This is a genomic window from Streptomyces sp. S3(2020) (assembly GCF_013044505.1).
Taxonomy (GTDB): domain Bacteria; phylum Actinomycetota; class Actinomycetes; order Streptomycetales; family Streptomycetaceae; genus Streptomyces.
This window is the reverse complement of sequence record NZ_JABERD010000003.1, coordinates 115,343-160,736: the sequence shown is the minus strand read 5'-3', so window position 1 is coordinate 160,736 and position 45,394 is coordinate 115,343. Positions and strand designations below refer to the sequence as shown.

The 45,394-nt window shown below is 68.0% G+C and carries 35 protein-coding genes and 2 pseudogenes (1 of these 37 only partly in view); 17 read left to right on the top strand and 20 right to left on the bottom strand.

Annotated features, from left to right (window positions below):
* The coding region (locus tag HLK59_RS02440) for a family 78 glycoside hydrolase catalytic domain (protein ID WP_171139479.1) at positions 1-2,133 on the top strand (2,133 nt) is incomplete at its 5' end.
* A gap of 211 nt (positions 2,134-2,344) precedes the next feature.
* On the opposite strand, the gene HLK59_RS02435 is transcribed toward HLK59_RS02440, so the two are convergent.
* Genes HLK59_RS02435 through HLK59_RS02415 form a run of 5 tightly spaced genes read right to left on the bottom strand, consistent with a single transcriptional unit; the run spans position 2,345 to position 8,547 of the window.
* On the bottom strand, positions 2,345-2,689 hold the full coding sequence (locus tag HLK59_RS02435) for a DoxX family protein (RefSeq protein ID WP_171139478.1): 345 nt from the start codon (positions 2,687-2,689) through the stop codon (positions 2,345-2,347).
* Positions 2,686-4,728: an acetoacetate--CoA ligase gene (locus HLK59_RS02430; protein WP_171139477.1), complete on the bottom strand. Its 2,043-nt coding sequence runs from the start codon at positions 4,726-4,728 to the stop codon at positions 2,686-2,688. Before HLK59_RS02430 ends, HLK59_RS02435 begins: the two co-directional genes overlap by 4 nt.
* On the bottom strand, positions 4,725-6,389 hold the full coding sequence (locus HLK59_RS02425; protein WP_171139476.1) for a bifunctional 3-(3-hydroxy-phenyl)propionate/3-hydroxycinnamic acid hydroxylase: 1,665 nt from the start codon (positions 6,387-6,389) through the stop codon (positions 4,725-4,727). The genes HLK59_RS02430 and HLK59_RS02425 overlap by 4 nt, the downstream gene beginning before the upstream one ends.
* Positions 6,390-6,417: 28 nt before the next feature.
* Complete coding sequence (locus HLK59_RS02420) at positions 6,418-7,356, bottom strand: fumarylacetoacetate hydrolase family protein (protein ID WP_171139475.1); 939 nt, start codon at positions 7,354-7,356, stop codon at positions 6,418-6,420.
* A gap of 45 nt (positions 7,357-7,401) precedes the next feature.
* Complete coding sequence (locus HLK59_RS02415; RefSeq protein ID WP_171139474.1) at positions 7,402-8,547, bottom strand: VOC family protein; 1,146 nt, start codon at positions 8,545-8,547, stop codon at positions 7,402-7,404.
* A gap of 231 nt (positions 8,548-8,778) precedes the next feature.
* Here HLK59_RS02415 and HLK59_RS02410 point away from each other — a divergent pair, with 231 nt between their 5' ends.
* The 6 genes from HLK59_RS02410 (at position 8,779) to HLK59_RS02385 (ending at position 17,302) form a co-directional block, all read left to right on the top strand.
* The gene (locus HLK59_RS02410; RefSeq protein ID WP_171139473.1) at positions 8,779-9,414 is read left to right on the top strand and encodes a TetR/AcrR family transcriptional regulator; all 636 of its coding nucleotides are present in this window, start codon (positions 8,779-8,781) and stop codon (positions 9,412-9,414) included.
* Between the two features lie 614 nt (positions 9,415-10,028).
* Positions 10,029-11,279: a helix-turn-helix domain-containing protein gene (locus HLK59_RS52295; protein ID WP_171139472.1), complete on the top strand. Its 1,251-nt coding sequence runs from the start codon at positions 10,029-10,031 to the stop codon at positions 11,277-11,279.
* A 178-nt stretch (positions 11,280-11,457) separates the two neighbouring features.
* A complete protein-coding gene (locus HLK59_RS02400) occupies positions 11,458-13,773 on the top strand; it encodes a pyruvate dehydrogenase (RefSeq protein WP_171139471.1) in 2,316 nt (771 codons plus the stop codon).
* A gap of 54 nt (positions 13,774-13,827) precedes the next feature.
* Complete coding sequence (locus HLK59_RS02395; RefSeq protein ID WP_171139470.1) at positions 13,828-14,781, top strand: fumarylacetoacetate hydrolase family protein; 954 nt, start codon at positions 13,828-13,830, stop codon at positions 14,779-14,781.
* Between the two features lie 31 nt (positions 14,782-14,812).
* The gene (locus tag HLK59_RS02390; RefSeq protein WP_206326683.1) at positions 14,813-15,466 is read left to right on the top strand and encodes a VOC family protein; all 654 of its coding nucleotides are present in this window, start codon (positions 14,813-14,815) and stop codon (positions 15,464-15,466) included.
* A 3-nt stretch (positions 15,467-15,469) separates the two neighbouring features.
* Positions 15,470-17,302: an FAD-dependent monooxygenase gene (locus tag HLK59_RS02385; protein ID WP_171139469.1), complete on the top strand. Its 1,833-nt coding sequence runs from the start codon at positions 15,470-15,472 to the stop codon at positions 17,300-17,302.
* A gap of 828 nt (positions 17,303-18,130) precedes the next feature.
* On the opposite strand, the gene HLK59_RS02380 is transcribed toward HLK59_RS02385, so the two are convergent.
* The 4 genes from HLK59_RS02380 to HLK59_RS02365 form a co-directional block, all read right to left on the bottom strand.
* On the bottom strand, positions 18,131-19,456 hold the full coding sequence (locus HLK59_RS02380; protein WP_240982139.1) for a right-handed parallel beta-helix repeat-containing protein: 1,326 nt from the start codon (positions 19,454-19,456) through the stop codon (positions 18,131-18,133).
* A gap of 94 nt (positions 19,457-19,550) precedes the next feature.
* Positions 19,551-20,606 carry a glycosyl hydrolase 53 family protein gene (locus tag HLK59_RS02375; protein WP_346779628.1) on the bottom strand — a complete coding sequence of 352 codons (1,056 nt, stop codon included), beginning with the start codon at positions 20,604-20,606 and terminating at the stop codon, positions 19,551-19,553.
* A 223-nt stretch (positions 20,607-20,829) separates the two neighbouring features.
* Entirely contained in the window at positions 20,830-24,024 is a 3,195-nt protein-coding gene (locus HLK59_RS02370; protein WP_171139467.1) for an alpha-L-rhamnosidase, read from the bottom strand.
* Between the two features lie 284 nt (positions 24,025-24,308).
* A complete protein-coding gene (locus HLK59_RS02365) occupies positions 24,309-25,730 on the bottom strand; it encodes a cellulase family glycosylhydrolase (protein WP_171139466.1) in 1,422 nt (473 codons plus the stop codon).
* Between the two features lie 281 nt (positions 25,731-26,011).
* On the opposite strand from HLK59_RS02365, the gene HLK59_RS02360 reads away from it, so the two are divergent.
* Entirely contained in the window at positions 26,012-27,067 is a 1,056-nt protein-coding gene (locus HLK59_RS02360; RefSeq protein ID WP_171139465.1) for a LacI family DNA-binding transcriptional regulator, read from the top strand.
* Positions 27,068-27,257: 190 nt separating this feature from the next.
* Here HLK59_RS02360 and HLK59_RS02355 read toward each other — a convergent pair whose 3' ends face one another.
* On the bottom strand, positions 27,258-28,304 hold the full coding sequence (locus HLK59_RS02355) for a LacI family DNA-binding transcriptional regulator (RefSeq protein WP_171139464.1): 1,047 nt from the start codon (positions 28,302-28,304) through the stop codon (positions 27,258-27,260).
* Between the two features lie 109 nt (positions 28,305-28,413).
* Here HLK59_RS02355 and HLK59_RS02350 point away from each other — a divergent pair, with 109 nt between their 5' ends.
* Genes HLK59_RS02350 through HLK59_RS02335 form a run of 4 tightly spaced genes read left to right on the top strand, consistent with a single transcriptional unit; the run spans position 28,414 to position 32,422 of the window.
* On the top strand, positions 28,414-29,592 hold the full coding sequence (locus HLK59_RS02350; protein ID WP_171139463.1) for a phytanoyl-CoA dioxygenase family protein: 1,179 nt from the start codon (positions 28,414-28,416) through the stop codon (positions 29,590-29,592).
* Between the two features lie 16 nt (positions 29,593-29,608).
* On the top strand, positions 29,609-30,370 hold the full coding sequence (locus HLK59_RS02345) for an SDR family oxidoreductase (protein ID WP_171139462.1): 762 nt from the start codon (positions 29,609-29,611) through the stop codon (positions 30,368-30,370).
* Positions 30,371-30,401: 31 nt separating this feature from the next.
* Entirely contained in the window at positions 30,402-31,406 is a 1,005-nt protein-coding gene (locus tag HLK59_RS02340) for a Gfo/Idh/MocA family oxidoreductase (RefSeq protein WP_171139461.1), read from the top strand.
* The gene (locus tag HLK59_RS02335) at positions 31,403-32,422 is read left to right on the top strand and encodes a Gfo/Idh/MocA family oxidoreductase (protein WP_346779627.1); all 1,020 of its coding nucleotides are present in this window, start codon (positions 31,403-31,405) and stop codon (positions 32,420-32,422) included. Before HLK59_RS02340 ends, HLK59_RS02335 begins: the two co-directional genes overlap by 4 nt.
* Positions 32,423-32,480: 58 nt before the next feature.
* Here HLK59_RS02335 and HLK59_RS02330 read toward each other — a convergent pair whose 3' ends face one another.
* From HLK59_RS02330 to HLK59_RS02315, 4 genes are read right to left on the bottom strand one after another with little or no spacing between them, the layout of a single operon-like run.
* Positions 32,481-33,500, bottom strand: a complete 1,020-nt coding sequence (locus HLK59_RS02330; RefSeq protein WP_171139460.1) for a Gfo/Idh/MocA family oxidoreductase — start codon at positions 33,498-33,500, stop codon at positions 32,481-32,483.
* Positions 33,501-33,528: 28 nt separating this feature from the next.
* Positions 33,529-34,431: an ATP-binding cassette domain-containing protein gene (locus HLK59_RS02325; RefSeq protein WP_171139459.1), complete on the bottom strand. Its 903-nt coding sequence runs from the start codon at positions 34,429-34,431 to the stop codon at positions 33,529-33,531.
* A gap of 5 nt (positions 34,432-34,436) precedes the next feature.
* Positions 34,437-35,510 (bottom strand): ABC transporter permease, encoded by a 1,074-nt coding sequence (locus HLK59_RS02320; RefSeq protein ID WP_171139458.1) that lies wholly within the window; start codon positions 35,508-35,510, stop codon positions 34,437-34,439.
* A 5-nt stretch (positions 35,511-35,515) separates the two neighbouring features.
* Complete coding sequence (locus tag HLK59_RS02315; RefSeq protein ID WP_171139457.1) at positions 35,516-36,532, bottom strand: sugar ABC transporter substrate-binding protein; 1,017 nt, start codon at positions 36,530-36,532, stop codon at positions 35,516-35,518.
* Positions 36,533-36,853: 321 nt separating this feature from the next.
* Here HLK59_RS02315 and HLK59_RS50395 point away from each other — a divergent pair.
* The 5 genes and pseudogenes from HLK59_RS50395 to HLK59_RS02295 form a co-directional block, all read left to right on the top strand.
* Positions 36,854-36,949 (top strand): annotated as a pseudogene (locus HLK59_RS50395) (5-dehydro-2-deoxygluconokinase); the annotation flags it as partial.
* Positions 36,950-37,090: pseudogene (locus tag HLK59_RS50390) on the top strand (deoxyribose-phosphate aldolase); the annotation flags it as partial.
* A 236-nt stretch (positions 37,091-37,326) separates the two neighbouring features.
* Positions 37,327-37,560, top strand: a complete 234-nt coding sequence (locus HLK59_RS50385) for a 5-deoxy-glucuronate isomerase (RefSeq protein WP_240982138.1) — start codon at positions 37,327-37,329, stop codon at positions 37,558-37,560.
* Positions 37,557-39,056, top strand: a complete 1,500-nt coding sequence (gene mmsA, locus HLK59_RS02300) for a CoA-acylating methylmalonate-semialdehyde dehydrogenase (protein WP_171139455.1) — start codon at positions 37,557-37,559, stop codon at positions 39,054-39,056. Before HLK59_RS50385 ends, mmsA begins: the two co-directional genes overlap by 4 nt.
* Before the next feature lie 2 nt (positions 39,057-39,058).
* Positions 39,059-39,832, top strand: coding sequence for a GntR family transcriptional regulator (locus HLK59_RS02295; RefSeq protein ID WP_171139454.1), 774 nt, complete (start codon positions 39,059-39,061; stop codon positions 39,830-39,832).
* Positions 39,833-39,924: 92 nt separating this feature from the next.
* On the opposite strand, the gene HLK59_RS02290 is transcribed toward HLK59_RS02295, so the two are convergent.
* The 6 genes from HLK59_RS02290 to iolD form a co-directional block, all read right to left on the bottom strand.
* Positions 39,925-40,773: a sugar phosphate isomerase/epimerase gene (locus HLK59_RS02290; protein WP_171139453.1), complete on the bottom strand. Its 849-nt coding sequence runs from the start codon at positions 40,771-40,773 to the stop codon at positions 39,925-39,927.
* 155 nt (positions 40,774-40,928) lie between these two features.
* Positions 40,929-41,816, bottom strand: coding sequence for a sugar phosphate isomerase/epimerase (locus HLK59_RS02285; RefSeq protein WP_171139452.1), 888 nt, complete (start codon positions 41,814-41,816; stop codon positions 40,929-40,931).
* Positions 41,813-42,760, bottom strand: a complete 948-nt coding sequence (locus HLK59_RS02280) for an NAD(P)-dependent oxidoreductase (protein ID WP_171139451.1) — start codon at positions 42,758-42,760, stop codon at positions 41,813-41,815. Before HLK59_RS02280 ends, HLK59_RS02285 begins: the two co-directional genes overlap by 4 nt.
* Positions 42,761-42,764: 4 nt before the next feature.
* Positions 42,765-43,982: a Gfo/Idh/MocA family oxidoreductase gene (locus tag HLK59_RS02275; RefSeq protein WP_171139450.1), complete on the bottom strand. Its 1,218-nt coding sequence runs from the start codon at positions 43,980-43,982 to the stop codon at positions 42,765-42,767.
* Positions 43,983-44,000: 18 nt separating this feature from the next.
* Positions 44,001-44,771: an aldolase/citrate lyase family protein gene (locus HLK59_RS02270; protein ID WP_171139449.1), complete on the bottom strand. Its 771-nt coding sequence runs from the start codon at positions 44,769-44,771 to the stop codon at positions 44,001-44,003.
* On the bottom strand, positions 44,768-45,394 hold the final stretch of the coding sequence (gene iolD / locus HLK59_RS02265; protein ID WP_171139448.1) for a 3D-(3,5/4)-trihydroxycyclohexane-1,2-dione acylhydrolase (decyclizing). Its footprint extends 1,338 nt past the window's final position; 627 of the gene's 1,965 nt are visible here — the last part of the coding sequence; the start codon falls outside the window, past its right edge; its stop codon occupies positions 44,768-44,770. The genes HLK59_RS02270 and iolD overlap by 4 nt, the downstream gene beginning before the upstream one ends.

The window sequence follows — 45,394 nt, the reverse complement described above, 5'->3', positions numbered from 1 at the left end:
CACCCCGACTGGCTCGCCCCCGAGCAGCCGGACCTGCCCCTGCCGGAACTGCGGTACACCTTCGAACTCACGGCGGCGCCTGTGCGTGCCCGGCTCGCGCTCGCCGTCGAAGGCGTCGCCACGGTCGACATCGGCGGAACCCCCGCACTCGGATCGGCGCTCGACCCCGGATACGGAACGCCCGGCGGACCCGTCCCCGCGATCGTGCGGGATGTGACGTCCCTGCTACGGCCCGGCGCCAACGAGATCGCCATCCGGCTCGGCGGCGGAGTGTCGTGGGTCCCGCGCCTGGCCGACCGCTACACCAAGTTCACCAGCTACCGGCAGCCCTGGGTCGCGGCCCGACTCCTCGTGGAGACCGCCGACCACCGCACCGTGGACGTCGTCACCGACAGCACCTGGGAAGCCCGGCTCGGCCCTACCGTCGTCGCGCACTGGTACGCGGGCGAGGGCTGGGCCGAAGACACCGTGACTCCGTGGACCCGCGCTGCTCCGATCCCCCGCCCCTTCACCATCCGGTGGCGCGCCGCGCCGCCGATCCGGGTCGTGGACCGCCTGACTCCGGCCACCGTCACGCACCGAGCCGACGGCAGCCGACTGTTCGACTTCCGCGTCAACGCCGCCGGCCGACCGGTGCTGACGCTCTCCGCAGCGCAACCCGGACAAGCCGTCACCCTCCGCCCCGCAGAACTCCTCGACGCGGACGGCGCGATCAGCCAGACCTCCACGGGCACCCCCATCCGGGACCGGGTGACCCCGGCCGGGACCGCGGCGGCCTGGCACCCTTCCTTCGTCTACCACGGCGCCCGCTACTGGGAGGTTAGCGGACTCAGCCCCCAGGAGCCCGACACCGCGCTTGCCTTCGAGGTCATGCGTACCGACAACACCAGGGTCGGTGCCCTGCGCAGCTCGGACCCGTTCGTCAACCGCCTGCACTCGATGATCGACCGCGCCATCCAGAGCAACATGTACTCCGTCTTCACGGACTGCCCGCACCGCGAGAAGCTGGGCTGGCTCGAACAGGACTACCTCTGCTTCGAGCCCTTGGTGCGCGGCTACGACGTGGCCGCCCACCTGCGCGAGACCGTCGACCTGATGCTGGAGGCACAGGCCGCCGACGGCATGGTGCCCAGCACGGTGCCCGAACTCGTGGTCTTCGACTACGACAAGCACAAGGACGACCAGACCGCGTTCCGCGACGACCCGAACTGGGGCCGCGCGCTGATCGAGGTCCCCTGGCGCCTGTACCGGCACACCGGAGACCCGGCGGCACTGCGCAGGGCCTGGCCTGCCGTCGGACGCTACCTGGACTATCTGCGGGGCCGGTCCGTTGACGGGCTCCTGGACCACGGCCTGGGTGACTGGATCGAACTCGACGACACCACCCCGCGCGGGCTCGTCGCCAGCGCGGGATGGTGGGAGTCACTGCTCACCGCGGCCTCGACCGCCCGCGTGCTGGGCGACTCGGACGCGAGCCGACGATACGAGGAGGAGGCGCGCAGCGTCCGGTCGCGCATCGTCGACGCCTACGTCCGCGGCGGTCGCTGGGGCTCCGGGAGCCAGGCGAGCTGGGCCTTCGGGTGGCTACTCGCCGCCGACGGGGACGCCCGCCGGGCGGCGGCAGACGCGCTCGTCGCGCGTATCGCCACGGACGGCGGAGCCCTCACTGTCGGCGAGAACTCCCTCCCGCACTTCCTGCGGGCCCTGAGCGAGTCCGGCCGCAGCGATCTGATCGACCGTCTGATCCGACGCGTCGACGCCCCGGGTTACGGGCACCAGGTCGCCTCCGGGGCAACTGCGCTCACGGAATCCTGGACCGGACCCCGAGCACCCCAGGGGCAGGCCTCGCAGAACCACTTCATGCTCGGCGTGATCGGCGAGTGGCTGCTGGGCGATGTCGTCGGCCTGAGGCAGCGGAACGACTCGGTGGGCTGGGCCCGGGTCAAGGTCGCGCCGACGTTCCTGGGATCCGTCGACTGGATCGAGGAGACATTCCTGTCGCCGCGCGGACGGATAACTGTGGCCTGGCGGCGGACGGACTCCGGCATCGCACTGGACGTGACAGCACCGCCGACCGTCGAGGTCGAGGTGGACGTCCCCGACTACGTGGTCCACGAGGTACGGCATTGCTGAGCTTGGTGTCTGACCTCGGCAATTCATCTGACCTGCCGCGCTTGGCTTCTTCGCGAGACAGCGGGGCGGCCGTTCAGGCCGACGGCCTTGTCGGCGCCCATTCGGCCAACAGGAAGCCGAGAGTACTCTTCGGTGGTTCTGTACTTGAAAGGGCGGGACGGCGCCGGAGGGGGAGCCCGACGCCGCCCCGCGGCGCAGGGGCGGTCAGTCCTCAGCCGAACAAGGCCACGAGATACCCCACGACCAGCACAGCGCACACCACAGCGGGTGCGAGTCTGGCAACCGGGTCGCCCTTGCGCAGGTGTACGACCGCGGCACCGACGAGCAGCAGGAGAAGCCCAGCCCCGGCGAGGCCGCCGAGCGGCGGAACGGCCGGGCCGAGCGCCACACCGGCGACTCCCGCCAGCTCCAGCAGGCCGACGCGGCGGTAGGCGCCGACGGAGAAGCCGGCCTCGGCAGCCAGCTCGCGCATCTTCGGCACGGCCAACGCCTTGGCCAGTCCGAGCGCCCCGAAGACCAGGGCGATGAGGCAGGCGAGAGGCACGGTGAGGATCATGAGGTGTTCCCGGGGGTTGTCGACGTGCTGTCTGTGTGGAGGTTCTGCGCGGCCCGCCGCTCGGCGCCCAGACGGGCGAAGTAGTCGATCAGGTCGGGGTTGTCGACCGATCCGGGGCTGACGACCTGGGCGAGGGGCGCGCCCTGGAGCAGCCGTTTGACCGGGACTTCGAGCTTTTTGCCGGTGCGGGTGTGAGGGATGCCGGGTACGGCGAGGATCTCGTCGGGGACGTGGCGGGGTGAGACGCCGGTGCGGACGGCGTCACGGATGCGCTCGCGCAGCGCGTCGTCAAGCACAGCTCCCTCGGCGAGGACCACAAACAGGGGCATCCAGTACCCGCCGTCCGGCTCCTCCGCGCCGATGACCAGCGCTTCGGCGATCTCCGGGAGTTTCTCCACGGCGTCGTGGATGTCTCCGCTGCCCAGCCGGACACCGTGGCGGTTCAGCGTGCTGTCGGAACGGCCGTGTACGATCACCGAGCCGTGCGAGGTGAGCGTGATCCAGTCGCCGTGCCGCCACACGCCGGGATACGTGGTGAAATACGCGGCCCGGTAGCGGGTGCCGTCGGGATCGTTCCAGAAGTACAGCGGCATCGACGGCATGGGACGGGTGACGACCAGTTCGCCGACCCGGTCGAAGACCGGCGTGCCCTCGCTGTCGTACGCCGCGAGCGCCACGCCGAGATTGGGCGCGGACAGCTCGCCCGCCCAGACCGGGGTCGTGGCGGAACTGCCCGCGAAGCCGGAGGCGACATCGGTTCCGCCGCTGGTGGAGGTGAGCTGGACGTGCGCGCCGACGTGGTCGCGCACCCAGGGGTAGGCGGAGGCGGGCAGGGCGGAGCCGGTGCAGCCCATGGCGCGGATGGCCGACAGGTCGTGCGCGGAGGGGTCGATGCCGAACTTGTCCATGGCGAGGAGGTATTGGGGGCTGGTGCCGAAGACGGTGACGCGGTGGCGCGAGGCCAGTTCCCACAGGATGTCGGGGCGGGCGAAGGGGGCCGGACTGCCGTCGTATGTGCAGGTCGTGGCTCCGGTGAGCAGGGTGGAGACGACCAGGTTCCACATCATCCAGTGAGTGGTGGTGTACCACAGCAGGCGGTCACCGCGGGCGAGGTCGGAGTGCAGACCCAGGGTCTTGAGGTGTTCGAGCAGGACGCCGCCGTGGCCATGCACGATGCCCTTGGGCAGACCTGTGGTACCGGAGGAGAACAGGACCCACAGCGGGTGGTCGAACGGCACCGGGGTGCAGCGCAGTTCCTCGTCACGGGTCGCGGCGTCCTCCCACGAAACGACCGTCGACGGGTAAGTCTGCGACGGCCAAGGCAGGCCCACGTGTCCGACCAGCAGGGTGGCCTTCAGGGTGGGAAGAGCGCGGGCCAGTTCGAGGGTGGCGTCGCGGCGGTCGTGCGTGGTGTCGTTGAACAGGTAGCCGTCCGCCGCCACCAACACCGTCGGCTCCAGTTGGCCGAAGCGGTCGGCTGCGGCCTTCGGGGCGTAGTCCTGCCCGCAGACCGACCACACCGCGCCGAGGCTCGCGGCGGCCAGGAACGCGACGATCGCGTGCGGGGTGTTGGGCAGGTACCCGACGACCCGGTCGCCCTTGGCGACGCCCAGGTCGCTCAGGGTGGCGGCGACGGAGGCGACCTGGGCGCGCAGCTGGCCGCCGGTCACCTCGTAGCCGTTGCCGGTCTCGTCCAGCGCGGTGATCGCGGGGTGGTCGGCGCGCAGGTTCCGCAGGGCGTGGTGGGCGTAGTTGAGCGTGGCGCCGGTGAACCAGCGGGCTCCGGGCATGGTCTCCTCGGCGAGCACCTGCTCGTACGGGGTCTCCGCGTCGACGGCGAAGTACTCCCACACCGCGCTCCAGAAGCCTTCGAGGTCGGTGACGGACCAGCGATACAGGGCCTCGTAGTCGGTCGGGTCTACGCCCACGGCGGCCTCGTCGCGGTAGCGGACGAGCCAGTGCCCGAAGTCCACTATGCGGCTGCCGGCGGCGGTGACGGGATCCGGCGTCCAGAAGGGCTGAGAGTTCGTCGTGGTCATCGCAGGGTGCTCCTCAACGAAGGTGCGGGGGTGGGCTGTCGGGCGGGAAGGAACCGACGGGACGTGTGCAGCAGTGGCGCCCAGGCGGACGTACCGGTGAACCCGCTCCCGCCCGTGGGAACGGTGCTCATCACCACACGGTCGGGACGCAGCAGAACAGCGTCCGCCCGGCCGGCGCGCAGCCAGGCGGCGAGGCTCCCGTCGTCGATGACCGCCATGTCCCCGTGGGCAGCATCGTCGAAGGAGGTCAGGTGGAGGACGCGGGCGCCCAGCGCCTGCGCCACGGCGCGCATGGCCGGAGCGGGCGGTACGGCCGCCAGGACCGCGAAGGAGTCACCGAGCACGTCGTCGAGACGGACGCTCCCGCTGCCCGTCGTCACCCGTGGCTGGGGAACGAGGGTGCCCGCCAGGCGGCGGCCGGTGAGGCGACGGCCGTCGTACGCCAGGGGGCCGCGCGGCAGAGCCGGGCCGAGACCGTGCCCGGCGGCGTACGAGGTGATCGCGGGGATGCGGCAGACCACACCGAGCGCGGTGCGCCGTAGGGCGGCGGCCCGGTCCTGTCCGCCGGTCATCGCCCAGCCCATCGCGACCGCCAGGCGGATCATGTGCCGGGCGTGGGGCTTGCGTTCGCTCTCGTAGGAGTCGAGCAGGCGGTCGTCCGCGCCCTGTTCCAGCACCCGGGCCAGCTTCCAGGAAAGGTTGTGGGCGTCCCGCAGCCCCGAGCACAGGCCCTGCCCGATGAACGGCGGGGTCAGGTGCGCGGCGTCGCCGAGGAGGAAGACCCGGCCCCGGCGCCAGCGGTCGGCGATGCGGGCCCTGAAGGTGTACCGCGCCTGCCGTATCACCTCGAAGCCGTCACCGTCGGCCGGGACGTCCACCCAGGGAGCCACCAGTTCTCGCAGGTCCTCGGAGGCCACCCCGAGCCGGAACTCCCAGCGGTAGCGGTCCTTGCCGATCCGCATGAAGGTTCCCGGGCGGTCCGGGTCGCAGACCTGGTCGACTCCTTCCCAGGTACGCACCGGCAGGCTGGTACGCGCGTCGAGGACCGTCCACTCCTCCTCGAAGTTCAGGTCCTCCCACGCGGCGCCGATCGCATCCCGGGTGAGGCTGCCCGCACCGTCGCAGCCCAGGACGGCGTCCGCCCACACGTGCTCCACCACGTCCGTGGCCTCGTCACGCAGCGTTACCCGCACCCGGCCCAGACCGTCTGCGAGTTCCTCCTGCTCGACGGAGACAACCTCGACTCCACCCCGCAGATCGCACTCGGGATGGCGGTCGAGGGCGGCACGCAGCAGCCGTTCCAGTTCGGGCTGGTCGAAGAGGGTGGTCTGCGGAAAGCCGTGGTAGCCGTTCGGATCGTCCCTGCGGAACTCGGCCATCACCCGGTGCCGGGCGTCCAGCAGCCTCAGACCGTTGGCCGGGCGGGCGATTGCGGTGAACTCCTCATGGATGCCGACGGCCTGGAGGATCCGGCGGACCTCGTCGTCCATGGCCACGGCGCGCGGCAGCGGGTAGACGTCCCGGTGCCGCTCCAGCAGGATGCTGCGCACCCCACGCTGGGCGAGCAGGATGGCGGCGGTGACACCGACCGGGCCCGCCCCGACGATGACCACCGGCGCCGTCCGGGCAGCACTGTCCGGGGCGACCTCATTCGACTTCATGCGCGGCTCACTTCTCCGGTCACTTGGCTTACTTGGCGTCCGCGACTGCGGTTCGCTGCTCGCCGAGATCGATCCGCCCGTCCGGGGTGGTGATGGTCGCGGTGATCAGGTCGCCCGCGTGCAGGTAGTGCGGGTTGCGGGCCTGGCTCCTGAAGAACGCCTTCCACTTCACCGCGGGCGGCAACAGCGCGGCGATCTTCTCCACCGGCTTGGGCGGGGCCTTCAGCGCCGTACCACCAGGGGTACCGGTCAGGAGCAGGTCGCCCGGGTCGAGGGCCTGGAACCGGGACAGCAGGGTCAGAGCCTCGGCGGGTCGGACGATCATGTCGGCGAGGGTGCGGTCCTGGCGCAGGTCGCCGTTGACGCTCAGCTTCAGCCGCAGGTTCAGCAGGTGGGCGAAGTCCTCCGGCTCCAGCAGGGCGAGGAAAGGCCCGGTGGGTGTGAAGGTCGGGTACGACTTGCTCTCATAGAACTGCGTCTTGGTCAGCTGGACCTCGCGGGCGCTGACATCGTTGGTGAGGACCAGTCCGGCGACGTACGAGGGCAGGTCCTGCTCGGTCACGACGGTGCCGACGGGCAGCGGTGCGCCCAAGACCAGGCCGAGTTCGATCTCGTAGTCCAGAAGCTTCACGTGCGAGGGCCGAACGATGGTGTCCTCCGGGCCGCTGATGGAGCCCGACGCCTTGCGGAAGAAGGCGGGCGGGATCTCGCCGGTGAAGCCCGAGTCACGGGCGTGGCTGCGGTAGTTGACCATCTGGGCGACCACGCGGCACGGGGTGGTGACCGGGGACAGCGCGACGAGGCCGGCGACGGGCATGCCGAGCTCGCCGGAGTCGGCGGCCTCGCGTACGGCGGCACGGTCGGCGATCAGCTCAGCGGTGGTGGTGGCCTTGGTGTCGACGGGGATGGCGCGGTCGCCGCGGACGACCCACCAGCCGTCCGCGGTGCGCAGTACGTTGTTACTCATGTTGTTGCCTTTACGGAGAGGTTGAGGGGGCAGAGGTTGAGCGGGTCAGGAGTTGGCGGCCTTCAGCAGACCCAGCAGCCGGGCCGGGTCGAGTTCGCTGTCGTCGCGCAGCGCCTCCATGACCTCGCGGAGTCGCTTGGGTGAAGGGCCGGCGCCGAGGAAGTCTCGCGTGGCCGGCGGACCCCACTGGGCGAGGCCGCTGGTGGACATGGGCGCCCAGCCGGGCTCGAGGTCGCAGGAGAACAGGTCTCCGTCGGCGAAGTGCTCCAGCATGAGCTGGTCCGGGTCGCGCCAGTAGTCGAAGAGCTGGCTGCCGTGGATGTGCCGCCCGATACCCCAACTGCGCTTGTAGCCGCGCTCCTTCAGGTACTCGCCGCCGGCCGCGATGGAGTCCAGGTCGGTGACCTGGTAGGCCGAGTGGACATAGCCGTTGCCCGGTCCCAGGTGCATCGCCAGCGTGTGGTGGTCGACCGGCACGCTCCCCAGATCGCAGCGGAGGAACGCCATGGTCGGACCCCGGCCGCGCTGCCCGTCCAGGAACAGGAAGTCGGACACGATCATGCCGAGGGTGTCCAGGTACCAGTCCAGGGCCCGCGCGAACACCTTTGTCTCCAGCACCAGATGCCCCAGTCGCTGGACGCGGGACGGCTCGCGCGGCGGGCGCTGGGTGGCGTTCGTACGACGGTGGTCGGTGCCGAAGTTGAGCAGCAGCGGCCGCTGCCCCGGCAGAGCGGGCAGTTCCCCGCCGCAGTGCACAACCCGCACCGGGAAGCCCGAGGGGTCGAGCAGGCTGACGACCTTGCCGCCGACGGGCATGTCCGCGTCCCGTACGTCCGTCCCCGTCGCCCGTGCCAGCCGGTCCAGATCGGCCCCCTCAGCCGCGCGAAACGCCGGGCCGATGAAACGGGACGTACGACCGCGCCGGATCACCATGCAGGGCGAGCCTGCGAACGTGCCGCGCAGCCACAGCTCCCGCTCGGTGCGCGCGGCGATACCGAAGCCGAAATCGCGGGCGAAGACCTCGGCCCGGTCCAGGTCGGGCTTCTCGAACTCCAGCCAGGCCAGGTCGGCGACCTTGATCACCGGGTTCCGGGACCGGCCGGAGTGCTCGCCGAGCAGGGCGCCCTGCTCGCTATGCAGGTCCTGGTGGGCCGTCTTCACGTGGTACTTGGTGCTGTGGGGGTCAGGCATGGGTGCCTCCATGGCTTGTACGGCAGGACCACCGACGGCATCGGGGCGCTTGTGCCGGCTCCCCCGTCCCAGGGGGTTCGACCCGGTGGCGGCCGAATCACGGCAGGGCGCGCCAATCAGCAGGCTTACCACTTGAGGAAATCATCATGTTTGACCGACTCCCCGTCAATGACTTTCAAGATGATTTTTGAGGAATCCATCATCTCTGGGGAGTGTTGCTAGACTCGCCCCATGCCGACGTCAGCCCCACCCAGCAATCGCTTCGAACGGCGCCGCGCCGCGACCCGGCAGGCACTCATCCGCGCCGCCCGGCAGATCCTCTCCGAGACGGGCGACACCGACGTGAGCATCCAGGCGATCGCCGACCGGGCCGACGTGGGCTTCGGCTCCTTCTACAACCACTTCGAGTCCAAGGCCGCCCTGTTCGACGCGGCGGTACTCGACGCCCTCGACGAGTACGGCCAGGTGATCGACGAACGGCTGGAAGGCGTCGACGACCCCGCCGAGCGGGTCGCGTTCGGCGTGCGGCTAAGCGCCAGGATGGCCGAGACGCACCCCGAGATCATGCGAATCCTGCGCCACCGCGGCCTCGGGCACATCCACTCCGACCGCGGTCTGGCCCCTCGCGCCCTGAGTGACCTGCAGACCGGCGCGGCCTCCGGCCGCTTCACCTTCACCAGCCCCGAGATCGCCCTGTCCTCGCTGGGCGGCAGCCTCCTGGCCCTCCTCGACCTACACCTCACCAGGCCGGACGCCGACACCGACGAAGCCGCCGCGGCCATGGCGGAGATGATGCTGCGCATGCTGGGCGTCTCCACGGACGAGGCCCGGAAGATCGCCGAGCGTCCCCTTCCTACCGGCGGCTGACGCCTCGGGTGGGCTCAGCAGCCAAGAAGAGGCAGACCTTCTTGGCATGGAGACGTTACGTCTCGCCCCTCCTGGCGCGTACTCGATCAGCTTGCCGGGCAACACCGCCGGGGCAGCCACAGCCCGCACCGGTTTCTACGACAGGCCCTCCTGCGGCGTCGCCCGCAAGATCGAACGCGGCAACGCTGCGGTCTTTGCCGCAGAGCGCGGGTGCCGTCACCTGCACCGCCCTCTGGAAACTGATCCTGACCCCAGTAAGAGCAGCCCAAGACCGAGTGGCGAGCGTCGGCCCGCGGTTCACCCGGGCCTTGTCCGGACCATGAGCAGTGAGACGCCAGCGTCCCAGCGGTGATGCGGGCGAACCGGTCGAACCGGGTACCTGACGGGAAGATCTCGACCGGTGCGACGCATGAACGCTGGGCCTCTTGGCAACTTGTTGTTGCCAGCTCGATCGATCACTGGTCAGGCTGGCGGCACAGTCAGCGGTATCCGTCCTGGGTGTCTGGCGGCTCCTGAAGGGTTACAGCCCGGCCGGACCGGCCCGCGCGAGAAGGAGGCCTCCACCCATGCTCGCTCCATGGATCCAAGAACTCACTCCGCGCGACCGTAACGCGGTGACCCGTTCGGTCCTGCCACAGGCCAGGGTCGCGGAGCTTGTCACGCGCGTCGGAGCCGGCCCGTGCGGCTGGGCTGTCGAACTCGGCCGGGCCATGGCAGAGCACATCGCCGACGAGGTGCCCTACCTGGCCATCGACGGAATCGTGCAAGAACTGCACAAGGGATGTGAGGCTGTCGCGCTGGCCGCGATGGCGGCGCTCCACGACGAACAGGACTTCGTCATGGCCGACGTGCCCGAGGTGCTGCTGGGGCCCGCCGAGGTGGTGAGTCGCGGCGTGGGCGTCGAGCACATGCTGCGCGCGATCCATGTCGGCCACACCTTCGCCACCCGTGAGCTGTGGGACCTCTGCGAACAGTTGCCGGACGATGAGCGACGATTCGCCGCGATGCGGCGTGCATCGGAACTCATGCTCGGGATCGTCGCCGACCTGTCGGCCGACATGGCCCGCGAATTCGGTCAGATAAAGCAGGCATGGCTCGCCAGCGCCAACGCCGCCCGGATGGAAGTCGTACGGGGCATTCTCCACGGTGACGCCGTGTCCGTGGAACGCGCTTCGCGTGTCCTCGGATACGACCTGACGAGGCATCACGTGGCCTTCGTCGCCTGGGCCGACGACTTGTCGGAGGCAGGGGCGACCGAGTTGGAGGGTGCCGTCGCGGAGCTGCTGCGGGCATCCGGCTGCACGGCGAGCCTGGTGCTGCCGGTCGGTGATCGAAGAGTCTGGGCGTGGGGGTCCGGCGTCCGGCGTCCGCCTGCCCTGCCGGTCGGCGGCACACACCGGCCCTCCCCTGAGGTGCGGGTCGCAGCAGGGCTGGCCGCGCCGTCGCTCGATGGATTCAGGGAGAGCCACTACCAGGCGTTGGAGGCCGCCCGGGTCGGCATGATGTCCCCAGGTCACCGCTGGCTGTTCGACTACGGCGAGTTGGACGTGGTGGCCCTGCTCAGCTACCGGATCGACCTGGCCCGCGAGTTTGTCCGGCGCGAACTCGGGGCGCTGGCGGGGTCCGAGGAGGCCATCGTCACCGTCCGGACCACCCTCAAGTGCTACCTGGACGTGGAGCGCAGCCTCAACACCGCCGCCGAGCGCCTGCACGTCGCCCGCAACACGGTCGCCTACCGGGTTCAGCGGGCGGAGGAGCTGCGCGGGGAGGGCATCCATGTCCGGCGGATGCAGCTCCAGGCGGCCCTCACCCTGGTCGAGGAGCTGGGCGAGACGGTCCTGCCCGGAAAGTTCACAACGCGCTGAGACCGAGCCGGGCGGCCGGGCCTGAGAGTCGGACCTTGGACTGGAGTGCAAACAGCCCACTCGCGTTTGCACCACAGCCCAAGCCGTTTCTCCATCGCGGGAGGCTTCATGGAGTGCGTTCGTTCCGCTGCCTCGGTGCCGCTTGCCGCGCTTCCGGGGCTGTCACCGGGAGCCTTGCATGCCGACCGCTACACCTCCGCCGCGCCTTCCGACCGATGTGCTCGTCTCCATCGAGCGGCGTGTTCTGTGGCTCGCGGCTGCGCTGGTCGATCACGCCAACAACGTCCGGGACAACTCTTCCGGCATGAAGGTCGGAGGACATCAGGCGTCGAGCGCGTCGATGGTCTCGATCATGACCGCCTTGTGGTTCCAGCACCTCCGCCCGCAGGACCGGGTCTCGGTCAAGCCGCACGCCTCCCCGGTACTGCACGCGATCAAGTATCTCCTCGGCGACCTCGAGACCAAATACCTCACGACACTTCGTGAGTTCGGCGGCCTGCAGAGCTATCCCAGCCGCACGAAGGACCCCGAGCCGGCCGACTACTCGACCGGCTCGGTCGGAATCGGTGCCACTGCTCCGGTCTGGGGCGCGTTGGCACGGCGTTACGTCAACGCACGATTCGGCGGCGCCGGCGACGGACGCCAGTACTCACTGATGGGAGATGCCGAACTCGACGAGGGCGCCTGCTGGGAGGCCGTGGTCGACCCGATGGTCGCCGGCCTGGGCGAAGTCGTATGGATCGTCGACCTCAACCGCCAGTCGTTGGACCGCGTGGTACCCGATATCGCCGCCCACCGTCTCCAAGGCATGTTCGCTGCCGCGGGCTGGCAGGTCATCACCGTCAAGTACGGCAGACTCCTGCAGGATCTCTTCAGCCGCCCTGGCGGCAGCTCCCTGCGCGGCCGGATCGACGCGATGACCAATCCGGAGTACCAGCGCATGCTGCGGCTGCCTGGCACCGACCTGCGTGAGCGGCTGCCAGGCACCGGCGCCGACTCCGAACGGATCCGGTCCCTGCTCGTCGACATCCCCGACGAAGACGTTCAGCGAGCGCTGCGCAACTTGGGCGGCCATGACCACGAGGCGTTGGCCGACGCCTTCGACGCCATTGACGACACCCGGCCCACAGTGATCTTCGCCTACACGGTCAAGGGGCACGGCCTGCCCACCGAAGGCCACCCGCAGAACCACTCCTCGTTGCTGACCGCCGACCAGTTCAAGGGCCTTGCCGGTCGGCTCGGTGCGGATCTCGCAAACAAGTGGGCCAAGTTTCCCGCTGCCAGCCCCGAAAGCATCGCGTGTGCCGAGGCGGCGGCCCGTCTCGCCCGCACTCCCACTCCGTCGGCCACGCCCCCGCCTGTGCCCACCGACTTCGGGCGGAACGTCTCCGGAACCCGATCGACCCAGGCGGGCCTCGGCAGCACACTGCTCGACCTGATGCGGTCGGCCCCCGAGGCCGGAGCCCGTGTGGTCACAGTCAGCCCGGACGTCACCTCCAGCACCAACCTCGGCGGCTGGGTCAACAAGGTCGGCGTATGGTCCACCGACGACCGGCCCGACTGGTTCGCCGACGACCCCGAGACCATCCTGCGGTGGCGGGAGAGCACCCAGGGCCAGCACATCGAGCTCGGCATCGCCGAGACCAACCTCGTGTGTGCGCTGAGCGAACTCGGCTCCACCTGGAGCCGCTGGGGACAGCCCCTGCTTCCCATCGGGGTGCTGTACGACCCGTTCGTCGAGCGTGCCCTGGAGCCATGGTCGTTCGGCATCTACTCCGGCGGTCAGTCGATCCTGGTCGGCACCCCCTCGGGGGTGAGCCTCGCCGCCGAGGGCGGCGCACACCAGTCGATAAAGACTCCTTCGATCGGGCTGGAGCAACCCGGATGCACCATGTACGAGCCGGCCTTCGTCCTGGACACCGAATGGGTCCTGCTCGCCTGCCTGGCCCGCCTCGGCCGATCCGACGGCCACTCCGCGTACCTCCGGCTGTCGACCCGGCCCATCGACCAGACGCTCGCCGCTGTGCCCGCCGACCCCGTGGCACGCGAACGGCGCCGGACGCACACCGTGGCGGGCGGCTACCTGCTGCGCCGGTCCAACGACGCCGTGGTGACAATCGCGGCGATGGGGGCCGTCACGCCCGAAGCCCTCGCGGCGGCCGACCGCCTCACCGCCCTGGGACACCCCGCGGACGTTCTCTGCATCACCAGCCCAGGCATGCTCTTCGAGGCCGTCCAGGCACGCCGCGGAATCGGTCAGGCCCCCGACTGGATCCTCGACGCCCTGCTGCCCGCCCCGGCGGCAAGGCCCCTGGTGACCGTACTCGACGGGCATCCGCACACCCTGGCCTTCCTCGCGGCAGTTCACGGCGTGCCCGCCACCCACCTCGGTGTCAGCGAGTTCGGGCAATCGGGCGACCTGGCGAGCGTCTACCGCCACCACGGCATCGACGAGGCCGCGATCGTGTGCGCCGCCCTGGATCTCGTCGACTGACGGATCCACCGACGTTCTTCCCTCAATTCCTGCCCGCCGCACGGAGGTTCTTTCATGGCCACCCACCTCGCCCGCTACCGCGCCGACGGCGCCGTACAGTGGGGCGTCGTCGTGGACGGCGGGCTTTCCCCGCTCTCCGGCAACTACCGGACCACCGGCGACCTCATCCAGCAGGGGACCGAGGACTGGCGCTCAGCGCGCCGCCTGTCCGCGCGCCACCCCGTGGGCGAAGTGGAACTGTTGTCTCCAGTGACACGGCCCTGCCGTGTGATCTGCCAGGGCGCCAACTACCGGCAGCACGCCATCGATTCCGGTATGGACCCCGACGCCCGCGCGTTCAATCTCTTCTTCGACAAGACCGACGCCTCGGTGACCGGCCCGCACGCATCGGTCACCCGACCGAGGCACGTACACCTGCTCGACCACGAGATCGAACTCGCCCTCGTCCTGCGCAAGAACGTCACCGAGGCGGAGGAAGTCACCGACGAGAACCTCTCCGAGTACGTCTTCGGCGTCACCATCGCCAACGACCTCTCCGCCCGCGATGTCCAGTTGCCCCAAGGCCAGTTCCTCAAGGGCAAGAGCTACCGGGGATTCTGCCCCGTGGGCCCCTTCCTCGCCGTACCCGAGCCCGAGGAGTTCTCTCTCCTGGACCAGCTCGACCTGCGTCTGGAGGTCAACGGCCACCTGCGACAGCAGGACAGCACCGCCAACATGCTCTACCGCCCCGCCGAGACCCTCACCGAGCTGACGACGTTCTGCGACCTCAGCCCCGGAGACCTCCTGCTCACCGGTACCCCCCACGGCTGCACGGCGACCACTCCTCCGGCCGTGCTCCGCCGGATTGCCACCGCGCTGCTGCCCGAGGACAGGCTCTGGTCCCTGTTCATCCGCCAGAACCGCAAGAAGCCCTACCTGGCACCCGGTGACGTCGTCACCGCCTCCATCCGCAGCGCGGACCGCTCCATCGACCTGGGCACGCAGCACACCCTCATCACCGCCCCCTGAGCCGCCACCGAGCCGACCGGAACGAGCACACATGGACCGCATGAACTCCGCCCCCGCACATGCCGACTCATCCCCCGCCGGGAACCGAGCTGCTCCTGAGTTCCTGGCGCACTGGGTCGTCAAGACCGCCCGCAGCAAGGAGATGATCGCCTGGTACGGCACCGTCCTCGGCGCACGCGTCGTCCACGAGGACCAGCAGATCGCTTTCCTCGCCTGGGACGAGGAAAGCCACCGCCTCGCCCTGATCAAGGTGCCGGGCTTCCTGCGCTACGCCTTCCCCTTTGCCCGGTTGCGCCGCAAGGTGTATGGGATCGACCACCTCGCGTTCGCGTTCCCGGACCTGCAAAGGCTCCTGGAAAACTACGACCGCCTCAGGAAGGCCGGCATCGCACCGGTTTGGGCGATCAATCACGGCCCCACCACCTCCCTCTACTACGAGGACCCCGACGGTGTCCGACTGGAGTTCCAGACCGAGAACTTCCCCACGGCCCAGGACACGGCTGACTACTTCAGTAGTACCGCCTTCGCCGAGAACCCCATCGGGACCGACATCGACCCCGGCTATCTCCTCGAACGGCTCCGTGCGGGGGAACCGGTAGCGGAGCTGCTCAAGCCAGGAGCCGGCACCCGGCCGGGCAACGCACCCCGGTCGGGCCGACGCACGATCACCTGGAAGACCCTCTGAGCCATGTACGCCGAACCTATTCCGATCACGATCGTGGGAGCCGGGGCAACCGGATGCACTCTGGCGCTTCTCCTGGCCCGCCACGGCATACCCAGCACGGTGGTCGAACGCCGGACGCAGCCTCTGTTGCATCCCGCGGCCCACGTCGTCAACGCCCGGTCCTTCGAGATCTGGCACCACGCGTCGCCCCGGCTGGCGCAGGACATCGCCGCCCTCGCTCCGCCCATCGAGACCGTCAACATCATCCGCTGGAGCTCCCGGCTCACCGACGAGCCACTGGGCGAGATCGACCTTCTGTCGGAGCCCGGGATGCTCGCCCATGTCCGCACCCACAGCCCGTTCTTGATCTCCCATATCGGACAGCACTTGCTGATGCCCGTCCTCTGGGACGCGCTGGACCAAGAGCCCTTGGTGCATTTCCGGCGCGGTATCACCGTGTGTGACGTCACCGCCGCGACCGACCGCATGACACTGCACACTCTTACCGCACAGGCGGGAACCACACAGGACCTGACCACCCGATACCTCATAGCCGCCGACGGCGCCAACAGCATCGTCCGGGACCGCGCCGGAATCCGTATGCGGGGCAAGGTCCTGGCGAACATGGGAAGCGTCTTCTTCAACGCCCCGGACCTCCACCCCGTGGGCAAGGACAGATCTCTGCTCAACTGGATCTACGAGCCGAACTTCTGCGGCGTACTCATCGCCCATGCCGACGACGACTACGTCCTCATGACCGCCTACCTCCATCATGCGCAGCAGATCGCCCGCGACGGACTGTCCTACTGGAAGCGCACCCTGCCCCAGGTCTTGGGCCCTGACGTACCGGTCGAAATCCGTTCCACCGGCACGTGGACCATGACGTCCCAGACTGCGAGCACCTTTCGCCGTGGCCGGCTTCTCCTCACCGGCGACGCCGCACACCGCTTCCCGCACACCGGAGGATTCGGCCTCAACAGCGGTGTCCAGGACGCCCATAACCTCGCCTGGAAAATCGCCGCCGTCCTCAACGGTTCCGCGAGCGACACCCTCCTGGACACCTACGAAACAGAACGCCGCCCCGTCGTCGAGCGCTTCGCCGAGCAGAGCGTCGCCAACCACTTCCGCCTCGACGAGGTCACGCAGTCCGTCGGCATCACCAACCGCAGTCTCCATGGCGCGACCACGACCGCCGCGCACCCCCTGCTCTCGTGGATTCCGGACCGGCTGATGGCTACGGCCGCTGACCGCCTGACACACCTGCAGATGCGACGCACCCGAGCACTACGAGGGGACACACCCACGACACGCCGCCGGCGTGCACAGATCGCCTCCGCGATCCCGGCCCAACTCGAGCACTTCGTCTCCACCGGACTCGAGTTCGGCTACACCTATGCCAGCCCGCTCATCCACCCTGAACCGGGCTCCCCGACCGACGAAAGCGACGAGGTCGTCACCTACCGCCCGACGACCAGGCCCGGGGCGCGCCTCCCGCACTCCATGGTCCTGCACGAGGGTTCCCCGCACCCGATCCACGACCTGCTGTTGCACAACGGAGTCACGGTCGTCACGCCCGACCCCGGGAGCTGGGCGGCTGCGCTGCGGGAGCGGTGGCCCGAGGACACGCTTCCCTTCCAGGTCGTCGGTCTGATCACCGCCGGCATCGAGGACACAGACATGCTGGTCCATCTCTACGAAGTAGGAGAAGGCGGCGCTGTCCTGGTCAGGCCGGACGGCCATGTCGTCTGGCGAACCCGAAAGGCGGCCCCCGGCGCCACGGACGAACTCATCTCCCGCTGGGCGAGGATGTGGCGGGCGTTCTCCGGCGTTCCGAACCCGGACCGCGACGACGCCTGACACCCCCTGCTGTGGCGACTCCCGCCTGCACTTCAGCCTGTTCCGCTTCCTTCTGCGGCGGATCAGGCATATCGCTTCGTCGCTATGCAGCTTCTCGGGCCACCGGCGCCGCGGGCCTCGGTGCAACCAGCGCCATTGAATTGACCTTTGCATCCGGCAACACGCCCTGAGATCCCCCAAGTTGAAGAGCCGACCACATTCGGATACGTTACAACCGAAACGGATCGGCGCCCTTTCCGCCGAAGACGGAAACGCGTCACTGTTGCATTTCTTCTCTTTCTGACGACCAGGAGGTCTCATGAAATCAAGCAAAACGACATACAAGTCCAGGCGACTCGCAGGCGCGGCCACGGCAGGTATAGCAGTGGCCCTGTTGGGGCTGGGCGCACCCAGCCAGCCCGCTGCGGCAGCAGACGGGGCCGACTGCAGTAGTGGCGTTTGCCACATCCCTATCTATACCGGCGACGGATCCACCCTGCCCCGACCGCATCACGCATAAGGCGGACATGTGAAGATTCCTCGCTGGTCTGTGATGGTGGAGATGTAAAAGAATTCACCGACAGAACAGCGAGGCATCCCCTTGTTGAACTCCCCTGCAAATCACTTCGACGGTCTGCAGCGGAGTTCGGCGACGCACATCTGATCGACACTCATATGAGGAAGGCCCGGGAGCACCACCGGCCCGGGGGCGGGGCGTGTGGACGCGACAGGCGACGACAGAACCGCCCCCGTCGCGGCACCCTCTCCCGGGAAGGGCGATACCCGCTTCCAGGCTCGCGCCTGCTGAGACCCTTCACACCAGCGGCGACTCGGAACCAGACGGGCGCCTCAAGGGGCTTCGAAGGCACCGAGATCCGGGGCCTGCCTCTTGTACGCCAGGCCGACATCGACGCCCTGGTCGATCAGGGTGCTGTTCTCCGCGAGGTGGAGGTTGGGCAGCACGGGCAGACTCCCGTCGGCCCCGCGGGGCGCATCCCAGCCGGACGTCGACACGCTCTGGAACTGTGCGTCCGACAAGGTGATGCCCAGGTTCCACGAGTTGTACGCGGCGCTCGTGCCGGTCATGTTCGACGTCAGGGTGCCGGTGTAGGCGAGGTTGTTGCGCAGGTTGCCCCGGCCGACGTCGGCGCCGCTCGAGTCGACTCCCAGCATGTTGAAGTCTGGGTGGTTTCCGTAACTCGTGTTGTTGAAGTAGTCGTTGGCGACCGGGTGGTGGTTGGCATAGAAGCCCGACGCCCTGTTGGCGAAAGCGACCGATGTACGGACGGTGTGCTTGACGGCGCCCGCGTCGTAGTCGCCGCCATACCCGCCCGCCTTGAAGCCGGTTCCGTTGCCGGCCGCCGTGGTCGTTCCCGGCACGTACCCGCTGCGCCAGGCCCAGGAGTTCTCGATGGTCACGGACGAGTAGGCGCTGATCAGGTCGAACCCGTCGTCGCCGTTCCACCACGCGCGGCAGCCCCGGAACACGTTCCCGGGGTTGCCCGCCGGGATGTGCGCGCCGAATCCGTCTGCGTTCTCCCCGGCGCCGTTGGAGGAGTTCAGGTCGTAGTTGTCGTGCGAGTCCGTGTTGAGGACGAGGTTGTCACCTCCGTTCTGGATGAACAGGCCGGGCCCCATGTGGTGATGGGTGTTGATCTGCTCGAAAGTGTTGTTGCTGCCCGAGATCCAGATGCCCCAGGACTCGTGGTTGAGGCTGTTGTTCTGCGGTACGCCCGTGACGTCCAGGCCCTTGAGGTGGATCCAACTCCCGGTGAGGTCCATGCCCTTGATCCGGCAGTCGTCTGTCATGCCCGAGAAGTCGAAGACCGGGTTCTCCCCCGGGTAGGCCCAGTAGCGGATCGGGCTGCCCGAACTGCCGCTCTTGTTCAGGGTGATGGCGTCGACTCTGCCCGTCTGGCTCGTGCAACTGGTGTTCGCGTGTGTGTAGCGGTAGGTGCCGCCCCGGAAATACACCGTGTCACCCGGCTGCGCGACTGCCTGCGCATGGGCGATCGTCGCCCAGGGAGCAGCCTGCGTCCCCGCAGCGCCGTCGTCGCCGCCGGGGGCGACGTAATAGTCGGTCGCGGCCGCCGCAGCGCTCACGGCCCCCGAACTGGCGGGGATCGCTAGGGGGCTCACGGTGACCACCGAGATCAGCAGGGCACGTCCAAGCATCCTGGCCGTTCTCATCATTCACTCCAGATGTCGTCGCTCTGCTCGGCGACCGCGCGGTCACGTCGGTGTCGCAGCCGCGCAGTGGCCGGCACGGTCACACGTCGAGGAAACCGTCCATCGCTGCCGTGGGTTGCCAGGTGCTCTCGTCCCAGGCTGAGCTGTTGTAGCCGGCGAACGACGGGTAGCCTTCGGGCTCCCAGAAGAAGGTGCCGAGGCCCCCGAAGCTCTTCAGCCCGGTGATGAACGCCCGCAGCGAGTCGCGCACCTGGGCGGGCTTGCCCACCGGCCCGCCGTACTCCACCTGCATGACCGGCCTGCCGTAACTGGACTGGATGGTCTCCATGTTGGCCAGCACGACGGGCACGTTGCCGCCCTGCGCGTAGGAGGACAGTCCGGTGATGTCCCACTGCCCGCCGTTGTCCTGGTAGGCGTCGAGGAAGGTCTGGATGCTGGTGTAGTTCTGCGGCTGTGCCAGGTGCACCATCACCGGGGTGCTCGGGAAGACATGCTTGGACATGTCGTAGGCGGCGTTCAGCAGGCCCGTCATCTGATCCGGGTTGCTGATGCTGCCGATGGGCTTGCAGATGCCGGAGTTGGTCTCGTTGCCGATCTTCACCCAGGCCGGCGTCACGTCGTAGTACTTGATGATGTTGCAGGAGTGGTAGACGTAGTCGTACATGGCGTCGAGCATCTGGCTGTAGCTCATGCTCGCCCAGGCCGCCGGCGGGGTCTGCTCGCCGACCGAGTTCCACTCGTCGCCGAAGTGGAATCCGATGAGGACCTGCATGCCGGCGTCCGCGGCCCGTTGGGCCATCTGCGCGGTCTCCTCGATGCTGCAGTGCCCGTTGGCCGGATCGCTGGACGGGTTGACCCAGGTCCGCAGGCTGACCGCGGTGATGCCGTACTCCTTGAGGATGGTGAACAGGTCCTGCCGCACACCCGCGCTGTTGTTCCAGTAGTAACCCTGTGCCTCCATCTGCGGCATCCAGCTGATGTCCGCACCCTTGGTGAACGTCGTTGCCGCTTCCGCTGAGGTTGTCAGGGTCCCGGCACCCAGGGCGAGCGAGCCCGCACCGGCCGCAGCACCCAGCAGCACGGTTCGGCGGCCCACACCGGCCTGTCGTTGCTCTCGTTCCTGTCTCGTCCCCACTTTTCACACCTCACTCGGGTAGTTGACGGACATGCCACAGGTGCGGGCTGCCGTCCTATCGTTCTGGTGCCGTGTTCGCATGGCGCGCTCTGCCGCGAGCCGCCGCCGGGCCACGGACCACAAATTGCAGGTTCATGACAGATCCAGCAATGCGGATCCAGCCCGAATACAACTCACGCCAGTCCGCGCGAATCCATCGGGCGACTGCGCCTTCCGGTTCCGGTCACGCCTTTGCCGTTCTGAAGATGTAGTGGCCGCTCGGCACCGTGTAGAGCTTGTAACCGCCGGCCGACCGTCCCGGGATAGCTCGGGACGGTGCGATCACCTTCTGGCTACCCGTCATGGGCACGTAGATCGTGCCTGTCCGGTTGACCGGCACCTCTACGGTGAGCGTGAGTTCACCGTTCTTGCGTTTCCAACTGACCGAGACCGTGCCGCCGTTGGTCTGGAACGAGGTGGAGGCTCGTTGGAGACTCGTCGGCATGTGCGGCTTCACGACGACCTCGGTTGTTGCTCCGCCGGTCTGAGCGAGTCCGGCGATGTCAGCGAGCAACCAGTCTTCCGCTGTACCGAGGAAGGGATGACCCTTCGATCGTGGGCTCGCCGTCCATTGCTCCCAAAGGGTGGTCGCACCGTTCACCATCCACTCGCCATAACCGGGCGCGGTCCGTTGAGTGGCGGCTTCGTAGGCGGTGTCGAGGTGTCCGTACCGGGTGAGCACGCGGAACAGCCACTTGGTGCCCAGCACGCCAGTACCAAGGTGGTTGCCCCGGGCCACGACGTCGGCAGCCACGGCATCGACCACGGCTCGACGGTTAACCGCGGGCGTGATCCCGAACGCGACTGGGAGCACGTTGTTGGTCTGCAGGAATCGGGCCTCGCTCGTAGTCCGGTAGGTCGAGGTGGCGGTGCTGAAGTAGTCGTTGTTGAAAGCCGTCCGTGCAGAGGCTGCGTAGCCTGAGAACGTCACGGCGTCGTCGGTATGGCCGAGCTGCTTGGCAATACCGGCGAACTGGTCGAGTGTTCGGTACGCGTAGGCGCGCGCCACCAGTTTCTTGTCGTCAGCGGTGTTGCACACGCTGTCTCCGTCAGGACATACCCAGTCGCCCCAGAGTTCGACGGGATTGTCGGCTTCGGACCACTCGTGCTCGGCGTATGCCCTGAGCTGTCCGTAACGGGCGGCGACGGCCTGTTCGGCGTCGTAGTTGCGCAGGAGCAGGGCGGCTACTTCGGTGAAGGCGTTACCCCATGCGGCGCTGGACAGGTCCGCTGCCTTGGTGGGGGCTGGGGCCCAGGCAGGCAGGTCGCCGTCGTCGCGCTGGCTGTCGGCGATGTCGTTGTACCACTTGGTGTAGAGGGCCTTGGTATCGAAGTTCCGCATCGTCGCATCGGCCATGAGTGCCCCATCGCCGAGCCAGGGCAGTTTTTCGAGGTAGGACCCGTCGGTGGGTGCTGCGAGCACGAAGTTGTTCAGGACTGTTTCCCGGCCGGCGTTGTGGACGAAGTTCAGCACCTCGTCGGACGAATCGAAAGTTCCTACGCTCCGAACGTCGTTGTGGATGCGCAAGGCGGTGACCGGGGGTGCGGTGGCGCCGTTCGGCAAGCCACTGACTTCGATGTACTGGAAGCCTTTGTGGGTGAACGACGGGGTCCAGGTTGCCGGACCCGAGCCGTTACCTATGAAGGTGTCGTCCTGCAGGCGGTTCCCGGCGACCACTGCTCGCCCGTTGCTCCCGAGCGACTCGGCATAACGGATTCTGACCGCAGTGCCGGCGGTCACGTCGAGCGTGATGCGCGCGTTGCCGGAGATGTTCTGGCCGACGTCGTAGACGAACACTCCCGGGGCCGGCGTGGCAGGTCTTCCTAGGTTGATTTCACCGACGACGCGCGAAGGCTCGATCGGGCTGGCCTGCAGGCGTGCTGTGCCGTTGCCGACGGTGACGGCCGACGCCCATCGGCTGTCGTTGAATGAAGGGGTGTTCCAGCCGGGCTGCTCCAGCCGGGCGTCGTAGCCCTCCACTTCCGGGAGTACTGTGCCGTTGGCAAAGGGCATGGATGGTCCCAGTGCGGCGGTCCAGCTGGTGTTGGTGGGGACGGACTTCGTTGTGCCGTCCGCGTAGGTCACCTGGAGCAGCGCCTTTGTCCGGAGGACGCCGTCCCATGCGCCGCGGTTGTCGGGCGTGGCCCAGGCGTGGATGCCGTTGAGTGTTCCCTGACCGAGCGCGATACCGATGGTGTTCTCGCCCTGCCGCACCGCAGACGTGACGTCGATGCCGTCGTAGTAGGTGACCTTGTCGTACTTGGTCCATCCGGAGCCGAGCACGATGGTTCCGACCGGTGCGCCGTTGAGAGACGGCGCGTATGCGCCGAGACCCGAGATGTAGAGGGTTGCGTTGGCGATCTGCTTGGTGGCGGAGAAGTTCGTGCGCAGAAGCGGCAGGCCGAGCAGCGTGCTGCCACCCCGAGCGGGGGCCGTCTCATGGGCGTACGTGGCGACGGTCGTCTGCGGTCTGGTTTCTACGTACTGCTTGGTAGTGACCCGGAATTCGGTGGGGAACCCGGCGCTGCGTCCGTCTACTGCCCCGACGTCGGTGCGCGGGTAGAGGACCACACGGTCCACGCTGCGTTCGGCGCCGAGGTCGAGGTCCAGGACGATCGGCTCTGCGGAGACGTCGGCCGACGGATGCAGGGTGGAGGAGTACCCACGTCTGCTGCTGTTGGCGGAGTCTGTCGTCCCGTCGACCAGATAGCTCGGGTTCCACCCCGACTTGAGGAGCGTGTCCGCGGCCGTCACGTGGGCGCCTGCGGCGACGTTCGTCCCGTCGGCTCCGTCTCGGGCTTCCACTTCGGCCAATTGCAGCCTGCGGCCGGTCTCACCGACGGCCGGTAAGCCCAGGCGGGTTACTTCCAGGCTGAGGATTCGCGCCGTGGTCGGCGGGAAGGTGACCACGACCGGCTCGGTCTTGTCGGTCACAGGTACTCCGTGACCCGCCGCCCAGTCCCTTTCGGAGATCCAGGTGGCCCCGTTCCAGTCCTGGTCGCGGAGCATCCCCGTACCGAATCGGTAGTCCGGGCTCCATCTGCTCCAATCACCGGCGGCGTCCTGTACCCGCACGTGCCATACGTAGTGGTGCTTCGCCGTGAGTAGTGGCCCGCCGTAGGTCATGGAGGCGGCGCCGCCGGTCTCGGCACGCCGGGTCCAGATCGGATCGGCGGTCCGTCCTGCATCACGCACCTCGACCTCGGCCGCCTTGACGGCAATGTCAGGCAGGCTGGACTCGACGCTCCAGGCGAACTCGGGTTTCGTGGTGTCGACCGCGAGCGGGGCGTTCAGCCCCTGGGTGATGCCGCGGACGACCGTGAGCGGCGATGTGCGGTCGGGCGCAGCCACCGCCCCCGACGGCGTGATCGCCGCCACGGTGGCCAGGGCTACGAGTAGTGCATAGGCCGCTACTGACGCGATCGCATGACGTCGAAGTCTCACACCCACTCCAATCGTTTTATTCGCCAAGTCGACGAACTCGAGCTCTGCGGTGTTGAACGGCTCAGCAGAGTGGGTGAGGGAAGGCTCCCGGACCTGAGGCGGCTGACAGTTACGGGTGGTCACCCGCAAAAGGCGTCCAGCGGATGTCCCTTTCGAGTTCTCTGGCTGGTCCTTTTCAGCGCCCGTCAGCAAGGCGTGAGGACGCGTGCAGGGTGCAGCTATTCGGCTAACACGACCGCCACCGCAGAGTAGGCAGGGACGTCGACGGCCTTCACGATGACGCTCCCGTCGTGGACGGGCACCCGGTTCACGCGGGTGGGCCTGACAGCGGTATTGGTCCCCGTGTCGGCTGTGAACGTGGTCGCCTTGACGTTCCTCTTGGTGCAACCGGTGGCGTTCAGAGTCGCATTGACACTGACCTGGCCAGCGGTGTCATTGACGAGGATGACGCCCTTTTGCCCCCGCGCGTTGGTGAAGGCCATGGCGTTGGTCAGCCCGCCGGCGTCGGTGGCCGCGGTGGAGAACTGACCTTTTCCGAGGCCGGCGGCGACGGACATCAGCCGGTAGGCCCGGGTCTGCGGCCAGAGAGTCGCGCTCGTTCCGTCCCAGTCGTAGATCGCCTGGGCGATGACGCACCCCGGGCAGTTCTCTGCCGGGTCCAGTTCGACATTGCCCGGAAGGGCCGACATGAACGCGGCTCCGGTGATCATCGGCTGGTTGGCGAGGTTGATCAGTGTGTTGGCGACAAAGGTGGTCGCCCGGTTCCCGACGACCTGCGGGGCTGTGGTGTCGCCGTGGTAGTTGTGGTTCCACTCGTTGAGGTACACGGGTATGCCTGAGTGGCCCGTGGAGTCGAGCAACGCCTTGAGCTCGGGCAGCTTGGCGTTCCCCACGATGTCGTCGTAGTAGGCGTGATACGAGACGAACTGGATGTCCGTCGCAGACAGCCTCGGGTCCCGGAGGATGGTTCCCATCGCCCCGAAGTCCCCGCCCTGCTCGTTGTCTCCGTCACCGCCCACGACGACCTTCTCGTTGACGTCCCGGATCGCCCGCACCGTGTAGAAGTACAGGTCGGCGGCGGCGGTCCGCTGGGATCTGTAGGGGCTGCCCGTGCGGTCGACCATGGAGGAGGTCATCGGCTCGTTGAGGATATCGATCTGGTCGATCTTCGACGAGTAGCGCGCGACCACCTTGCGGATGATGTCCTGCCAGACACTCCAGTCCTTCGGGATTCCGCTGTAGGTTCCGCTGTAGGTCAACCAGGCGGGCGCCTGAAGAATGTTCAGCTGTGTGGTCATCCCGTTCGCCTGGGCGTGACCGAGCCAGGAAAGCACACTCCAGTCCCAGTTGTCCGGGTTCTGGATGTCGTCGACGTTGTTCACGTAGTCCTGGAGGGTCATCCCCGGGAACTTCTCGACGAAGAGCCGGTCGACGTGCAGGGTGCCTCTCTCGAGCTTGACGCCCACCTTGCGGAACTTCGGATAGACATCGTCCTGGTGCTCGCGGCTGGGCTCGTTGGCGAGCCCGAACAGAGCGGGCTGCGCGGCGGGGTTCACTGTCTGGGTGAAGTCGGCGGTCACGGTGACCGCTTCGGCAGATGCCGGCGCGGCTGCCGTCAACGTGCCGGCCACGGTGAGCATTGCGGTCGCGGCTGCGGCTGCGGCAAGTCCTCTGAGTGTTCTCACAGATACGCTCCGATCTCGACGCTGAGACAGAGGTGACTAAAATCGCTTTCAGGTGCGGTTCCGTGTGGAGAGTAGTTCAGGTGCGGAAGTGCAACAAGAACTGGGACAGGATCCAGGCGTGTAAGCTAAAACCGATTGCAGGATGGGCCTCGAAGGCTGTTGATCGACCCACTTGAGTGCCGTCAGGGTGCTGGGCCCATCGCCTGTGGTCGGGACTGAAAGGAGAGCCGAGCATCATGGCCGACGGGGACGCCAAGCCGCTGTCGAAACCGAGGCGGCGAAGGCCTGGCCGAGCCGTGACGATCGAGGATGTCGCCCGGGTCGCGGGCGTCTCGAAGGGCACTGTGTCGCGCGTCCTCAACGGACATGACTGGGTCAGCCCCAAGACCCGGCAGGCGGTCGCCGAGGCGATGGCGTCGACCGGCTTCGTCGCGAATGCCAGCGCGAGGTCGCTGGCCACGAGCCGCACGGGCAACATCGCCTTCGTGCTCGGCGCACCGCCGGTCCGGCTGTTCGAGGATCCCAACTACGCGGTGCTCCTCCAAGTGATCACCGAGGAGCTGGCCCAGCTCGACTACGCGTTGATGCTGCTCACGGCGAGCACCCGGGAGGAACAGGCGCGAGTCGCCAAGTTCGTCAGGGAAGGCCATGTGGACGGAGTCATCCTCGTCCTGGTGGGCGAGGCGGGTACCGACGAACTCATCTCTCTGCTCCGCAGCAGCCGCATCCCGGCCATCGCCTGCGGTCACCCCTTCGTCGGGGACGATCCCCTGCCTTTCGTCGCTGCCGACGACACGCCCGGGGCTCGGCAGCTGGCCCGTCATTTCCTGGCGCGCGGCTACCGCTCGACTGCGGTGATCGCCAGTCATCTTGAGACCAGCGGCGGAAAGTCACGGGTCGCGGCGTTCACCGGTGAGGCTCCCGGCCTCGTCCGGGATGACCTGATCATCGAAGCACACGAGTACTCCAGGGCAGCCGGCCAGCACGCGATGCGGACTCTGTTGGAAACCCGCCCCGACATCGACTCCGTTTTCGCCGCTTCCGACCTCCTCGCCGCCGGGGCCATAGACGCCCTGCATGAGGCAAGAATCGTGGTACCCAGGCAGATCGCCGTGGCCGGTTTCGATGACTCGGCCATCGCGCAGCAGACCGACCCGCAGCTCACCACAGTCCGGCAGTCTGTGGCCGATGTTGCCCGCCAGTTGGTCGCGCAGCTGAGGATCGGCCTCGACGCGGGCGTCATGGCTTCCGTCACCGTTCCCACCCAGCTTGTGGTCCGCGAGTCCGCCTGACACACCTCCGCCTGCTCAGCGTCCGGGGCGGTCGGCGGGCGGCCTCCTCAGGGCTGTCGGCGGATTCCGTCGGTGGCACGTACGGCACCCGTGGTGCTTCGGGCAACGCTGCGTGACGGACCGCGGACACTGTACGGAAATGCGGTGTTCCCAACGGGGGGCTTGGCCCAAGGCCCCCTCTCCACGCCATTCATGCGACGACTGGCACAGACGGGGCCCCTGGCGGCATATTGACGGGCGTGACCACCTGAATCGCCGAGGGCAGCGAAGGGCCGTCGTCGGGCAATGCCTTGTGAGCACGCATGATGATCTGGCAGGCGCGGCGCATGTCCTGGCGCAGGTCGTGGTAGAGGACTGCGGACAGGCGCCGCTCGCGCAGCAGAAGCGTGTTGTCATGGTCCAGGTCGTGGGCGATGAAGACCGCGCACTCACGCCCAAGCGCGTCGAAGGCGTCGAGGGTCGCGAGGTTGCCTCCTCCAACCGAGTAGACGGCGACGATGTCTTCGTCGCGCTTGAGCGCTTCGAGCACGAGATCACGCTGGGTGGCGTCCAGGCCATCACTGTCGGTGACCTCCACCAGATATCGCCCAGGGTGTTCGAGGCGCATGGCGCTGCGGAAGCCCATCTCACGCTCCTCCTCGCCACGGAAGGAGCCCCGGCTGATGGTGGTGAGCACATTGCCGGACCGATTGCCGAGCCACTGACCGAGGAGGTAGGCGGCGGTGGTGCCCGCCGCGCGGTTGTCGATGCCGACGTACGCCAGGCGCGCGCTGTGGGGCAGGTCGGTCACCAGCGTGACGACGGGAATGCCGACCGCCACCAGTCGGCCCACAGCAGCGGAGATGTCCGGCACATCGGGGGCCTTGAGGATGACACCCTGCGAACCTCGCGTGGCGATCTTGTCCAGGGTGCCGATCAGTTCGTCGGCGGGGCACGTCTCTCGGAAGTGGAAGCGCGAGCGCACGACGGCTGGGTGCAGGGAAGGCAGTTCGGCCTCGAGCGCCTCGCGCACGGCAGTGGAGAATCGCTCCGGTGCCTGCATCACAATGTCGATCATGAAGGTACGGCCCCCGATGCGAACCTGGGTCTGCTGACGGTCCAGGTCCTTGATGGCTTGATGCACCTCCCTGATGGTGCTCTCCCGCACGTTGCCCCGGCTGTTGAGCACCCGGTCGACCGTGGCCGTGCTCAGCCCGGCCTGGCGGGCGATTTCCCTGATCGGATAGGTGTGGCGCATGACTGATCCCTAAGGACAATGATGGACTTTTGATGTGGTTGTGAGGATTGAATGATGGGTCCGCGTTATCAAGACTGGCAGAAATACAAGGACTGCGAAAGGACCCGGGATGTCCCCCATGGCCGCGGGATCACGGACTTGGATGACCGAGGCCGACTGCGATCTCGACGCATTCCGTCGGCTGGTGGAGCAGCACACCGAGCCTGGCGATTACCCCTCTGCCGAAGGGGTGGAACAGGCGGTGCTGATCTATCACAGTGACCGGCTCCGTGGCCTGGTGACCACCCGCGAGGGACGTCGGGATGTGCAGGAAGAGCTGGTTGGGGCGCTGCTGGACGGGCCCGGCGTTGTCGTCCTCAAGCGCGCGTTCACCGAGGCGGCCGTCATGGACCAGGCGTCGGAGGTCTTCCACGCGCTGATCGAGGAGGAGCGCACGAGTGGTACGGCCCGCGGCGACCACTTCGCCGGTCCGGGCGCGAACGACCGCGTCTGGAACGCCATCGACAAGGTCGCTGTGCGGGTACCGGAGGTGTTCGCCGACTACTACTCGAACGACATGCTGGAGCTGGTCGCCGAAGCCTGGCTGGGCCCCGCCTACCAGGTGACCTCGCAGGTCAACGTGGTCAACCCGGGCGGGGCCGCACAGAGTGCGCACCGCGACTACCACCTCGGCTTCCTCACCCAGGAGCGCGCCGCCGCCTACCCGGCACACGTGCACCGTCTCTCCCCAGTGCTGACCTTGCAGGGTGCGGTGGCCCATGGCGACATGCCCGTCGAGTCGGGCCCGACGCTGTACCTGCCGCACTCGCAGAAGTTCGAGCCCGGCTATCTCGCCTGGCGACTGCCGCAGTTCGTCGAATACTTCGACACTCACCACGTCCAACTCCCGTTGGAGAAGGGCGACGCGGTGTTCTTCAACCCCGCGCTCTTCCACGCCGCCGGGCACAATCGCTCCGCCGGCATCCGGCGCATGGCCAATCTGTTGCAGATCTCCTCCGCCTTCGGGCGCGCCATGGAGACGGTGGACCGCGAGGCGATGGCCAACGCGCTCTTCCCGGTGCTGCTGCGCCGCAAGGCGGAGGGCGCCTCGGAGTACTGGCTACGTCGTGTGATCGCCGCCACGGCAGACGGCTACCCCTTCCCCACCAATCTGGACCTCGACCCGCCGGTCGATGGTCTCGCCCCGCCATCTCAGGCGGACACCGTCTGGCAGGCCGTTGTCGAGGGCTGGGCCCCCGAGCGGCTGCGCCAGGAACTGCAGGCGAGCGCCAAGCGCCGCCGGAGCTGAAGGGAACACAGCATTCATGGGACTCCTTGAGGACAAGGTCGTCCTCGTCAACGGCGGCAGCCAGGGCGTCGGCGCGGCCGTCGTACGAGCGGCCGTACGGGAGGGCGCGAGCGTCGTCTTCAGCGGCCGCCGGGCCGACGTGGGCGAGAAGCTCGCCGCGGACACGGGCGCGCGCTTCGTGCGGGCGGACCTCTCCGATCCGGCGCAGGCGGGCGACGGCGTCGTACAGGCCGTGGACGCGCACGGGCGCATCGACTGCGTGGTCAACGCGGCCGGACTGACGTCGCGCGGCTCGCTGCTGGACACCACACCGGAGCTGTTCGACCAGCACATGGCGATCAATCTGCGTGCGCCGTTCTTCGCGATGCAGGCGGCGGTGGCCGACATGACGGCCCGCAAGGCGCCGGGCACCGTCGTCAACATCATCTCCAACTGCGCCCACGGCGGACCGCCCCATCTGGCCCCGTACTCCGCGGCAAAGGCCGGTCTGGCGGGCCTGACACGTAACGCCGCCCACGCCCACCGCTGGGACCGGATCCGAATCAACGGCCTCAACATCGGTTGGACGGACACCGAGGGCGAGGACGCCACGCAGCGCGCCTTCCACGACGCGGGCGACGACTGGCGGGAGAAGGCCGCCCAGTCGCAGCCCATGGGAAAGCTCGGCCAGGTCGACGAGATCGCCGACTTCGTCGTCTTCCTGCTGTCCGACCGCAGCGGGGTGGTGACCGGTTCGGTCATCGACTGGGACCAGATCGTCTTCGGCGGCCAGGACTGAGCTGCCCTCGGGCTGAAAGAACGGGATTGTCATGCGTATAGGCATCATGGGACTGGGTCGGATAGGCGCATTCCACGCGGAGACCCTCGCCGGACTGGACGCGGTGGACTCTCTGGTGGTCACCGACCCGGTGGCCGCAGCCGCCGCCTCTGCAGCCGAAAGATTCGGGGCCACCGCGGTGGACTCCCCTGAGGCCGTGTTCGCCTCCGGCGTCGATGGCGTCGTCATCGCCGCCGCGACCGACGCACACCCCGACCTCATCCTCTCCGCCGTGAAAGCGGGCGTCCCCGTGTTCTGCGAGAAGCCCGTGGCCCGCGGCGTCGAGGAGAGCCTGGAAGTGCTGCGAACGGTGGAGGGCAGCGGCGTCGAGGTGCACATCGGCTACAACAGGCGCTTCGACGCGGGCTGTGTCGCCGCGCGCCGGGCCGTGGTCAGCGGTGAACTCGGCGACCTGCACACCGTACGGTCCACCACTCTCGACCCCGCCCCGCCGCCGCCTGCGTACGTGGCCGTCTCCGGGGGCATATTCCGCGACTGCAGCGTGCACGACTTCGACATCGTGCGCTGGGTGACCGGCAGCGAGGTCGCCGAGGTGTACGCGACCGGAGGCAACCGGGGCGCGGAGTACATCCGCGAGGCGGACGACGTCGACACGGCGTCCGCCCTGCTCACCCTTGACGACGGAACCATCGCCGTCGTATCCAACTCCCGTCACAACGCCCGCGGTTACGACGTACGTCTGGAACTGCACGGCATGAAGGACAGCATCGCCGTCGGCCTGGAGGACAAGTTGCCGCTGCGCTCCGTCGAACCGGGCACGGCATTCCCGGCCGGCACGCCGCACACCTTCTTCATGGACCGCTTCACCGCCGCCTACCGCGCCGAACTCACCGCGTTCACCGAGGTCGTGGCGGGCACCCGTCCGTCCCCCTGCACGGTGGCGGACGCCATCGAGGCGAGCTGGATCGCCGAGGCGTGCGCTCTGTCGCTGCGCGAGCACAGGCCCGTACGGCTCGAGGAGGTGCGCAAGGGGTGACGAACGAACCTCTGCGGATCGGTGTCCTGGGGGCCGCCCGGATCGCCGAACTCTCGATCGTCGGACCCGCCCGTGCGGGCGGTCACCGCCTCATCGCGGTGGCCGCCCGCGACCGGCACCGGGCGGAGGTCTTCGCCACCGCCCACGGCGTCGAACGCGTCGTCGACTCGTACGCCGCTCTGCTCGCCGACCCCGAGATCGAGGTGGTGTACAACCCGTTGGCCAACGGCCTGCACGGGCCGTGGAACCTGGCCGCTCTCCAGGTCGGCAAGCACGTGCTGACCGAGAAGCCGTCCGCGAGCAACGCGCAGGAGGCCGCCGAGGTGCAGGAGGCCGCCGCCAAGGCGGGCACCGTGTTCATGGAGGGCTTCCACTACCTGTTCCATCCCGTCACCCGGCGCCTGCACGAACTCCTGGACGGCGGGGAGTTGGGCGACCTCCGGCACATCGAGACCATGGTCGCGATGCCGGCGCCCCCGGAGGGCGACGTACGGTGGTCACTCCCGCTGGCGGGCGGTGCCCTGATGGACCTGGGGTGCTACAGCCTGCACGCCCAGAGCTTCCTCGCTCCCTGGGCGGGTGGCCGGCCCGGGCTGGTCGCCGCGCGCGGTGGAGAGCGCGCCGGTGCTCCAGGGGTCGACGAGTGGCTGTACGCCGATCTGGAGTTTCCGAACGGCGTCACCGGCAGCGCCCGCTGCCACATGGGCTACCACAGGTGGCGGATGAGCTGCCGCATCGTGGGCTCGCGCGGTGAGGCGACGGCCGTGAACTTCGTGCAGCCCCACTTGGACGACCGTGTGGTCGTCCGCACGGCCGCCGGTGAGCGCACCGAGGAACTGGGCCGCCGGTCCTCGTACACCTACCAACTCGAGGCCTTCGCTGCCCATCTGCGCGACGGTGCGCCGCTGCCGCTCGACGCCGACGACGCGCTGACCACCATGCAGCTCATCGACGAGTGCTACCGAGCCGCGGGGTTCTCTGTCCGGCCGCGTACGGCGCTACTGCCCGTCGGCTGAGAAGCACGGGTGAGGGCGGTACCGGACCGGTACCGCCCTCACCCGTCTTGTGTACGGCCTACTGGTAGAAGGCGGGCTGCTCGATCAGCTCGACCTCGACGCGCCGTCCCTCCCGCTGGGACATGACACCCGCCTCGCACACCGCTGCGGCCGCATAGCCGTCCCAGACACTGGGGCCGATGACCTCCCCACGCCTCGTGGCGTCCACCCATGCCTGAACCTGACGGTCGTACGCGTCCTCGAAACGCTCGACATAGTCAGGTGTGATCCGCCCGCCCCAACGACCGTCCGCGCTGACCCGCGGCCCGTGCTCGTCACCGATGCGTACAGTGCCCCGTTCGCAGACCGCTTCGGCATGCACCTGATAGCCGTAGCCGCAGTGGCCGAAGATCTCGACGTCGACGAGTGCTCTCGACTCGGTTTCGAGAAGGACGAACTGAGGGTCGTTCATACCTGCCGGGGCGTGTGCCGACGGAGCCGGCTTGTACACGGTGACCGCTGTGATCTCCTGATCGAGGAGCCAGCGGGTCACGTCCATCTCGTGCACCACCGAGTCGTTGATGAGCATCTCCTCGGTGAACGACGGCGGCATGGCCAGGTTGCGATGCCGGTGATGCAGCATCAGTGCCCTGCCCAGCTCCGCCTTGTCGAGGAGGCGCTTGAGGTTTATGTACTCGGCGTCGTAACGCCGCATGAAGCCCACCTGGATACGTCGGTGCCCGAGCTTCTGTTCCGCCTCGAGGACACGAAGTGCCGAAGCCGCATCCGGGGTGAGCGGCTTCTCGCACAGCACCGGCAGGTCATAGCCGATGGCCTCGAGCAGGGCCGCCTCGTGGGCGGGTCCCGGGGAGGCGATGAGGACGGCGTCCACGTCCTGCGCGGCCATGGCGGCCGCGGGTTCGGTGTACGCCGTGCAGCCGTCCATCGCGTCGGCGAGCGTCTTGGCACGCTCCGCCTCGATGTCGACGACAGCGGTCACGCGTGCGCCGCTGACGACATGCTGGAGTCTGCGCACATGGTCCGTACCCATCTTGCCGGTGCCGACGACGGCGACGCCAAGTGCTCGCTGAGATGGCATGTTCTGATGTCTCCGCTGCTGGTGAAGGTCAGTTGGCTTGCGGTGCGCCTACCTGGAGGTCTGCCGCCTCGGGCAGTTCCTCGACGTCGACGCCGCGGACCTGCGACAACTCGTGCTTGAGCGCGGCGAGTTCGGCACCGCCTGCCATGTGGTTGGTCAGCTCCTCCAGCGTGATCTCGCTCCGGTCGGCCGACAGTTCCATGGTGCCCAGGCGCAGGACGCTGAAATGGTCGCCCACCATGTAGGCGTGGTGCGGGTTGTGGGTGATGAAGATGACGCCCAGTCCACGGTCGCGGGCGGCGGCGATGTACTTGAGCACCACTCCGGACTGCTTGACGCCGAGGGCGGCGGTCGGCTCGTCCAGGATCAGGACGCGGGCGCCGAAGTAGACGGCGCGGGCGATGGCGACGCACTGGCGCTGGCCGCCGGAGAGGGTGCCGATGGGCTGGTCCAGGTTGTCCAGGACGATGCCCATGTTGCGCAGTTCCTCGTCGGCGGTCTTCTTCATCGTCTCGATGTCGAGGCGACGCGCCGGCCAGGGGCCCTTGGTCATCTCGGAGCCGAGGAAGAAGTTGCGCCACACCGGCATCAGCGGGACCACGGCGAGGTCCTGGTAGACGGTGGCGATGCCCTTGTCCAGGGCATCGCGCGGGGTGGAGAACCGCACCGGTTCGCCGCGGACGAGGAACTCGCCTTCGGTGTGCTGGTGCAGACCAGATATGATCTTGATCAGTGTCGACTTGCCGGCGCCGTTGTCGCCCAGGACGCAGGTGACCCGGCTGGGGAACACCTTCAGGTCCACGCCATGCAGCGCATGGATGTTGCCGTAGGACTTGCCCGCGTTGCGCAGTTCGGCGAGGACGGTGTCCTTCGTTGACACGCTCTCACTGAGGATCGGACCGGGCGTGCCGGTTCCCTTGGTGCTTGTCATTCCGATCACCTCCGAGTCGCCGTGCGGCTGACCCACAGATTGATGAGGACGGCGCCGAGGAGCATCACGCCGAGGAAGGCCTTGAACCAGTCGGGGTTCCAGCCGGCGTAGACGATGCCCTGGTTCACCATGCCGAACATGAAGGCGCCGAAGACCGGGCCGATCGCGGAGCCGGAGCCACCGGTCAGCAGGCAGCCGCCGATGACCGCCGCAGCGATGTAGATCAGCTCCTGGCCGACGCCTTCACCGGACTGCACGCTGCTGAAGGAGAACAGCTGGTGCATGCCGACGAACCAGGCACCGAAGCCGACCAGCATGAACAGCGAGATCTTCGTGAAGGTCACCGGAACACCGACGGCCCGCGCGCTCTCCTTGTTGCCGCCGACGGCGAAAATCCAGTTGCCGTACTTGGTGCGCAGCAGCACCCACGTCGCCAGCGCCGCGAAGACTAGCCACCAGACCACCGTGATCTTCACCTCGACACCACCGATGTCGAAGGTCGAGGCGAAGACGGACTTGGCCTGGTCGAAGCCGTCCATGTCACTGATGCTGTCGGTGGCGACGTTACCGGTGACCAGTTTGGTCACCGCGAGGTTCACGCCCTGGAGGATCAGGAATGTACCGAGGGTGACCAGGAAGCTCGGCAGGCTGGTCTTCGTCAGCATCCAGCCGTTGAACAGGCCGACCGCCAGCGACACGAGCAACGCGACGAAAACACCCACCCAGACGTTCGCCGTCAGCTGGAAGCTGACCATGCTCGCGGTCAGCGCCGAGGTGATCACGGCTACGCCCGCTGACAGATCGAACTCCCCTCCGACCATCAGCAACGCGACTGGCAGGGCCATGATTCCGATCGTCGACGACTGGTACAGGATGTTGGCCATCGAGCTGCCCTCGCGCACCGGCGGCGCGGAGATCAGGAAGAACACGTACACCGCGACGGCACCGAGGAAGACGCCGATCTCCGGTCGGGCCAGCAGCCTCAGCGCCAAGGAGCGTTCGGCGGTGCGGCCATCCTTCTGACCGGCCGGCGGGGCCGACGACGAGGAACTCGTCGCCGGTGCCGTTGTCTGAGTCATGCCGATCACCGGGTCCCCTTCGCGGCGAACTTGGCAATGGTGTCGATGTTGGTCTTGTCGACAAAGGCCGGGCCGGTCAGCACTGGTGCCTCGCCACCACCGCTGTAGTTGCCGTTGGTCTTGTACAGCCAGATGGCGTCGACCGACAGATAGCCCTGCAGGTACGGCTGCTGGTCGACGGCGAACTCGATGTCGCCATCCTGGATGGCGCCGACCAGGTCCTTGTTGAGGTCGAAGGTGGCGAGCTTGGCCTTGCTGCCCGCGTCGGCGATCGACTTCACCGCAGTCAGTGCGAACGGGGCGCCGAGCGTGACCACCTGGTCGATGGAGGAGTCCTGCTGGAGCTTGGCCGTGATCGTCGACTGCACCGACGGCATGTCCGTGCCGTTGACGTAGAGGACGTCCGTCTTGCCCTCGAAGCCTTCCTTGACGCCCTTGCAACGGGCCTCCAGGGCAACGTGCCCCTGCTCCATGATCACGCAGATGTCGTGTTTGACGCCCGCGTCGTTGAGCTTGCGCCCGAAAGCCTTGCCGGCGACGTACTCGTCCTGCCCGAAGTACTCCAGAAGGCCCTGCTCCTTCCAGTCGTCCACACCGCCGTTGAAGCCCACGACGGGGATGCCGGCGGCCTTCGCCTTGGCCACGACGTTCTTCATGGCGTCGGGCTTGGCCAGGGTGACCGCGATGCCGTCGACCTTCTGGTCGATCGCGTTCTGGACCAGGTTGGCCTGGTTGGAACCGCTGGGGTCACTGGAGTAGATCAGCTTGACGTTGTCCTTGGCGGCGGCGGCCTCGGCACCCTTGCGGATGGTGTCCCAGAAGGTGTCACCGGGAGCCGCGTGCGTGATCATCGCGACCGTCATGCGGGGAGTGTCGGCCTGGCCGGCCGAGACGTCGTTCTTGGCGTCCTCGGCCTTCTCGCCTCCGGAGCTGGAACAGCCGGCGACGAGCAGGGCGGCCGCCACTGCTGCGGCAAGCGCGGGGGCGATTCTGCGGGAGCGGGGGAGGTATGAACGAACCATCTTTCCGGCACCTCACTGTGCGACGGGAGAAAGAGAGAAGCGGCTGACCGAGCGAACGCTGCGGATCACATGCCGTTAACACGGCTGTTGCCTATGACGAGATAGAACCGTCACGGCACTCCGGGGTCAACGCTTGTAAATGCATCATTTATCCATCAAGGAAAGATGTCAGAACAATTGCTTGACGCCGCTTGCGCATGACCTCTAAACCTGAAATGGCCGGGACCCCGGTCTTTGCCCTTCAACTTCCTGGTCGCGACGGGAAGATGTCTGCCCGCATGCAGGAGAGCCGCGAATGAAAGATCCTTTGATGCAATAACCATGGGTCGGCCCGGCGTCGACATATATCCGCTCCAGACCGGCGTCCCCTTGGAAAGAGTCGAAAGCTTCGGCAACTTCCTGGGCTGGTCCGCCACCGAGGCACAGGCCGCGTACGAGAAGTGTCGCAAGGCCCTCCAACTGCCCACCGTGCAGGATCTGGTCGTCGGCCGCTCACTGCTCCACCCCGCCTCCAGCAGCGTGGAGGCCCCAGTTGACTCGACTTCAGGCCTGCTGTGAACCACTCCCTCTTGAAGGAGCTCACATCATGATCCTCGCGCCTGAGCCACGCGGTCAGGACCACGCGTGTCACCTCCCTGCGGGCAGGGCCGCAGGCGGCTTGTACGCCCTTGACGTCACACCCTCGACAGTCGGCTGGGCGTTCTCCAGTCTGCGCGTCCCGACCTGCCGCCCGGGCCGGCAACGGCCGCCGCAAACGCCTCCTGACCAAAGTCCGCGACGGCGACATCGTGCTCATGCCCGACGCCTGGCACGGTCCGTCAGTCGTCGTGCCCGGCCACGACATGTACTACGTCAACGCCATTGCCGACTGGCACGGACCGCGCCCGGCTGATCTGCGACCACCCCGGCCCTGCCGGGGTTCACGACACCTGGGCCGACCGACCTCGTCTGCCCCTCTACACCTCGCAGAACAGCCGCCGCGACCGTTCCTGAGTCCGGCCGCCCGAAAGGAAACCCGCACCCGATGAAGAGCCTCGACCACTGGATCAACGGCAGGCCCAGCAAGGGTTCGTCCGAGCGCTACGGCCTCGTCCACAACCCGGCCACCGGTCACCAGGAGAAGCAGGTTCCCTTCGCCTCTGTCGAAGACGTGGATGCCGCTGTCGCAGCGGCGAAGGACACGTACGCGACCTGGGGCAAGTCGTCCCTGGCGAAGCGGAGCACTATCCTCTTCAAGTTCCGCGCGCTGCTGGACGCCAACCGCGACGCGATCGCCGAGCTGATCACGGCGGAGCACGGCAAGGTGCACAGCGACGCGCTGGGCGAGGTCGCGCGCGGTCTGGAGATCGTCGACCTGGCGTGCGGTATCACCGTGCAGCTGAAGGGTGAACTGTCGACGGAGGTAGCGAGCCGCGTAGACGTCTCTTCCATCCGTCAACCCCTCGGCGTCGTCGCGGGCATCACGCCGTTCAACTTCCCGGCGATGGTCCCTATGTGGATGTTCCCGATCGCCATCGCGTGCGGCAACACCTTCGTCCTGAAGCCGTCGGAAAAGGACCCGTCGGCGGCGATGAAGCTGGCCGAACTGCTGTCCGAGGCGGGCCTGCCGGACGGCGTCTTCAACGTCGTCCACGGCGACAAGGTGGCGGTGGACCGTCTCCTCGACCACCCCGACGTCAAGGCGGTGTCGTTCGTCGGTTCGACTCCCATCGCCCGCTACATCCACACCACGGCCTCGACGAACGGCAAGCGCGTCCAGGCCCTGGGCGGCGCCAAGAACCACATGCTGGTCCTCCCGGACGCGGACCTGGACGCGGCGGCGGACGCCGCTGTCTCGGCCGCCTACGGCTCGGCGGGCGAGCGCTGCATGGCGATCTCGGCGGTGGTGGCGGTAGGCGCGATCGGCGACGAGCTGGTGGAAAAGATCCGCGAGCGCGCGGAGAAGATCAAGATCGGCCCGGGCAACGACCCGACGTCCGAGATGGGCCCGCTCATCACCGCAGCGCACCGCGACAAGGTGGCGTCGTACGTCACGGGCGCCGCGGCGGAAGGCTCCGAGATCGTCCTGGACGGCAGCGGCTTCACTGTCGAGGGCTTCGAGGACGGCCACTGGATCGGCATCTCGCTCCTCGACAAGGTCCCGACCACGGCGAAGGCCTACCAGGACGAGATCTTCGGTCCGGTCCTGACGGTCCTGCGCGTGGACACGTACGAGGAGGGCCTGGCGCTGATCAACGCCTCCCCCTTCGGCAACGGCACCGCGATCTTCACCCGGGACGGCGGCGCCGCCCGCCGCTTCCAGCTGGAGGTCGAGGCCGGCATGGTCGGCGTCAACGTCCCGATCCCCGTCCCGGTGGGCTACCACTCCTTCGGCGGCTGGAAGGACTCGCTCTTCGGGGACCACCACATCTACGGCAACGACGGCACCCACTTCTACACCCGGGGCAAGGTCGTCACCACCCGCTGGCCCGACCCGGCGGACGGGCCTTCGGGCGTGGACCTGGGCTTCCCCCGCAACCACTGACCATGCCCGGGCACCGGAAGGTGATCGGCGGTACGGCAGTGCTGGACCTCGCCATCGACCGCAGGAGCCCTGTACCGCTGTACCACCAATTCGCCCAGCAGTTGGAGCAGGCCATCGAGCATGGCCTGCTCCTTCCGGGCGCCCTGCTCGGCAACGAGATCGACCTCGCCGAACGGCTCGGCCTGTCCCGACCCACCGTCCGGCAGGGCATCAAGGCCCTGGTCGAGAAGGGACTGCTGGTTCGGCGTCGCGGCGTCGGCACTCAGGTCGTGCACAGCAGGGTCAAACGTCCTCTGGAACTGACCAGCCTCTACGACGACTTGGAGGAGGGCGGGCAACAGCCGAGCACACGGGTGGTACGCAACGACGTCGTGCCCGCGTCTGCCGAGGTAGCCGCAGCTCTGGGCATGCGGAAAGGCGACAGCGTGGTCCGGCTGGAGCGGATCCGCTACGCCGACGGACTCGCCGTGGCCGTCCTACGCAACCACCTGCCGACGGACCTGCTGCTGGATCTGGACACGGCACGGCTGGAGGCTACGGGGCTCTACCGGCTTCTGCGCGCTGCCGGCATCGGCCTGCACAGCGCGCATCAGGCGATCGGCGCCCAAGCAGCCAACGCCGAGGACAGCGCATACCTCGACGAACCCGAGGGCGCGCCGCTGCTCACCATGCGGCGCACGGCGTACGACGGCACCGGGGAGGCTGTTGAGCACGGCACGCATCTCTACCACGCCTCGCGGTACGTCTTCGAGTTCCAGGTGCTCATGCGGACGTAGGGGTTCGGGCATGCCCCGATCTGCCCGAGGCAGATGGAAACAGGGGTGGTGGGGATGAGCGTGGTTTCGTCCCCACCACCCCGGTGGCGCGTTTACTTCAGCAGTGCCGCAGCACTCCCGTACGCCGCCTCGGCGGCCTCCGCGACCGTCAGTGAGCGGTGTGCGTCGGAGAGGATCTCCACGCCCCAGGGGCCGGCCCAGCCGGCCGTACGGAGCGCGGTGATGATCCCCGGGAGGTCGAAGGAGCCTTCCCCGCACAGGCGGCGGCGCCGGACGGTGTCCTCGAAGAGAGTGCCGAGCACCTGACTGTCGGCGTCGTTGAGTTCCACGCCCACGATGCGTGATCCGGGCACCTTGGCCAGGTCCGAGGGTGGGGTGTGGGCGCGCTCGGTGTGCCAGACGTCGATGATGAGGCCGCCTGCCGGGTGGCCTGCGGCCTCCACGAGCCGGAGGCCGTCGTGCACTGTCTTGATGTTGGACCAGGGCAGAAACTCGATCCCGAGCCGGGTGCCCACGCCGTCGGCCTGCGTCGCCAGCGTGGCGAACTCCTCGGCCCAGACGTCGAGATCCCACGGCTCGTCCTCCACGTCCGGCCCAATCTTGATGTGACGCGCGCCGAGTACCTCGGCGGCCCGGAGAAGGTCCCGACGGACGTTGTCCGACTCAGCGCGCCGGGGTCCGTCGGTCCACCAGTCGGTCAGGAACTCCAATTCGATGTGGACGAGGCCGTTGTCCTCGAAGAGGGATCGGACGCCCGCGAGCCCGTGCTCGCGCTCGGCCTCCGTCAAGTCGGCGTACAACAGCCCGAACCCCTTGAACCCGGCGGCGCCCGCTGCTTCGGCCCGATCTCGCAGGTTCAGCGGACTGCGCTGGTCCTTCCGGTCTGGAGCGGTGTCGCCGGCGGTCGTCCAACAAGTAGCCAGCACATCCTCAGCAGTCATTTCCATTTCCCGTATTTCTCAAGTTCGGAATGATGTCGACACGCGACGAATGACCGCTCCAGAAGAGAAACGAAGTCGCCTCGAATTCTTTGGCGACCCGCACTCACTGGTCAATCATCCAGAAGCCATCAAGAACACCTCACAGCGGTATACGATCACGCGATTCCGCGCAGTACGGAGCGAAGGTGTTCGGCACTGGCCCACACGTCTTCGACCGGACCTCTTTCCTTGGGTTCCTCAATGAGGATGGTGTCCTGCTCCAGGACGTACCAGCCGTCGTATCCGCGGGTGGTGAGATGGGTGACAATGGCCTGCACGTCGACGTCGCCAGCGCCGAGTGGGCGGTACATACCCGCTCGTACGGCCTCGGAGTAGGTGAGGCGGCCCGACTGAACCTTGGCGGCGAGTGAGGCGTCCACGTCCTTCAAGTGAGTGTGGGCGATCCGCTCGGGTACCTGCCGGGTGAGTTCGGCGGGGTCGGTGCCGCCGATGAGCAGGTGGCCGGTGTCGAGGCAGAGGGAGATCGACGAGTGCTCCAGGACGCGCCGGACGTCGTCGCCGTTCTCGACCATCGTGCCGACGTGCGGGTGCAGGACGGCGCGTACGCCGCGCTCGGCGGCCAGCGAGGTGAGCCGATCGAGGTTGGACAGCAGCAGCTTCCAGCCGTCGGCGTCGAGTTCGGGGCGGGAGTCGTAGCCGTCCTGGCCGGTAATGGCCGACAGGACCAGGACTTCCGCGTCGGCGGCGGCGTAGTTCTCCAGGAGCTGTTCGACCTCGGCCAGCGGGTCGTGTCCGGGCACGTGCAGCAGGAGCGGGGTGAAGCCACCTACCGCGTGGAGGTCGTGGTGGGCGAGGACCTGAGCCATGGCGTCCGGTGCGGCGGGGAGGAAGCCGTCGGGGCCGATCTCGGTGGCGGCCAGGCCGACCTCGCGCATCTCCCGAAGTACGCGTTCGGGTGTCAACTGGTAGCCCCAGCCGGGCACTTCGCACACACCCCAGGAAATGGGCGCGCCGGCGATCCTGTTCAACTGCGGGGTGTTCATGCCGTGGCCTTTCGGTGGTTGAAGTCGGGGTCGGCGACCGCGGCCGGCGGCCGGCCGGCGAGGACGTCCGCGACACCACGGGCGGCGTCGACGAAGGTCAGGGTCATGGCCCGGCGCGTCATGCCCATCAGGTGCGGGGTGAGGACGACGTCGGGGTGGTCGAACAGCGGGTGGTGGAGGGCCGGCTCGGGGTCGAACACGTCCAGTCCGACACCCGACAGCCGGCCCGACTCCAGGGCGGCCAGGGTGGCGTCCGGATCGAGCAGGCCGCCCCGGCCGCAGTTGATGAGGACCGCTCCCGGCTTGACCCTGACCAGGAGTTCCTCGTCCACGAGGTGCCGGGTGCTGTCGGTCAGCGGGGTATGCAGGGTGAGTACGTCACTCGCCTCAGCGAGTTCACCGAGGTCGGCGCGGGCGGACTCGGGCGGCGGCGGGCTGAAGGGGTCGTACGCGAGTGTCCGCATGCCGAAGACGGCGGCGAGTTCTGCCACCCGGCGCCCGATGCGGCCGTAGCCGACGATCCCCAGGGTGGCACCGTCCAGGTCACCGACCGGTACGGCGTTCCGCTCGGCCCAGCGCCCCTCCCGCACCAGCTCGGTCAGCGGGTTCAGCCGCTTGGTCAGGTGCAGGGTCATGGCGAAGACACCCTCGGCCACGGCCCGGCTGCCGCTGTGGGGGGTGATGACCACCGGGATGCCGCGGCCCGAGGCCGCCGCCACGTCGACCAGATCGACGCCGACGCCGGTACGGGCGATGACCCGCAACCGTGGTGCCCGCTGGAGGAGATCGGCGTCGACTCTCCGATCGGCGCGGACGATGGCGCCTTCGGCGACCGCCAGCTCTTCCGGTGTCGGATCGGTGACGAAGGTGACCCGCTCGCCGAGAACGGGACCCACGGTGTCGGCGTCGACGGGGCCGAGAGCCACTACGACGTGCTTGGACATGCGATCAACTCCGTCCCGGATGACCAAAGTCGGCACCCGGAACCTTGGGCACCTGCCGCCAGGAGCCGCTCTCCGCGGAGGCCGCTGCCGCCGCGATCACCTCGGCCACGGCGTGCGCGTCCTCGATTGTCGAGTTGTGGTGCTCGATGCCGGCTACGGCGGCCAGGAACTTCTTGGCCTCTATGACCTTCAGGTCGTCGTAGCCCATACTGTTGCCCGGTCCGGGCTGGAAGTTGGCGTAGTCGCCCATGTGCCCGTTGCCGAGGACGGTGGTGTAGCCCTGGTGAGGCCCGCTGCGGTCGAGGGCGACGCGCAGCTCGTTCATTCGCTCGAAGTTCCAGGTGACCGAGCCGTCGGTGCCGTATATCTCGAAGCCGATGCCGCACTGTGGGCCCACGATGACGCGGGACGCCTCCAGGGTGCCGACGGCACCGCCGCTGAAGCGCACCAAGGCCGCTGTGTAGTCGTCGTTCTCGACGGTGGCCATCTCGCCGTCCTCGATCACCGCGAAGTGCGTGCCCGAGCCCATGGGCAGGATCGGGCGCTCGGTGTAGACGGTGCTGGTGAGCGCGGAGACCTCGTTGATCGGGGCGACGACGTAGCTGACAAGGTCCACGACATGGCTCATCAGGTCGCCGAGCGCTCCGTGCCCGGCCAGGTCCCGCTTGAAGCGCCAGGAAAGGGCGCCCTTGGGTTCGGAGGCGTAGCCGGAGAAGAAGGTGGCGCGCACGTTGGTGACACGCCCAATCCTGCCCTCGGCGATCAGCTGGCGGGCCCGCTCGACGGCGGGGGCGTGCCGGTAGTTGTAGCCGATGGAGGTGACGACTCCGGCTGCGCGGGCCGCGGCGGCGACCTCGGCGGTCTCCTCGGCGCTGCGTCCGACCGGCTTCTCGATCCAGAACGGCTTTCCGGCCTTGGCGGCGGCGATGCCGATCTCGTGGTGAAGGAGGTTGGGCGCGCAGATCGAGACGACCTCGACGTCCGGGTCGTCGAGGACGGCTCGGTAGTCGGTGCCGGCCTTCTCGTAGCCGAGGACGTCACGGGCGTATGCCGCGCGGTCTTCGGCCGTGTCCGCAGCGTGGACGAGGCGGGGCTTGATGCCCAGCTCGGGGTAGACGGAGGGCAGTGCCTGGTAGGCGCGACTGTGCAGCTTGCCCATCCAGCCGACGCTGATCAGACCGACGCCTGTCTCACGTGCGGCGCCAGGGGTGGTGGGGGTCATCGATGTCTCCTGATGGTGCTAGGCCCGGGCCTCGCCGAGCGCGGCGGACAGGGCGGCTGCGAGCAGGGTGGAGTCGGAGCCGATGGCGATGAACGTCCAGCCCTCGGCACGTTTGGCGGCCGCGGCCGCACCGTCGGGGACAAGGAGACCGCAGGCCTTGCCGTGGTCGGCGGCGGCCTTGCGGACACGCTCCAGTGCCTCCCGGTAGACCGGGGCCGTGAACTCGCCGGGCACGCCGAGGTCGTGGCTGAGGTCGCGGGGGCCGACGAACAGCACGTCGACGCCGTCGAGCGCCGCGATGGCCTCGACCTCCACCAGGGCACTCGCCGACTCGATCTGGACCACGCCGAGGATCTCGCCCTCACGGTCCAGTGCTGCGGAGTCGAGCCCGAAGCGGCACGCGCGGTTGTAGGTGGCCACGCCCCGATCCCCCGCGGGCGGGTACCTCAAGTGCCTTATCGCGTCGCGGACTTCGTCCGCCGTGTCGAGGCGAGGCAGCATGATCCCAGCGGCGCCCAGGTCGAGGGCTCGGCCGATACGGATGCGAGCCACGGACTCGACGCGTACGACGGTCGGAACACCGTAGGCAGCCGCGGTCGGGACGGTGGTACGGACCTGTTCCTCTCCCCCGGCACCGTGTTCGAGGTCGAGCAGCAGCCAGTCGGTTCCGGCGGCGGCACACACCTCGGCCGCGACCGGAGAAGCGGTGCCGACGAAGGTGCCCAGGGTTGCGTTGCCGGCGAGGAGGCGCCTGCGCAGGCCGCCGTGGTCCAGGGGCGAGCGGTTCATCCGTACCACCTCTGGGACGCCAGGCCCTGTTCGTACTCGCCGCGCAGCTGGGCCACGGTCTCCTGTTCGGAGACTTCGGCCGGGGCCACGTCCCACCACACCCCGGCGCCGGGCAGGTCGGCGTGCGGGATCACGGGGACGACCAGGACGACGGGACCGTCGTGGTAGCGGGTCTCGGCGAGGGCGGCACGCACCTCGTCGACGGTGGTGGCGCGAAGCGCGCGGGCGCCGAGGCCCGCCGCGATCTGCACCAGGTCGACCTGAAGGTAGTCGCCCTCCAGACGGGCGGGCTTGCCGGAGCCGATCTCCAGACTGCCGTCGCGGTAGCGGAACTCGTTGCCGAACTCCCTTCCGTTGCGGCCCATTTGGAGGCGGTGGATGACCTGGTATCCGTGGTTCTCCGGGATCACAATGGTGACCGGGAGCTTCTCCTGCGCGGCCGTGACCAGTTCGGTCGGCGCCATGAGGAAGGTGCCGTCGCCGAGCAGGGACAGCACCCGCTTCGACGTATCGGGCTCGGCGAGGCGGACGCCGATCGCTGCGGGCAGCTCGTAGCCCATGCAGGAAAAGCCGAACTCCAGGTGCGCGAAGCGGCCTTCGGTGGCGTCCCACACCTTCTGCAG

Excerpts from the sequence above, each read along its gene's own strand:
- HLK59_RS02435 (WP_171139478.1), bottom strand. The coding sequence starts at position 2,689 with ATGATCCTCACCGTGCCTCTCGCCTGCCTCATCGCCCTGGTCTTCGGG.
- HLK59_RS02430 (WP_171139477.1), bottom strand. The coding sequence starts at position 4,728 with ATGACCACGACGAACTCTCAGCCCTTCTGGACGCCGGATCCCGTCACC.
- HLK59_RS02425 (WP_171139476.1), bottom strand. The coding sequence starts at position 6,389 with ATGAAGTCGAATGAGGTCGCCCCGGACAGTGCTGCCCGGACGGCGCCG.
- HLK59_RS02420 (WP_171139475.1), bottom strand. The coding sequence starts at position 7,356 with ATGAGTAACAACGTACTGCGCACCGCGGACGGCTGGTGGGTCGTCCGC.
- HLK59_RS02415 (WP_171139474.1), bottom strand. The coding sequence starts at position 8,547 with ATGCCTGACCCCCACAGCACCAAGTACCACGTGAAGACGGCCCACCAG.
- HLK59_RS02410 (WP_171139473.1), top strand. The coding sequence starts at position 8,779 with ATGCCGACGTCAGCCCCACCCAGCAATCGCTTCGAACGGCGCCGCGCC.
- HLK59_RS02400 (WP_171139471.1), top strand. The coding sequence starts at position 11,458 with ATGCCGACCGCTACACCTCCGCCGCGCCTTCCGACCGATGTGCTCGTC.
- HLK59_RS02395 (WP_171139470.1), top strand. The coding sequence starts at position 13,828 with ATGGCCACCCACCTCGCCCGCTACCGCGCCGACGGCGCCGTACAGTGG.
- HLK59_RS02390 (WP_206326683.1), top strand. The coding sequence starts at position 14,813 with ATGGACCGCATGAACTCCGCCCCCGCACATGCCGACTCATCCCCCGCC.
- HLK59_RS02385 (WP_171139469.1), top strand. The coding sequence starts at position 15,470 with ATGTACGCCGAACCTATTCCGATCACGATCGTGGGAGCCGGGGCAACC.
- HLK59_RS02380 (WP_240982139.1), bottom strand. The coding sequence starts at position 19,456 with ATGCTTGGACGTGCCCTGCTGATCTCGGTGGTCACCGTGAGCCCCCTA.
- HLK59_RS02365 (WP_171139466.1), bottom strand. The coding sequence starts at position 25,730 with ATGCTCACCGTGGCCGGCACGTTGACGGCAGCCGCGCCGGCATCTGCC.
- HLK59_RS02360 (WP_171139465.1), top strand. The coding sequence starts at position 26,012 with ATGGCCGACGGGGACGCCAAGCCGCTGTCGAAACCGAGGCGGCGAAGG.
- HLK59_RS02355 (WP_171139464.1), bottom strand. The coding sequence starts at position 28,304 with ATGCGCCACACCTATCCGATCAGGGAAATCGCCCGCCAGGCCGGGCTG.
- HLK59_RS02350 (WP_171139463.1), top strand. The coding sequence starts at position 28,414 with ATGTCCCCCATGGCCGCGGGATCACGGACTTGGATGACCGAGGCCGAC.
- HLK59_RS02345 (WP_171139462.1), top strand. The coding sequence starts at position 29,609 with ATGGGACTCCTTGAGGACAAGGTCGTCCTCGTCAACGGCGGCAGCCAG.
- HLK59_RS02340 (WP_171139461.1), top strand. The coding sequence starts at position 30,402 with ATGCGTATAGGCATCATGGGACTGGGTCGGATAGGCGCATTCCACGCG.
- HLK59_RS02330 (WP_171139460.1), bottom strand. The coding sequence starts at position 33,500 with ATGCCATCTCAGCGAGCACTTGGCGTCGCCGTCGTCGGCACCGGCAAG.
- HLK59_RS02325 (WP_171139459.1), bottom strand. The coding sequence starts at position 34,431 with ATGACAAGCACCAAGGGAACCGGCACGCCCGGTCCGATCCTCAGTGAG.
- HLK59_RS02320 (WP_171139458.1), bottom strand. The coding sequence starts at position 35,510 with ATGACTCAGACAACGGCACCGGCGACGAGTTCCTCGTCGTCGGCCCCG.
- HLK59_RS02315 (WP_171139457.1), bottom strand. The coding sequence starts at position 36,532 with ATGGTTCGTTCATACCTCCCCCGCTCCCGCAGAATCGCCCCCGCGCTT.
- HLK59_RS50385 (WP_240982138.1), top strand. The coding sequence starts at position 37,327 with ATGCCCGACGCCTGGCACGGTCCGTCAGTCGTCGTGCCCGGCCACGAC.
- mmsA (WP_171139455.1), top strand. The coding sequence starts at position 37,557 with ATGAAGAGCCTCGACCACTGGATCAACGGCAGGCCCAGCAAGGGTTCG.
- HLK59_RS02295 (WP_171139454.1), top strand. The coding sequence starts at position 39,059 with ATGCCCGGGCACCGGAAGGTGATCGGCGGTACGGCAGTGCTGGACCTC.
- HLK59_RS02290 (WP_171139453.1), bottom strand. The coding sequence starts at position 40,773 with ATGACTGCTGAGGATGTGCTGGCTACTTGTTGGACGACCGCCGGCGAC.
- HLK59_RS02285 (WP_171139452.1), bottom strand. The coding sequence starts at position 41,816 with ATGAACACCCCGCAGTTGAACAGGATCGCCGGCGCGCCCATTTCCTGG.
- HLK59_RS02280 (WP_171139451.1), bottom strand. The coding sequence starts at position 42,760 with ATGTCCAAGCACGTCGTAGTGGCTCTCGGCCCCGTCGACGCCGACACC.
- HLK59_RS02275 (WP_171139450.1), bottom strand. The coding sequence starts at position 43,982 with ATGACCCCCACCACCCCTGGCGCCGCACGTGAGACAGGCGTCGGTCTG.
- HLK59_RS02270 (WP_171139449.1), bottom strand. The coding sequence starts at position 44,771 with ATGAACCGCTCGCCCCTGGACCACGGCGGCCTGCGCAGGCGCCTCCTC.